This window comes from Curtobacterium sp. MMLR14_002, from assembly GCF_001864975.1.
GTDB lineage: Bacteria > Actinomycetota > Actinomycetes > Actinomycetales > Microbacteriaceae > Curtobacterium > Curtobacterium flaccumfaciens.
In genome coordinates this window covers 38284-92999 of sequence record NZ_MJGT01000052.1, presented here as the reverse complement: position 1 = coordinate 92999, position 54716 = coordinate 38284, and the positions used below count along the sequence as shown (strand labels likewise).

Sequence of the window (54716 nt, the reverse complement as noted above, 5' to 3'; positions counted from 1 at the left end):
CCTGACCCTCGTCGACCCCGCACACCGTGGCCGCATCATGGGCAACATCTCGATCGTCATCTCGGTCGCTCCGGCCATCGGCCCGACGATCTCCGGCCTGATCCTCAACGCGTTCTCATGGCGCTGGCTGTTCGGCTTCGTGCTGCCCATCGCGATCGCGGCGCTCATCCTCGGCATGGTCAAGGTGCAGAACGTCTCGACGCCGCGCAAGGCACCGATCGACGTCGTCTCGGTCATCCTCTCCGCCTTCGCGTTCGGCGGCATCGTCTACGGCCTGTCCAGCATCGGTGAAGCCGGCACGACCGGTCCGCTCGTCCCGGTGACCGCCCTGGTCGTCGGTGCCGTGGCCCTCGCGGTGTTCATCGTCCGGCAGACGCGCCTGCAGCGCACCGACAGCGCCCTGCTCGACCTGCGCACCTTCCGCACCCGTGGCTTCACGGTGCCGATCGTCGCGATGGGCCTGAGCTTCATGGCGATGTTCGGCACGCTCATCCTGCTGCCGATCTACCTGGAGCGCGTGCTCGGCCTCGAGGTCCTGCAGGTCGGCCTGCTGCTGCTCCCCGGTGGGCTGCTGATGGGCCTGCTCTCCCCCGTCGTCGGTCGCATCTACGACCGCCGTGGCCCGCGCGTGCTGCTCATCCCCGGATCGATCATCGTCAGCGCCGTGCTCTGGGCGCTCTCCACCGTGGGCGTCGACACCAGCGTCTGGTTCGTCCTCGGTGCGCACGTGGTGCTGAGCATCGGCCTGGCCCTGACCTTCACGCCGCTGTTCACCGCGGCGCTCGGCGGGCTGCCCCCGAAGCTGTACTCGCACGGCAGCGCGGTGCTCGGCACGGCGCAGCAGCTCGCCGGTGCGGCGGGCACGGCCCTGTTCGTCACGCTGCTGACGATCGGTGCGGCCACCGCCGTCGAGGGCTCCGGTGCCCGTGGGGTCCAGGTGGCCACCGCGTCGGGCGTCGGCACCGCCTTCATGGTCGGCGCGATCATCTCGCTGTTCGGCATCCTGGCGTCGGTGTTCGTCCGCCGGCCCGAGGTGCCCGAGGGCGCGCCGACGCCCCCGCCCGTCCACTGACCGACGAGCCTCGCGCACCGACCGACGAGCCCGGCCGGACGCCGAACCCGTGACGGGACCGGCGCCCGGCCCGCGCCCGTCTCCGGACCGCGTGGCAGGGTGGGCGCCATGCGGTCGACGACGAGCGAGCTCAACTGGTCCGGCACGGTCACGTACACGGCCGGACGGGTGGTCCGCCCGTCGTCGATCGACGAGGCCGCCCAGGTCGTGGCCGACGCCGATCGGGTGCACGGCCTCGGCACCCGGCACTCGTTCAACGACGTCGCCGATACCGCAGGCACCCTGCTCGACCTGACCGGCATCCCCACCGACCTGGTCGTCGACACCGAGCACCGCACCGTCACGCTCGGGGCCGGCACCCGGTACGGCGACGTGGCGGCCGACATCGACCGTGCCGGGTTCGCCCTGCACAACACGGGGTCCCTGCCGCACATCTCGGTCGGGGGTGCGGTCGCGACCGGCACCCACGGTTCCGGCACGACACTGGGCTCGCTCGCCACCGCCGTGCGCGCGTTCGAGGTGCTCGGTCCGGACGGCTCCGCCCGGACGATCGACCGGACGGACCCCGCGTTCGACGGTGCCGTGCTGCACCTCGGACTGCTCGGCATCGTGACCCGGGTGACCCTCGACGTGGAACCCGCCTACCGGATGCGTCAGGACGTCTACGGCGCGATCCCCTGGGACACCTTCACGGCGAACGCCGCCGAGGTGCACGCCACCGCGTACTCGGTGTGCGCCTACACGGTGTTCGGCGACGCGATCACCGAGGTCCTGGTGAAGTCGCGCGTCCCCGAGGGCGCCGAGGACGTGCCGGTCCCGGAGACCTTGGCCGGCGCACGGCGCCTGCCCGGCACCCCCGGCGACGACCGCCGGACCGCGCGCGACGGCTCGGTCGGCCCGTGGTGGGACCGCCTGCCGCACTTCCCGATCGGGTCCGTCCCGAGCCACGGGTCCGAGGTGCAGAGCGAGCACTTCGTCCCGCTCCGGCACGCGGCGGCCGCCCTCGACGCGCTCCGGGGGCTCGCCGACCGGATCCAGCCGCACCTGCACGTCTGCGAACTCCGGACGATGGCCGCGGACGACCTCTGGCTCAGCCCGACCCAGGGCGAGGACGTCCTCTGCATCGCGTTCACCTGGAAGAAGCACCCGACCGAGGTCGCCGCGCTCCTGCCCGACCTGGAGTCCCGGCTCGCGGCCTTCGACGGCCGACCGCACTGGGGCAAGATGAGCTCGCTCGACCACGCGGCGATCGCCGGGCTGTACCCGCGGCTGGCGGACTTCCGCGACCTCGTCGCCCGGGCCGACCCGGAGCGGACGTTCGCATCCGCGTTCGGCGAGCGGGTGCTCGGGACCTGACCCGGGCCTCCAGGCCGTGCCCCGCTAGTCGGTCGTGAACGCGAGCGGCGTGATCGTCCGCGTCTCGCCGTCCCAGTGCCGCACGCCGCCGACGTCGAGCGTCTCCGGCAGCGGCACGGCGCGCAGCGCAGCGACGGCGCGCGGCAGGTCCTCGTCGCGCACCCGGCGGGCCAGCGTGACGTGCGGCGACCAGTGCCCGGGCACCGACGTCTCGACGCCGCCGGGGGCGACCGCGTGCACCTCGCCGTGGAAGGTCGTGAGCGCCGCGTCGAGGACCACCGCGCGCACGAGGACCGACCGACCGGCACCCGCGGGGAAGAGCAGCAGCCCGCCGAGCCGGATCGAGGTCGGCACCGACGTGCGGAACCCGGCCGGCACGGGCAGCGTGTCCCCGGCGGCCAGGGTGACGTGCGGGGCGTTCGACGGCGACGGGTGCCGACCGAGGCTCGGCAGGTCGGCGTCGATCAGGGCCTGCCAGGCGGACCGCACGGCGGCGTCCGACTCCGGGCCGAGGACGAGTTCGATGCTGCGCACGATCCGAGTCAACCAAGTCGTGTCGGGACGCGTGCTCCGACGCAGGCGGCACGGATCGAGTGCTGCGTAACACGACGGAACGGAACTCGCACCGGGGGTGGACCGCACGTCACACTCGTCTCCACGCCGCGGACCACCGCGGCTCCCCCACACGCACTGCCCACGAGGAGCACCAGCATGTCCGCAGCCCCCGCACTGCCCGAGAAGCCGAAGGGCAAGCGCCCGATCGGCTGGATCGTCGCCGCCGCGATCGTCGTCGTGGCCATCGTCGTCGCCGTCGTCGTCGGAGCCCTCCGCTCCGGGAGCAACGACGCCGGTGCCGCTGGTGACGCCGCCCCGAAGACCGTCACGATCGGTGTCTCGGACAAGTCGCTCGGCTACTGGAGCACGTACACGAAGCTCGCGAAGGACAAGCTCAACGTCACCGTGAAGCTGACGAACTTCTCGGACTACTCGCTGCCGAACCCCGCCCTCAAGGACGGCCAGCTGGACATCAACCAGTTCCAGCACATCCAGTACCTGGCGGACTACAACGTCACCTCGAACGACGACCTGCAGCCGATCGGTTCGACCGCCGTCTACCCGCTGCCGCTCTACGCGACGAAGTACGACAAGCCGTCCGAGCTGCCCGCGAACGCGAAGGTCGCGATCCCGAACGACTCGATCAACCAGGCCCGTGCGCTCCTGATCCTGCAGGCGGCCGACCTGATCACGTTGAAGGACGGCGGGTCGGCGTTCTCCACCGCCGACGACATCGAGACGAAGAAGGTCGACGTCCAGCCCCTCGACGCCTCGCAGACCGCGAACGCGCTGCAGCAGGGCTCCGTCGCCGCCGCCGTCGTGAACAACAACTTCGCCACCGCCGCCGGTCTGCCGATCTCGGACGCGATCTACCAGGACGACCCCTCGAGCGCGAGCGCCGCCCCGTACGTGAACGTGTTCGCCGTCCGCGACGAGGACAAGGGCAACAAGACCTACCTCGACCTGGCGGAGCTGTTCCAGGACGACGCCGTGCAGAAGGCCTTCGCGAAGGACCTGCCCGAGGCCGTCGCCCGCGACGAGAGCGCCTCGAAGCTGCAGGACGAGCTCGCCCAGGTCGAGCAGGACGCGAAGGCGGCCAAGCAGTAGTGCCGGTCCTCGTCGAACTCCGCGGCGTCTCGAAGCACTACCGCCGCGCCGACACCGGCGAGACCGTGGTGGCCGTCGAGGACGTCTCCCTGGACGTGCACCAGGGAGAGGTCCTCGGCGTCATCGGGTACTCCGGTGCCGGCAAGTCCACCCTGGTCCGCCTGGTCAACGCGCTGGAACTGCCGAGCTCCGGCACGGTGACCGTCGCGGGCCGCGAACTGACGGCGATCCCCGAGCGGGACCGCCGTCTGGCGCGTCGCAACATCGGGATGATCTTCCAGCAGTTCAACCTGTTCCGGTCCCGCACGATCGCCGGCAACGTCGCGTACCCGCTCAAGGTCGCCGGCGTGCCGAAGGCCGAGCGGAACCGTCGCGTCGCCGAGCTGCTCGACTTCGTGGGCCTGCTCGAACGCGCCCACGCCTACCCGGAGCAGCTGTCCGGCGGCCAGAAGCAGCGCGTCGGCATCGCTCGCGCCCTCGCCGCGTCGCCGGACCTGCTGCTCGCCGACGAGGCGACCAGCGCCCTCGACCCGGAGACCACGTCCGAGGTGCTCGCGCTGCTCCGCCGGGTCAACCGGGAGCTCGGCGTCACCATCATCGTCATCACGCACGAGATGGACGCCGTCCGGCAGATCGCCGACCGGGTCGCCGTGATGGAACAGGGTCGGGTCGTCGAGGTCGGGGACGTCTACGACGTGTTCTCGACCCCGAAGACCGGCGCCGCGCAGCGCTTCGTCCGCACCGCGCTGCACGACCGGCCCTCCGCCGAGACGCTCCGGCGCCTGCGGGACCGCCACCCGGGTCGGCTCGTCACGGTGCAGATCACCGACGAGGCCGGGCTGCAGAACCGCATCGACGCCGCGTTCCGCGCCGCCGGGATCACCGCCGAGCTCGTCTACGGCGGGGTCGGCGAGATCCGGGAGCGTCGGATCGGGTCGCTCACCTACGAGCTGAGCGCGCCCGGCGCCGAGCCCGACGCCATCGATCGCGCGATCGCCGCGCTGCGCGCTGACGGCGTCACGACCGACGAGGAGGCCGCCGCGTGAACAACAACTCGTTCCAGAGCGTGATCGACACGTTCGACGTCTTCCTCGCCGCCATCCGCGACACCATCGTGATGTCGCTGATCTCGCTGGTCATCGCCGGGGTCATCGGCCTCGCGCTCGGCCTGCTGCTCTACGCGACCCGGCCGGGCAACGTCCTCGGCAACCGCACCGCGTACACGGTGCTCAACGTGTTCGTGAACCTGATCCGCCCGATCCCGTTCGTGATCTTCCTCGCCGCGATCGCGCCACTGTCGCGGGTCGTCGTGCAGACCACGATCGGTGTCCCCGCGGTGACCTTCGCGATCTCGTTGGCCGCGGCCTTCGCGGTGTCCCGGATCGTCGAGCAGAACCTGCTGTCGGTCGACCCGGGCGTCGTCGAGGCTGCTCGGGCCTCGGGTGCGCACCCGGTCTCGATCCTGCTGACCGTGCTCATCCCCGAGGGTCTCGGCCCCCTGATCCTCGGCTACACGTTCATCTACATCGGCATCGTCGACATGACGGCGCAGGGTGCGCTGATCGGTGGTGGCGGGCTCGGCGAGTACGCGATCACCTACGGCTCGCAGCGCTACGACTGGTGGGTGGTCTACGTCTCGGTGGCGGCGATCGTCGTCATCGTGCAGCTCGGCCAGTTCATCGGCAACCGCTTGGCGCGGGCGACGCTGCGTCGCTGACGCGGGCGGGTTCCGAGGGCAACCGCCTGGAGGCCCGGTGCCGGTCCACGAGACCGGCACCGGGCCTCCGGTGCGTCGCCGCCCGGACGGACGCGCCCAGCGTCGTGCGCCGAGCGGTCACGACTCCCCGCTCACCTCCGCCGAAGTCACACGCACCGTCGCCCGACGCCCCCGCAACCGACACTTCCCGACCACTCGGCGGCGCGCACACGGCATGTCGTGCGACCTCGGCATGCACCTCCGACGCGCCCGACGGCCCCCTGCCGAGCGGTCACAACTCCCCGCTCACCTCCGCCGAGGTCGCACGAACCGTCGCCCGACGCCCCCGCAACCGACAGTTCGGGACCACTCGGCGACGCACCCGCGGCATGTCGTGCAACTCGCACGCGCCCGCCGACGCTCCGGACGGCCCACCGCCGAGCGGTCACAACTCCCCGCCCACGTCCGCCGAGGTCGCACGAACCGTCGTTTACCGGGCCCGCAACCGACAGTTCCCGACCACGCGGCGATGCGCACGCGGCATGTCGTGCGACCTCGGCACGCACCGCCGACGCGCCCGAAGGCCCACCGCCGAGCGGTCAGACCCCCGCTCACCTCCGCCGAGGTCGCACGAACCGTCGCCCGACGCCCCCGCAACCGACAGTTCGGGACCACTCGGCGCCGCGCACACGGCACGTCGTGCGACCTCGCCACGCGCCCTCCGACGCTCCCGACGGCCCACCGCCGAGCGGTCACGACTCCCCGCTCACCTCCGCCGAGGTCGCACGAACCGTCGCCCGCCGGGCCCGCAACCGACAGTTCCCGACCACGCGGCGATGCGCACGCGGCATGTCGTGCGACCTCGGCGGCCGGCACGAGCGGCCGCCGACGCGGGTCAGGCGGCGGGAGCCTCGACGGTGGTGACGGCGCCGGTCTCGCCGGGGTGCTCGTAGTGCGCACGGACCAGGATCGGGCGGTGGTCGGAGATACCGGCCGGCAGGGTCTCGACGCCCGCGATGTGCAGGCCGACACTCGTCGCGAAGTCGAAGTGGCCGGTGAACTTGCGGTAGCGCAGGTAGGTCGGCTGGTCGGACAGCGACAGCGCGAACCCGCCCTGCTCGATCTTGCGGCGCAGGTTCGTCTGGAACCACGGGTAGTTGAAGTCGCCGACCATGACCGCGGGGACGTCCTTCGCAAGTTCGCGCAGGAACTGGTGCGCGGCCTCGATCTGCTTGCGGCGCAGGGAGTTCGTCGCGGTCAGCGGTGAGGCGTGGAACGAGGCGACGACGACCTCGGCATCGGCCTCGGTGTCACGCAGGTGCATCGCGATGAGCCGTTCGTGTGCGGGTGCGAGGACCCGGTCGTGCAGCGACTTCTGCAGCGAGTGGATGCTGAAGTCCTGCACCTCGAAGCGGTCGTCGCGCTTGTAGATCGCGAGCCCGAGCCGGTTGGTGCGGGTCGACGCGGCGAGCGAGAGGCCGCCGATCGACGGTGCGAGGTCGTTGCTGTCGCACTCCTGCACGCACAGGACGTCGGCGTCGGACGCCTCGGCCAGTGCGGCGAGCTCGCTGTTCGCGGTGTGCTCGCGGAGGTTGTAACTGACGACACGGAGCTGCGTGGGCTGCACGGTCTGCTCTGATGCGATCGTGCTCTGCTGCTCTGGCGCGGCCATGCTGCCTTCCTGTCCGGGTGTTCCGGTCACCCTGCCGCGGTCACCGTACTCGGGTACCGCGGACGGTTGCTGAGACTGTAACGCCTGCCGGGTTTCGTCCGTGTGACCGTGACGGAAACGGACAGCGGCGGGATCAGGCACGGACACGGCGGACCGGACGGACGGTGTCGCCCGCTGTGCGACTCATCAGGATGCCCTCCACGCAGGCGACCACGAGCAGGGCGGCGATGACCCAGAACGCGGCCGCGTACGGCCCGTCGCCGCCCAGCCCGGAGGCCGCGCGGATGACCACGGCGGCGACGGCGACACCGAAGCCCGCGGCGGTCTGCTGCAGCGTCGACGACAGCGTGTTCGCGGGGGTCATGTCGGCCTGCTCGACGTCGGCGAAGGCGATGGTGTTGTACGCCGTGAAGCCCACGGAGCGGGCGGCACCACTGACGACGAGCAGGACGGCGAGCAGCCAGAACGGGGTGTCCTCGGTCATGAACGCCATCGCGACCACGGTCAGCGCGGCGACGGCCGACGACACGATGATCACCGGGCGGTAGCCGAACCAGCGGAGGAACGGGGTCGTCATCGGCTTGATGCCGAGGTTGCCGACGAACACCCACAGCACCGCGGACCCGGCGAGCACGGCGCTCCAGCCCCAGGCGTCCTGGAACAGCAGCGGGAGCACGAACGGCACCGCGGACACCGCCAGGCGGAACAGGCCGCCGCCGGCGTGCGACACCCGGAAGGTCTCGAGTCGGAACGCGTCGAGCCCCATGATCGGGTGCGGAGCCCGGCGGAAGTGCCGGATCGCCAGCCAGCAGCACACCGCGCCGAGGACCCCGGAGACGACGACCGCGGTGACCGGCACGACGTCCAGCGCGAGCAAGGACGCCATGACCACGAGCGAGCCGAGCCCGACGCAGGCGAGCAGCGACCCGAACCAGTCGAACGGCACCCGCTGTGCCGCACGCTCCTGTGGTACGAGCACCAGGGCGGCGACGAGGGCGATGACGCCGAGCGGGATGTTGATGAGGAAGATCCAGTGCCACGACAGCGTCTCGACGAGGACCCCGCCGATGAACGGCGCGATGATCGGTGCGGCGAGGGCCGGCCAGGTCAGGATGGCGATGGCGGTGACGAGTTGTTCGCGCCCCGCGCTCCGGAGCACGACGAGCCGGCCGACGGGCACCATGAGCGCCCCACCCAGGCCCTGCAGGATGCGCCACAGCGTCAGCTCGACCAGCCCGGTGGACAGCGCGCACAGGGCCGACGCGATCGTGAACAGCGCGATGGCCCCGGCGAAGACCGTCCGGGAACCGATCCGGTCGGTGAGCCAGCCGGACACCGGGATGAACACCGCGAGGGTCACGAGGTACGCGGTGATCGTGACGCCCACCGCGGCGGAGTCGACCCCGAGGTCACGCCCCATCGCCGGGGCGGCGGTCGCCAGGATCGTGCCGTCCAGCAGCTCCATGAAGAAGGTCCCGGCCACCAGCACGGCGACCGCCGTGCTGTGCGTCCGTCGTCTGGGTGTCGTCGCCGTCGTCGTCATCGCCCACCGAGACTATGCCCGCGGACGTCCGCGCCGTCACGGACGGGCCGCCCACCGGACGGGACACCGGACGGGACACCGGGCGCGGCACCGACCACCCGCCGGACGCCGAACCCGCCACCCACCGGACGCGACGCGGCGCACACGACGCGGGACGGGCCTCCAGGCGCAGTTCCGGGCGATCCTCATGCTCGGGCCGACTACCCTGGCCGGGTGCCGACCCGACCACCCGAACGCCGAGGAACTCGCGCGTGAGCCGCACCGACAGCGCCGGTGTGGTCGCCGCGGGCACGGCCAGCGGTCGACGACGTGTCCTGGACACCGTGGCTTCCCTGCCGGCGTGGGCGGCGGTCCTGCTCGTCTGGACGGGCGGCCGGGTCCTGTCGACCCTGTGGCTCGCGCTCGCGTACCCGCTCATCGGTCGCGCGCTTCCGGGCAACGCGATCTGGGGCAACGAGCACGGCTTCGGTGCCTTCCTGGTGGCCTGGGACGGGCAGTACTACGAGCAGATCTCGCTGCATGGGTACCCCGACGCGCTGCCGCTGGACGCCGCCGGCAACGTCGCGCAGAACGCCTGGGCCTTCCTGCCGGCGTTCCCCTTCACGATCCGGGCGCTGACCGCCTCGACCGGGGTGCCGTTCGAACTCGGTGCCCCGCTCGTCGCGATCGTCGCCGGGCTGCTCGCCACCTACCTGCTGCACCGCCTGGTGCGGGACCGCGCCGGGCACGCCGCCGCGATGTGGGCGGTCTTCTTCTTCAGCTGCGGTCCGCTGTCGTTCCTGCTGCAGGTCGGGTACGCGGAGAGCATGTTCCTCGCGCTGTCGTTCGGGGCGCTGCTCGCGCTGGAGCGTCGGCGCTACGGGCTCCTGACGGCACTCGGCGTCGCCGCGGCGTTCACCCGCCCCGGTGCCCTGGCGATCCCGCTCGTGCTCGGCGTCGTCGCACTCGTGCGGTGGGTCCGTGCACGGCGCGAGACCGGCCGGGTGTTCGAGGGCTTCCCGCTGCGCGAGCAGGTCCGGGTCGTCGCCGCGGGCCTGACCATGGTCCTCGCCGGGCTCGCCTGGCCGGTGATCGCCTCGCACGCCACCGGGACACCGAACGCCTACCTGGAGACCGAGATGTCCTGGTGGGTGAACTTCATCGGCCGCGTGGACTTCGTGCCGCTGACGCCGTGGTTCCTCATCGCGGGCCGCTGGCTCGGCGTGGGCGGGATCCTGATCGTGGTGTTCCTGCTCGTCGCGTACCCGATCTGGCTGCTCCGCCGGTCGACGCTGCGGCTCGGGCCCACGACGGTGCTGTACTCGGCCGCGTACGCGCTCTACATCTTCGCGGTGTCGCTGCCGATGGCCTCGACCCCGCGGCTGCTCATGCCGCTCGCGCCGCTGTTCGGGTCGCCCGAGCTGGTCGCGAAGCCCTGGATGCGGTGGACCTTCGTGACGGCCGCGCTGGCCGGGCAGCCGGTGCTGGTCGCGGTGCTGTGGCTGCTCGGCCCTCCGTGAGCGGCTGACGCACAGCCCTCGCAGGCGGCGGCACGTCGCCCGCGCACCGCGCACAAGCACAAGCACCGCGCGCGGCGCCCCGACATAACGCGACGCCGCCGTCCGGACAGGACGACGGCGTCACGCGTCAGGCGTCGCGCCTCAGAGCTCGACCGTGCCGTGGTCGCCGGTGTCCGGCTGGCTCTGCTTACCGAGCGCCGCCTTGAACATCTGCACCAGGCTGCCGACCGGCCCGGTGTCCTGGGTCCAGTACTCGACCGAGACCCCCTCGACCGTGAGCAGCCGGATCGACGGGTCCTGGCGGCCCTCGGGGAACCAGGCCTCGGCGAACGGGGACCACAGTTCGTCGACGACCGAGTCGTCCTGGGTCACGGTCGCGGTCCCGGCGATGGACAGGTACCCGCCCTGCGACTCGATCGAGACGTTGACGTGCGGGTTCCGCGCGATGTCCTCGACCTTCTCGCTGCCGTCCTGCACCAGGAACCGCAGGGTCCCGTGGAACGTCTTGTCCTGCACCGCGAGGGGCCTGGCGTGCAGGTTCCCGTCCTCGCTCACCGTGGTGAGCAGGGCCGTGTGGGCGCCGTGGACGATGTCCGAGATGGCGGCGCGCTGGTCCGTCTGTGTGTCGGTCATGGTGCTCCTTTGCGTCATGCGCCCCGCTTCCGCCGACGTGCGACCGTCGGTGCACGGGGCCGTACCGTTCCGACCAGTGTGCCCCTCCGGCGCTGGACGCGTCAGCCCGGCGCGTCGACGTGGCCCGGTCGCGGTCGGCCTGGAGGCCCGGTGCACGCCCGCCACGCCGCCCCCGCCCGGCGCGCGCCGGCCTCCGAGCCGTGCATGCGTGTGCAGGAAGCGACACCACACGCGTCGATCGACAGGTGGAACGTCGTTGCATGCACACGCACCGGATGCGTGTGCATCGAGCGACCGGACACGAGTCGATCGACGCGCGGATCGTCGGAACATGCGCTCGCACGGAACCGGCGGGCGGCACCGTGGGCGGGCCAGCCGGCGTCAGGCGGGTTCGCGGATCGTGGTCTCGACGTCGACGACCTGCGGGATCTTCGGCATCGAGGCGAAGCCGAACGCCACGGGCGGGTCGAGCGGCGCCAGGTCTCCGAGGGGCTCCCCCGCCCAGGTCCCGCGCACACCGGTGACGTCGTGCGCCCCGGTGACGCCGTAGTACTCGCGCCGGCCGTTGCCCGCCGAGCCCGCGGTACCGGACCCGGGCGCGAGCAGCCGTGCCACGGGGTCGATCGCGGCGAGCCAGCGCGGGTCGCGGGCGATCGGCTTCGGGACGATGCGCAGGATCCGGCCGAGCGGCGAGATGCCGCCGACGTCGATCGAGGCCTGCAGCGCCCCGGCGGACAGCTCGAGGCCGCTGGCCGTGCGGCGGGCCCGGACGTCGACGACCGAGACGGTGTCGAAGCGGTAGGTGCCGGAGACGTACGCGGCGACGATCTCGTCGGGCGCGAGCAGCACGCTGGTGCCGTCGGGCAGCTCGAGGAACACGTCCGTGAACGGCCCGAACGGCGAGCGGTCCCACATGCCGACGACGATCCGGACGCCCGAGGTGGTGCCGACGCCCATGATCCGGCCGCGGAACCGGCGTTCGACGACGGAGTCGGAGGCGTGACCAGCAGCGGGACCGGAGGCGTGGTCGGGGCGTGACGACATGCCCTGGACCGTACCCGCGGCCCCCGTGAGCCGATCTCGGCGGCCGCCCCGGGCCTCCCGGCCGTTGCCCGCGCGCCCGTGCCCGACGGAACCGGGACGCAAAACACCGGTGTCCACGCTCCGAACACCCGTGAAGGGTGGTGTGGAGCGCGAACACCGGTGTCTTGCGGACCGGACCGGACCCCGGACGGGCCCGCGACCGTCAGGCGACGGGGACGGGCTGCGCCAGCAGCTCGCGCACGCGGGGTGCGACCTCGGTGCCGTAGAGCTCGATCGAGCGCATCATGTCGGCGTGCGGCAGACGACCCGTGGCGTACCGCATGTCGAAGCGCGAGGCGCCGAGGATCCGCATGTTGCGCGCGACCTTCCGGGCGACGGTCTCCGGGGAGCCGACGTAGAGCGAACCGCCGGCCGACAGGCTCGCGCGGTACCCGGCGACGTCGAGGGGCGGCCAGCCGCGCTCCCGGCCGAGCTGGTCGGTGACGGCCTTGTGGTACGGCCAGTAGCGCTCGGCGGCCTCTTCGTCGGTGGCGGCCACGAAGCCCGGGGAGTGCATGGCGATGGGCTGCTGCGGCAGGTCGAGCTGCGCGAGGGCCTGGCGGTACAGGCGCGAGAACGGGGCGAACTGGGCGGGCTGCCCGCCGATGATGGCGAGGAACAGCGGCAGGCCGTAGGACGCGGCACGGATGACCGACTGCGGGGAGCCACCGACACCGATCCACGTCGGGATGGCGCCGTGCTCGAGCTTCGGGAAGACGTCCTGGTCGACCAGGCCCGCACGCTTCGTGCCGGACCAGGTCACGGCGTCGCCGCCGCGCAGGGCTGCCCAGAGCTGGAGCTTCTCCTCGAACAGGACCTCGTAGTCGCTCAGCTCGTAGCCGAACAGGGGGAACGACTCGGTGAAGGATCCACGACCCAGGATGACCTCGGCGCGGCCGTTCGACAGGGCGTCGACGGTGGCGAAGCGCTCGTACACGCGGACGGGGTCGTCGGAGGACAACACGGTGACCGCGGAGCCCATCCGGATGCGCTCGGTGCTGGCGGCGATCGCGGCGAGGACGACCTCGGGGGCACTCACGACGAAGTCGGCTCGGTGGTGCTCCCCGACGCCGATGAAGTCGACGCCGACCTGGTCAGCGAGGACGGCCTGGTCGACGACGTCGCGGATGCTCTGCGCGTCGGACTGCAGGCTGCCGTCGGCGCGCTCGGTGACGTCACCGAAGGTGTCGAGGCCGAGCTGCAGCGGTCCGATCCGGTCGGGTGCGGGCGGCGGGACGTCCGAGGGACGGTCGGTGCCGAATGCGTTGCTCATGGTGTCCTCCTGGTCGCACTTCCATGCGTTTGCATCAACATAGCACGGCCGCGGCGTGCGCGCACCGGGCCCGGACCGGGGTCGGCGACCGGTTCGGCGGCCGGGTCGGCACGGGCCCGGACCGGGGTCGGCCAGCCCGGACGAGTACGGTCACCCGCATGCCGAACCTCCCCGACCAGACCGGACGCCGCATCGTCGTCACCGGGTCCAACAGCGGCACCGGACAGGAGGCCGCCCTGCGCCTCGCCGGAGCCGGCGCCAGCGTCGTGCTCGCCGTCCGCAGCACCGAGAAGGGCGAGACCGCCGCCGCGGGCATCCGCGCCGTCCACCCCGCAGCCGACGTGGAGGTCCGCGAACTCGACCTCGCCGACCTGGCGAGCGTCCGCCGCTTCGCCAGCGGCATCGTCGACGAGGAACGTCCGATCGCCGTCCTGGTCAACAACGCCGGCGTGATGGCCCCGCCGGAGCGCTTCGAGACCGTCGACGGATTCGAGCTGCAGTTCGGCACGAACTTCCTCGGCCCGTTCGCCCTGACGAACCTGCTGCTGCCGTCGCTGCTGCGTGCGCGCACGCCCCTCGCCGACGGTCCCCTGGCCGAGGCACCCCGGGTCGTCACGATGTCGAGCCTCGCCGCGATCCCCGGCCGGATCCGCTTCGCCGACCTGCAGTGGGAGCGCGGCTACAACGGCTGGCGCGCCTACGCGCAGTCGAAGCTCGCCGACCTGCTGCTCGCGCTGCACCTGCACCGCCTGACGGTCGAGGCCGACGTGCCCCTGGTCAGCACCGCCGCCCACCCCGGCTACACCCGGACGAACCTGCAGGCCGCGGGGCGCTCGCTCGGTCGGTCGAAGCCGGTGCGGTCGAGCAACCGCGCCCTGCCGTTCACCCAGGCCGTCGAGCAGGGCACCGAGCCGCTGCTGTACGCGGCGGTCGGGCCGAACGCCGTGGGCGGCGCGTACTACGGCCCCTCGGGTCCGTTCGGCATGACCGGTCCGACCACCACCGTGTCGATCCCCGGGTCCGCGCGGAGTGCCGACCTCGCCCGCTCGCTCTGGGCCGTCGCCGAGGACCTCACCGGGACGCGCCCGCCGCTCTAGACGAGACGCCTCGCACGGTGCGAGGGGCGTCGCGGCCCGTGCGAGGTTCCGGACGTGGTGCGAGGGGGCGCGGGTCGCACCGAGGACGCAACCTCGCACCACTCGGACGCCCTGCGCGCTGGGATGCGAGCGAGCGGCACGGCCGGGAGGCCCGGGTCCGGTCCGGCACGCCGCCAGCGTCAGGCGCGGTGCAGCTCCACCGCCCCGTCCAGCTTCCCGGGTTCGGTCAGGCGGGCGTGCTGCAGGACGGTGCGGCCCGGCGCGATCGACGCGGCGACGATCGACAGGGTCGTCATGTGCCCCTCGGCCTCGTGCACGTCGCGGAGGATCGCGTCGGGGTGGTCGCTCGGCAGCGCCGCGGACTCCGCCAGCACGCCGAACCAGCCGCCCCAGCCGTCCCCGGCGTCGCCACCGGAGTCCACGGTGCGGAGTTCGTCGAACGGGCCGAGCACCGGCGGGCCGGCCGGGGCGTCGACGGCGCGGAAGGCCTCGAGCCAGCGACCGATGCGCGGCGCCGCGGGGTCGTCGGCCGCACCGTGCGTGACCATGTGGACGCCGGGGCCGAGGTCGGTGGTGCGGACCTGTTCGCCGTCCCAGGTCAGCACCGAGGCGCCCTCGGCCGTGGCGCGCACCAGGTTGAAGGCCCGCGTGGTCGGCAGCGTGCCGTCGTGTCCGGGCAGCAGGTCGTCGGCGACGGCGTCCACCGGCACCACCCCGCGGGTCGTCCACGTGCCGTCGACGCTCGTCACGGGTTCGGCGCGGTTGAGCACCACGGCCAGGCCGGCTCGGTCGGACGCGGCGAGCCACGCACCACCGGCGGAGCGGTCACGGACACCACGGAGGTCCGGGTCGCGGTCCGGCCACCAGGCGGCGGGCGGGTCCCACGGGCGTTCGGGTGACTCGTCCCGCAGGGCGAGCACGGTGACGGGCCACGCGGACCCGGGGTCGACGCGGACGACGACGGTGCACATGCCGTCGATCCTCGCACGTGGCCCCGGTAGCGTGAGCCAGGTGAACGCAGCAGCAGAGCGCGCCCTGACCGTCATCGTGGGTATCACCGGGGGCATCGCCGCCTACAAGGCCGTCGGGGTCGTCCGCGACCTGGTCAAGCGCGGCCACGACGTGCACGTCGTCCCGACCGAGGGCGCCCTGCGCTTCGTCGGGCTCCCGACGCTCGAGGCCCTCAGCCGCAACCCCGTCACCACGAGCGTGTGGGACGACGTCGCCGAGGTGCGCCACGTCGCGCTCGGTCGCCGGGCGGACCTGGTCGTCATCGCCCCGGCCACCGCCGACTCGCTCGCCCGGATGGCGCACGGCCTGGCGAGCGACCTGCTCGGCACGACGCTGCTCGCGACCGAGGCGCCCGTCGTCGTCGCTCCGGCGATGCACCCGCAGATGTGGGAGCACCCCGCGACCCGTGCGAACGTCGCCACGCTGCGTGACCGCGGCGTCCACCTGGTCGGCCCGGTCGTCGGCGCGCTCACCGGCGACGATGCGGGCATCGGTCGGATGGCGGAGCCCGAGGACATCGTCGCCGCAGCGCTCGCCGTGCTCGACCAGCACCCCGCCCCCGCCGGCCGCCGCAGTGCTGAGACCGGCACCGCGGCCAGCACCGGGGCCCGTGGTGAGCAGGGCGACCTGGCCGGCGTCCGTGTCGTCGTCAGCGCGGGCGGCACCCGCGAGCCCTTCGACCCGGTGCGGTTCGTCGGCAACCGTTCGAGCGGCCGCCAGGGCATCGCGATCGCCGCCGACGCCGTCCGTCGCGGCGCGTCCGTGACCCTCGTCGCCGCGAACGTCGAGGGCTCGCTGACCGCCGGGCTGGACGCGACCGTGGTGCCCGTCGGGTCCGCGCTCGAACTCGCCGAGGCCGTGCACACCGCCGCCACCGAAGCCGACGTCGTCGTGATGACCGCCGCCGTCGCCGACTACCGTCCGGCCGAGGTGCTCACCGAGAAGCTCAAGAAGGACGCGCAGGGCGAGCGCATGACGCTCGAGCTGGTGCGGAACCCGGACGTGCTCGCCGACCTCGTGGCGGCACGGCGGACCGGGCAGATCATCGTCGGGTTCGCCGCCGAGACCGAACCCGACCGGGACGCGCGGATCGAGCTCGGGCGCGCCAAGATCAACCGGAAGCCCGCGGACCTGCTCGTCGTGAACCACGTCGGCTGGTCGGCCGGCTTCGAGCGCGAGGAGAACGCGATCGAGGTCCTGGTGCCCGGTGGCGAGGTGGTCCGCGAGACCTCCGGCACGAAGGCCGAGGTGGCGACCGCGGTCCTCGACCTCGTCGCGACCGCACTGACGTGAACGGGCACTGACGTGAACGGGCACTGACGTGGAGAAGCGGCACTGACCTGGTTCCGAGGACCGGCGAGCACGATGGGGCGCATGCGACGACGTGAGCGGATCCGACGTGCCAACCGCACGGCCACCATCCTGGCTGTGATCCTCGGCGGAGCCGGGATCACCCACTTCCTACGCCCGCGCCACTACGACCGGATCGTGCCGGACGCGCTGCCCCCGCGGTTGACCACGCTGGCCTCCGGGGTGGCCGAGCTGGGCATCGCCGCCGGGCTCGCGTTCCCCGCCACCCGCCGTGCCTCGGGGTGGGCCGCCGCGGCGCTGTTCGCGGCGGTGTTCCCGGCCAACGTCAAGATGGCGAACGACCTGCTCGACCACCCCCGCTCGAGCCGAGCGATGCGGCTGATCGGGGTCCTGCGGCTCCCCCTGCAGCTGCCGCTGGTCCTCTGGAGCATGCGCGTCGGTCGGCACGCACCGAAGCCGTGACCCAGCCGTCGTGGACCCGCGCGGCGGTGCCCTTGCTGCACCGCCCGGTCACCCAGCATGCCTGGGAGGACATCCTGTTCGCGCACTGGCGGCACGACCCGGCGTCGCTGCAGCGGCTCGTCCCCCGCGGGACCCGCCCGGACGTGGTCGACGGCAGCGCCTGGGTGGGGCTGTCGGCGTACGTGTTCCGGGAGACTCGGGTGCCGCCGTTCCCGTCTGCCGGGCGGCTCGGCACCATGACCGAGGTCACGATCGAGGTGCTCACGGTGGACGACCAGGGGCGGCGCGGGGTGACCTACCGCACGGTCGACACCGCGAACGTGCCCGCCATCGTGGCCGCGCACGCACTGCTCGGCGTGCCGTACACGTTCGCGCACGCACGTTCCCGTCGCCGCGGTGACGCGGTGGCGCACCGCTCCGTCCGGCACCCGACCCGCGCGCTGCACCCGGTGCGGTGGGCGCGGTCGCTCCGGCAGGAACGCCCGACCGGTGCGGTGCGCCCGAAGCACGCGGCCTCGGTGCGGGTGACCGCCGGCGAGGTCGTCGACACCCCGCTGGCCGCCGAGCTCACCACCCGCGCCGGCATCCACGCGCGGTACCTGGCGCAGACCCTGTTCTGGCAGCGACAGCACCCGGTGCTCACCACCCGTTCGGCCACGCTCGACCGGCTCGAGGGGGACCTGCCCGACGCCGTCGGCATGCCGGGGTTGTTCGACCGGGCCCCGGACTCCCTGCTCGTGGTCGACCGCACGACCGTCCGGTACGGCTGGGGCGGGGTCGTCCGGTGACGGGCGCACGCTCCGACGCTCAGGCCGACGACCCGTTCGACCTCGACCGCTTCGTCCGGGCCCAGCAGGGTGTTCACGACGTCGCGCTCGACGAACTGCGTCGGGGCCGGAAGTCGTCGCACTGGATGTGGTTCGTGTTCCCGCAGCTGGCCGGCCTGGGGCGGAGCGCCACGGCCGTGCGCTACGCGATCACCGGGACGGACGAAGCCAGCGCCTACCTGGCACACCCGGTGCTCGGGCCCCGTCTGCTCACCGCGGCCGACGTCGCACACGACGCCCCCGCCCGCTCCGCCGACGCCCTGCTCGGGGGCATCGACGCGGTGAAGCTCCGGTCGTCGATGACCCTCTTCGCCCGGGTCGCGACCGACCCACAGCCGTTCGTCGCCGTGCTGGACCGCTGGTACGACGGCGCCGAGGACCCGGCCACGCTCCGCTTGCTCGGAGAGCGCCCGGAACACGAGTGACGCGCGCGACGCACGCGACGCACGACGCGCGTGACCGGCATCTGAACGTCCACACTGACACGCGCTGAGCCGACCGCAACGCCGTTGTCATATCAGGTACGGTGATGCGAGCACGTGCGATGTCGACCGTGCCCGTTCGCCCGGCGCCCCGACGCCGCCGCCCCCGAAGGAGAACGCATGCCGGTCCCCCGCAGCGCCCCGACCGAGCACCAGCTGCTCCGTGACACCGTCCGCCACAAGATCCACGACGCGATCATGGACGGGACGCTCCTGCCCGGGGAACGGCTGAACGACGACGAGCTCATCTCGTGGCTCGGCGTCTCCCGGACACCCATCCGCGAGGCCCTGAGCCAGCTGTCCCGCGCCGGCCTGATCGAGATGGCCCCGAACCGGTACACCCGGGTCACCACGCCGGACCCCGCGGAGGTCATCGAAGCGATGCAGACCCTCGGCGTGCTGTTCGGCGGCGTGGTCCGGCTCGCGGTCCCACGCCTCGGTTCGGCGAGCCGGAAGAAGATCCTGGCCCAGCTCGACAAGACGATCACCGAGCTCGAGGCCCACGAGGTCGCCGCCGTCAACCACGACGCCCTCGACGTCTTCGCCCTGTACGTCGCCGAGTGCGGCAACGAGAACCTGCAGCGCGTCTGCCGCGACACGATGGACGGCCTGGCGTTCCGGCTGCGACTGCCGAACCTCGACGAACTGGTCGACTGGGACCGGATGACCGAGGACTTCCGGCGTCTCCGGGCGGCGACCGAGTCCGGCGACAACGTCGCGGCCGAGCTCGCGACCGAGGCGATCCACCAGCTGCCGGGCGAGAAGCACTGAGTCCACCTGTACCGGCGTACAGGAACCGACCGTCTCGCACACGCGAGGCGGGCGGTCGACGCTCCACGGGCCTCCCGGTCGGCGGCCCGGCCACGCGCGTGACGCTCCCAGTCCCGGGGCCGCGCGGACCGATAGCATCGCTGGCGACCACCTGAACCAGGCACCCGGAGCAGCACATGAACCCCCGCCCGACGGACCGTACCGAGGTCGCCGCACGCCTGGCCGCCGCGGTCGGTCGGATCAACCGACGGGCCCGCACCGACTCGGCCTCGCTCGGGTACGGCATCGTGTCGGCGCTCGCGTCGATCCAGCGGCACGGACCCCTGCGCCCCGGCGACCTGTCGCGGATCGAGGTGGTCACGAAGCCCACGATGACCCGCATCCTGACCGAGCTCGAGCAGCGCGGCTTCATCCAGCGCGAGGCCGACCCGCGCGACGGCCGGGCGTTCATGGTGACGGCCACGCCGGAGGGCATCGAAGCGGTCGAGCAGGCCCGCGCGAACCGCACCGGGATCGTCGCCGAGCTCATCGCCGAGCTCGACGAGTCGGACGTCCAGGCGATCGCCGGTGCCCTGGCCGCGCTCGAGCGTGTCGCCCAGGGCGAGCACGCCCAGGAACCTCACACCTTCTAGGCCTCGTAGGACCGTTACCGAACCGTTACCAAAGCGGTGGACGGACCGTTCTGCCAGCGTTCCTGGACGCGCTGCCCAGTCTGACCGGTCATGGTGTCGGCTCCGCCTGACCGCGGCCACCCCACGGCTGCTCCCGGCGGACGGACGGGCCCCACACCACCGTCCGGTCCTCACCGGCTCGAGGACTCCTCGTCGTCGCCGACGGTGTCACCGACACCGCCAGCCTCCGGCGTGCCCGCACGACCTCGGTCGCGCGAGCGGGAGCCCCTCCCCCACCGAGCCGCCGACCTGCGGAACCGATGCGACACACCCCTGAGCTCCCCACCACGACGGCCTCGACCCGACGTGAAGCCCTGAACACCCCCACCCGCCGGATGCGTCGGGCCCTGCGGCACCGCGCGACGCTGATCGCCGGCGGCGCGGCGGTCCTCGCCGTCGCCGGTGGCGCCCTGACCGTCGGCACGCAGCCCGCCATCGGCGAGGCCCTCGGCATACCGACGGGCACCCCGAGCGCCTCGGCGACCGCGGAGCCCGCCCTGCGCGGCACTGCGCTCGACCGCGCCCAGGCCGCCGCCACGATCACCACGGCGAAGACCGTCATGCAGACCGCGAACCACAAGGTCGACACCTCGGCGCTCGAACAGCGCGTCGACGCCCTGAGCGACTACCCGGACCTGTCCGGCGCTGCGCTGACGAACCGCATCTCGACGACGGTCGCGTCGACCACGCACGTCGCGCAGGCCAGCGCCACGCAGGACAAGCGGGACGTCGATGCGAAGGCCGCGGCCGCAGCGAAGGCCGCAGCCGAGCGGAAGGCTGCCGCCGAGGCAGCGGAGGCCGCCCGGAAGCTCGCCGCCGGCAACACCGTCGCCGGCGCCAAGGCCACGGCGAGCTCGCTCGCGTCCTCGGAGTACGGCTGGGGTGCCGACCAGTTCCAGTGCCTGGACAACCTGTGGACCAAGGAGTCCGGCTGGAACTACCAGGCCGTCAACGCGAACGGCGGCGCGACCGGCATCCCGCAGGCGCTCCCCGGCTCGAAGATGGCCACGATCGCCGCGGACTGGCGCACCAACGCCACCACCCAGATCACCTGGGGCCTGCAGTACATCAGCTCGGCGTACGGCACCCCGTGCGCGGCGTGGGGGCACTCGCAGGCGCACAACTTCTACTGATCGGCGCGGGTCGCGACGGCGACCGGCAGACGGACGGGAGGCCCGTGGCGGATCCGCCACGGGCCTCCCGTCGGTTGCGTGGTCGCGGTCAGCCCACCCGCGCGACGCGCACGTCGACGCGGCTGAGCGCCAGGCCGTGTGCCGCGGCGGTCGCCAGGGCGACGTCGTGGACGGCGCGGGCGACCTCGGGGGCCGGGCGGAAGCCGTCGGTGCCGATGACGACGCGAAGGGCGTCGTCGTCGACGACGATCCGGAGCGGTCCGGTGCTCGTGGCGATGCTGCGGACCGCCTGCACGGCGCTCGCGACCGTCGGGCGGGAGCGGTACAGGTCGGTGACCCCGGGGACCTCGAGGACGACGGCCTCGATCGCGGCGAGGGTCTCGTCGGTGGTGCTCATCGGGCCTCCTCCCGGTCGGTGCCGGGCTCGTCGGTGCCTGTTTCGTCGGTGCCGGGCTCGGGGTCCGGCAGCAGGTCGCGGACGACGACGTCGATCGCCTCGACGAGCAGGTCGGTCTGCTCGGCCAGGGCGCCGGCCACGGCGACGCGGACCAGCTCGGCAGTCGCGGGGATCGACGGCCCGGACGCGATCGCGATCTCGACGACGACCCGGATCGGGGACGCGAGTTCGGTGACGTCACCGTCGAGGTGGCAGCGGGCCACGAGCACGCCCGGGACCTCGTCGCCGGTGCGGCGGATGAGGGACCGGATGGCGCCTTCCGTCATCACGGGGCGCTCGGTCTCGGACAGGGGGCGGAGCGGGACGTCGCGACCGGAGCGGGACTCGATCGAGATGTTCGCCAGGACGCCGCTGATCCAGGACTCGTCGGCCGGGGCCTCGTCGCGGGCGGCCGCCTCGAGCGAGCGGAGCGACGCGTGGCGGACGCGGATGATCGCGGCCAGGGCGTTCTGGCAGGCGGGCGAGTCGTCGATGCTCGGGTCCGCCGGCTGCATGCCGGCGTCGAGGTAGTCGGCGAGTTCGTCGATCGAGTGGCCGTCGAGGTCACCGCGTTCGAGGGCGTCGAGTGCTTCGGGGCTGTCGGGCAGGTCCGGCCGGATGCCGTCGTGGTCGGTCATCGCCATCCCTCCATGAGTCGGATCATGTTCTTCCTCGCTCGGGACAGCAGTCCCCGGACCGTCGAGGGTGGCAGGTCGAGTTCGGCGGCGATCTCGTCGTACCGGTACTCGAGCACCTCCTTCATGATCCAGCACCGTCGTTGGGCTTCGGGCAGTTCGGCCAGCGCACGTTCGACCGCGTCCTCGCGCGAGCGCGCCTCGGCGACCCGGTCGGGTGCGTCGTCGGCCGGCGCGGCGACCTCGAGCTCGGTGACGTCGTCGTGGACGCGCCGCGCGCGGATCCGGTCGAGGCACTTCCTGCTCAGGATGCGCATCAACCACGACTTCACGCGTGCGAGGTCCTCGAGGGAGTCGAGGCGGTCCCACGCGGTGATGAAGGTCTCCTGCACGACGTCGTCGAGTTCGTCGGTGGAACCGAGGGTCCGACGGGCGTAGGCGCGGAGCAGCGGGGTGTGGCGACGGATCAGGACCTCGAAGGCCCGGACGTCACCGTCGGACGACCGGCCGGCGAGGACCGCGTCGTCGAGCTCGGCGAGGGACTGGTGGTGCACGCGTTCCTTCTACCGGTGGTGGATGGTGAACGGCTGGGTGCGTCCGCAGGCCGGCACGACCTTGAACGGTCCGGCGGGCCGGGCGGCGAGCGAGCGGACACGCGCCAGGGCGAGCACGTGTGCGGGGGCGTTCCTGGGGACTGCAGCGGTGCGGGTCACGTCGGCTCCTCGTGGTGTGGTCACCGATGGGACGTGCGTCGCACCCGATTCGTCACACACGACGTCGGGGGCGCAGCCGGACGGTTCCGGTGCGCACCCCCGGACGTCGTGCGTGTCGGCTCGTCCTACTGCTGGATGAAGGCGAGCAGGTCGGGGTTGATGACGTCCGCGTGGGTCGTCAGCATCCCGTGCGGGTAGCCCTCGTAGATCTTGAGCGTGGCGTTGCTGAGCAGCTCGGCCTGCTTGATCGCGGCGGCTTTGTACGGCACGACCTGGTCGTCGTCGCCCTGCGTGACGAGGACCGGGACGGAGATCGCCTTGAGGTCCTCGGTCTGGTCCGTCTCGGAGAACGCCTTGATGCCCTCGTAGTGGGCCAGGGCGCTGCCCGTCATGCCCTGGCGCCACCAGTTGGCGACCACCGGTGCGGACACCTCGGCGCCCGGCCGGTTGAAGCCGTAGAACGGCCCCTCGGCGACCGCCTGGAAGAACTCGGCGCGGTTCGCGGCGAGTGCGCTCCGGAACCCGTCGAACACCGAGATGGGAGTACCTTCCGGGTTCGAGTCGCTCTGCACCATGATCGGCGGCACCGCGGACACCAGGACGGCCTTGGCGACCCGTCCCTGCGGCTCGCCGTACCGGGCGACGTACCGTGCGACCTGGCCACCACCGGTGGAGTGCCCGATGTGGACCGCGTTCTGCAGGTCGAGGTGCTGCACGACCGCATCCGTGTCGCTCGCGTAGTGGTCCATGTCGTGACCGGTGCCGATCTGCGACGAACGCCCGTGCCCGCGGCGGTCGTGCGCGATCACCCGGTAGCCCTTGCCCAGGAAGAACAGCATCTGCGCGTCCCAGTCGTCCGACGACAGGGGCCATCCGTGGTGGAAGACGATCGGCTGCGCGTCGCGCGGTCCCCAGTCCTTGTAGAAGATCTCTGCCCCATCGCTCGTGGTGACGAACGCCATCTCGTGCCTCCCTGATTGTCTGTTCCACTCGTGACGCGGGCTGGCCGCTGCCTCCACGTCGGCGGGAGGCCGGAACTTGCTCACCGTAGTTCCGAGGGACGCTCAACCGCTAGCGCCGGTGTGTCGCTCTTGCTCGGGCGCGGCTTGGTGCACGGGCATGCGTGCGCCAGAGTTGGCTCCATGTCGCTCGTCACCGCCGTCTGCCGCGTCGACCGCCTGCTGCCCGACTCCGGCATCATCGGCGTCACCGCCATCGACAAGCGCCCGGTCACCGGCAGCGTCCGGGTCCGGCCGCTCGGCCTGCGCGCCGACGTGCAGGCGAACCGCAAGTACCACGGCGGTGTGGACCAGGCCGTGTACGCCTACGCCGACGAGGACGCCGCGTACTTCGCCGACCTGCTCGACCGCGAGGTCCCGCCCGGCCTGTTCGGCGAGAACCTCCGCACCAGCGACATCGACGTCACCGGGGCCGTGACCGGGGAACGTTGGCGGATCGGCGACACCCTCGTGCTCGAGGTGACGGTCCCCCGCACACCCTGCGGCACCTTCGCCCGGCGCATGGGGATCGACGGGTGGGTGAAGCGGTTCGCCGACGAGGGGCGGCCGGGGGCGTACTTCCGCGTCGTCAAGTCCGGTTCGGTCGCCGCGGGTGACCCCGTCGAGGTGATCCACCGGCCGGAACACGGGGTGACCATCGGCGAGATCTTCGGCGATCTAGCACCCGATCGTGCGCGGGCCGTGCTCGAGTCGGGCGAGCGCCTGGCGCCGAAGGTCGTCCAGGACCTGTCGAAGGTCGCCGCGCGGGCCTGAGCCGGTCGAGCCAGTCGGGCCCGTCGAGCCCGATCAGCTCGGCAGCAGGCCGCGCGAGGGGTCGATCGGACGCTTCGCCACGGGCAGCCCGGCGACCACCAGGTCGTAGGCGTTCGCCACGAGGTCCTCGACCAGGGTCTCGTCGATGCCGTTGCCCGGCGCCAGCGTGATCCAGTGCCGCTTGTTCATGTGCCACCCGGGCGTGATCTCGTCGTGGTCACGCACGAGCGCTGCCCCGTGCGGCGGCGCGCACTTGAGGTTCACGATCGGGGTCCCACGCACCTCGGTGACCATCACGAACATCTTGCCGACGACCTTGTAGACCACCGAGCCCTCGCCGAACGGCTGGGTCTCGACGGCCGCCGGCAACGCCAGCGCCGTGCGGCTCGCGATGTCGTGCAGCTGCTCGCCGTCCATGTGACCAGGATGCCTCAGGCCGCCGACAGCGCACCCCGTTCGGGGGCAGGTCATGAGTGTCGATCACGTCGTAGGATCACCACGCCGCGCACCCGACGCGGCGGTCGCTCGCGCGATCACCACCAGTTCCAGGGGGAACCCGTGCGCATCATCCGTACCCTCGGCATCGCCGCCGCCACCGCCGTCCTCGCGACCACCGTCGTCGTCGGCGGGACCTCGACCGCGCAGGCCGCTCCGAAGTCCTACGCCAACTGCACCGCGGTGCACAAGGTGTACTCCGGCGGCATCGCCAAGAAGTCCGTCACGAAGAACAAGGTCGTCTCCGGCGGCAAGACCACCTACCGTGCGCTCAAGGGCACGGTGAAGAAGGACGACGCCCTGTACAAGGCGAACACCAAGCTCGACCGCGACAAGGACGGCGTCGCCTGCGAGAAGAGCTGACGCTCCCGCTCGCTCGGTGACACCGGCAAGACACCGGTGTTCGCGTCCTGAACACCCGCACACCGCGGTGCGATGCGCGAACACCGGTGTTTTGCGTGCCCGGCGCCCGCGGCCGTGCCCGGCGCGGCGCGAGGCGCTCAGAGCGTCGGGACGCCCTCGTGCCCGGAACGGGGACGGGGAGTCCCGGCGACGCCCGTGACGACCGACCCCGCCGGCACGTCCTTCGTGACCACCGTGTTGGCACCGACGACGGAGTCCGGACCGATCGTGATCGCCCCGATCAGCGACGACCCGGCGCCGAGCACCACGCGGTCCCCCACCACCGGGTGGCGTCGGGCTCCCGGCCCGTGGTCTCCGCCGCGTCCGCCGAGTGTGACGCCGTGGAACACGAGCACGTCGTCACCGATGACCGAGGTCTCGCCGATCACGACGCCCATGCCGTGGTCGATGAAGAACCGACGGCCGATGCGCGCGCCGGGGTGGATCTCGATGCCGGTGGCCGACCGTGCGACCTGCCCGAGCAGGCGGGCCGCGAACCGGGACCCGGGCAGCCCCTGCGCGTTCCAGAGACGGTGGGTCACCCGGTACGTCCAGATGGCGTGCAACCCGGAGTAGACGATCGCGTTCTCCAGGTCGCCCCGGGCAGCGGGGTCACCGCGACGTGCTGCGGACAGGTCCTCCCGGATGGTCCGCAGCACGCCTCGTCGAAGAGGACGACTCACGCAGTGAGCCCCTCGAAGAGCACCGTCGACAGGTAGCGCTCTCCGGTGTCGCACACGATGGCGACGATCCGCTTGCCGGCGTTCTCGGGGCGTGCGGCGATCTCGAGGGCCGCGTGGATGATCGCGCCGGACGAGATGCCCGACAGGATGCCCTCCTGCGTCGCCAGGGCACGGGCGACCCGGAGCGCGTCGTCGAGCTCGACGTCGAACACCTCGTCGATGACGCTCTGGTCGAGGACCTCGGGCACGAAGTTCGCGCCGATGCCCTGGATCTTGTGCGGACCGGCCTTGCCCTCGGTGAGCAGGGGCGAGTCCTTCGGCTCGACGGCGACGATCTGCACGCCGGGCACGCGCTCCTTGAGCACCTGCCCGACACCGGTGATCGTGCCGCCGGTGCCGACACCCGCGACGAACACGTCGACGTGTTCCTCGGTGTCGCGGAGGATCTCCTCCGCCGTGGTCTTCCGGTGGATCTCGGCGTTCGCAGCCGTCTCGAACTGGTGGGCGAGGATCGCGCCGGGGGTCTCCGCGACGATCGACTCGGCCTTGGCGACCGCGCCCTTCATGCCCTCGGGCCCGGGGGTCAGGACGATCTCGGCCCCGTACGCACGGATGACCGCACGGCGCTCGACGCTCATGGTCTCGGGCATCGTGATGACGACCCGGTACCCGCGAGCAGCGCCGACCAGGGCGAGGGCGATGCCGGTGTTGCCGGACGAGCCCTCGACGATGGTGCCACCGGCCTGCAGCGCACCGGAGGCCTCGGCGGCGTCGATGATCGCGACGCCAAGACGGTCCTTGACGCTGGCGCCCGGGTTGTAGAACTCGAGCTTCGCGAGCACCTCGGCGCCGCCCGCCTTCGGCAGCCGGTTCAGCTTGACGAGGGGGGTGTTGCCGAACGCCTGGGAGATGTTCTCGTAGATGGTGCCGCTCATCCGGTCCGTCCTTCGCAGCTCAGGTCGCGCATCGCTCTTCCTGGAGGCGCGGTGTGCGCCCGATCCTAGCGACCGGACCCCAGGCGGTCCTGTCCGTGACGGCGCGTGCGCGCCCGGCAATTGGTCCACACGCTGTGGACCAATTGCCGCTTCCTCGGGCCATGCCTCCGAGCACCACCGCGAAAGCGACAGATGCCCGCGGAAGGTTCACCGTGTTCTGTCGCTTTCGCGGGAGTGACCACGACCAGCGCCGAGGAGAGTCGCTTTCGCGGCTCGCCCCACCGCGTCAGCGCACGAACGCCGTCCGGGCGAACCGCTCGTCGGTCGCCTCGAGCACCCGCAGCACGTTGCCACCGGCCAGCGCCCGCAGGTCCGACTCGCCCCAGCCGCGTCGGACGAGCTCCGCCGCGAGCACCGGGTACCGCGACACGTCCCGCAGGTCCGGCGGCAGCACCGGGGTGCCGTCGTAGTCGCCGCCGAGGCCCAGGTGCGCGACACCGGCGACGTCGCGGGCGTGCTCGACGTGGTCGGCGACGTCCGACACCGTGACCAGGGGCGGTTCGCCGGACATGCCCGACTCCTCCCAGTCCGCCCACGCCCGCGACACGAACTTCGGCACGAACGTGATCATCACCACGCCACCGTTGTCGGCCAACCGGGCGAGCACGTCGTCGGGCACGTTCCGCGGGTGGTCGTCGATCGCGACGGTCGACGAGTGGCTGAACACGACGGGCCGGGTCGCCACGTCGAGGGTGTCCCGCATGGTTTCCGGGGCGGTGTGGGACAGGTCGACGAGCATGCCGATCCGCTCCATCTCGGCGACGATCTGCCGCCCGCGGTCGGTCAGGCCGCCGTGCGCCCGCTCCCCGGTCGCGGAGTCGGCCCAGGGGGTGTCGTCGTTGTGGGTGAGCGTCATGTAGCGGACGCCGAGCCGCGCCAGGGTGCGGAGGACCGCGAGGTCGTCGCCGATCGAGTGCCCGCCCTCGGCGCCCAGCAGCGACGCGATCCGGCCGGAGTCGACGGCGGCTCGGACCTCGGCGGCGGTGCGGGCGAGCGCGAGGTCGTCGGGGTAGCGCTCGATGATCCGGTGTGCGAGGTCGACCTGCTGCAGCGTCGTCGTCACGGGGTCCGGGTCGTCCGCGGGCACGAACACCGACCAGAACTGCCCGACGACGCCGCCGGCGCGGAGCTTCGGGATGTCGGTGTGCAGCGAGTCGGTCTCGGTGTCGATGCCCTCGACGCCGGAGTCGTGGCTGTCACGGCGCTCCCAGGGCAGGTCGTTGTGGCCGTCGATGACCGGGAACGGGAGCGCGTCGAACGTCATCCCCCGACGCTACCGCCCGCGCCATCGTGGCTAGGCTCGAACCGTGCAGCCCGTCACCCTCCGCACCGAGCGACTGGTGCTCTCGGTCCCCGAGCTCGGCGACGCCGACGACGATCGGTCCGCCCCGACGGTCTGGCCGACGTCGTGACCGTCTCGTTCCGGGTCGTGACGGAGCTGCCGGTTCCGCCGGAGCGCGCCTTCGCGCTGTCGCTCGACATCGGCGCGCACGAGCGATCGATGGCCGCGACCGACGAACGCGCCGTCGCCGGGACGACGGCCGGCATGATCGGCCTGGGCGAGTCCGTCACCTGGCGTGCGCGGCACTTCGGGATCGTCTGGCGGATGACGAGCAGGATCACCGCCTTGGAGGCGCCCCACCGCTTCGTCGACGAACAGGTGCGTGGGCCGTTCGCCCGGTTCCACCACGAGCACCGCTTCGAGCCGTCGGCCGGCGGCACGCGCATGGTCGACACCATCACGTTCCGGGCACCGCTCGGCCCGCTGGGCCGCCTGGCCGAGGTGCTCGCGCTGGCCCGGTACATGCCGCGGCTCATCGCCGACCGCAACGCCTCGCTCGCCGCCGAACTGCGTGCCGAGCTGCGCGCCGGGTCGGACGGCGATCAGGGCGCAGCGAGCTCCCCCAGAGTGTCGTAGGCGGCGGCGACGGCGTCGACCCGCACCCGGCCACCGGGACCCGAGGCGTCGTAGACGTCGTTCGTGATCGCTGCGACGACGGCGAACAACGCGGCCATCGAGTCGAACGCCGACGGTGAGTCGACCGGGCAGAGGATCGCGGTGGCGGCGGGAGCGGCGATGACCGCGGCCGTCGGGTCGCCGAGCACGATGACGTCCGCCCCGGAGTCGACGCAGTGCCGGACGATCCGTTCGACCCCGGCGGTGTGCCGACGAACGGTCACCAGGACGACGAGGTCGTGCCGGTCGAGGTCGGCGACCTCTTCGCCGAGTCGCTGCCCGGGCGACGGACCGACCCGGACGTCGGACCGCACCTGCGCCAGCTGGGACCGCAGTTGCAGCGCGATCGGGTACGCGCCGCGTTCACCGAGGACGAGCACCCGGCGGGCCCGGACGATCCGACGGGCCAGTCGCGGGCGGTCCGCTCGGCCGAGGGATGCGAAGGCCGCGTCGAGGTTCCGCGCCTCGACCGCGCGCTGGTCGACGTGGGCGGCGTCCTCGGCGACCCAGGGCAGGCCCGAGCCCCGTGCGGACATCAGGTTCTGCCGGACCTCGGCGGCGTCCTGGAACCCCAGCGACCGCACGAGTCGCGAGACCGTGGCCTTCGAGGTGCCCGACTCGGCCGCGAGTTCGGCGGAGGTGCCGACGAGCAGGAGTTCCGGGTCGTGGCGGACCATGGCGGCGACGCGTCGTTCGGCGGGCGAGAGCTGTTCCCAGACGGAGTCGATCCGGGCGCGGACGTCGGGGCCGGCGGTGCTCATGCGCGGGCCACCCGGTCGACGGCGACGGCCAGGGCGTCGAGGCCGAGGGCGATGTCCGGCGTCGACACGAACTCGTCCGGGTGGTGGCTGATGCCGTCGGGGTTGCGGAGGAACAGCATCGCGACGTCGGTCACGAGCCCGAGCGACATCGCGTCGTGGCCGGCTCGCGAGAACAGCTCCATCGGCACGGTCTCGCCCGTCGACACGATCCCGGCGCGGACGGCGTCCATCAGGCGGGGCGAGCAGAACACCGCGGGCGCACGGTGCACCTCGGTCGGGGTGACACTCACCCCGCGCCGTTCACCGATGAGCGTGAAGGCCTTGGTGAGTTCGTCCCAGACCTCGTCGCGCTCGTCGTCGAACTCGCCGCGCAGGTCGACGGAGAACCGTGCGAGCCCGGGGACGACGTTGACGGCTCCGGGCTCGACGGTCATCGTGCCGACGGTGCCGACCTGGTGCGAGGCCCGGCAGATGCGTTCCACCGCGAGCGCGGCCTCGGCGGCGGCGAGCAGGGCGTCGTGCCGGCGCTCGTAGGGGGTGCCGCCGGCGTGCCGGGCCTCTCCCACGGCCTCGACCGAGAACCGGCGGGCACTCGCGATGCTCGTGACGACCCCGAGGGCCTGCCCGGCCTGTTCGAGGTACGGCCCCTGCTCGATGTGCGCTTCGAGGTAGCCGACCACCGACGCCGGGTCGACCGCGGCGTCGCCGACGCGCTCCGGGTCGAGGCCGAAGTCGGTGAAGGCCTGTCGGAGCGTGACGCCGTCACCGTCGGTCAGGTTCCACCAGGCGTCGTCCCAGACCCCGGCCACCGCGGACGACCCGAGCAGGGCCTTGCCGAAGCGCGTGCCCTCTTCGTCGGAGAACGCGATCACCTCGAGCGCGACGGGTAGCGGACCGTCCGCGGTGAGCCGAGCGGCGGTGCGGATCGCCATGAGCACCCCGACGACGCCGTCGTACCGTCCGGCGTCCACCACGGTGTCCAGGTGCGAGCCGAGCAGCAGCACGGGGGCATCGGACGTCGCGCCCGCGGCCCGGCCGTGCAGGTTGCCGGCGGCGTCCTGCCAGGTGGACAGTCCGGCGTCCTGCATCCAGCCCGCGACGAGGGCGTTCGCCCGGGCGTGCTCCGGTGACAGGTAGACGCGGGTGATGCGGCCCGGTTCGGCGCTGAAGGCGGCGAGCTCGTCGCACCAGCGGGCGACGAGTTCGGCGTCCGCGGTGCCCGCGGCGGTGGCGTTCAGGACGGGCACGGCGCTCACGCGAGCACCTCCGCCCCGGCGGGAGCGACCGCTGCGGTGTCGTCGCGGAAGACGTCGAGGGCGGCATCGACACCGCCGCCGTGCGGGACCGCGTGCCCGGCCCGGCGCAGGGTGTGCTCGAGCGCGGCCAGGGTCGTGACCACCGTGTCCTTCCGGGCGTTGTAGCCCATGGCGCCGATGCGCCAGACCCGTCCGTGCAGCGGCCCGAACGAGGTGCCGATCTCGATCCCGTGGTCGTCGAGCATCGCGCCGCGCACCTGGTCGCCGACGACGTCGGACGGGATCTCGACGGCGACGACGTTGTGCATCTTGTGGGCGACGTCGCCGAAGACCGGGAGCCCGAGGGCCTGCACCCCGGCGAGCATCGCGCGCCCGGCGGTCTCGTGGCGGGCGACGACGGCGTCGCGGCCTTCCTCGAGCAGGATGCGGGCGCACTCGTGCGCGGCGTAGAGCATCGAAGCGGCCTCGGTGTGGTGGTTCAGGCGGCGGGGGCCCCAGTAGTCGAGGATCATCGCGAGGTCGAGGTAGTTCGAGCGGATCGGTTCGTCGGCGACGTCGTCACCGGGTTCGCGGATGCCGGCCTCGACGCTTCGCCGCTCGTCGAGCACGGCCACGGCCTTGGGCGACAGCGTGACGGGCGCACTGCCGGACGGGCCGCCGAGGCACTTCTGCAGCCCGGCGCTCACGGCGTCGATCCCCCAGGCGTCGACCTCGAGCGGGTTGCCGCCGACCGTCGCCGTGGCGTCGGTGTAGAGAAGGACGCCGTACCGCTCGCAGATCGCACCGAGCTCGTCGAGCGGCTGGTTCATCGTGGTCGAGGTGTCGCCCTGCACGACCGCCAGCACCTTCGGCCGGACACGGGCGATGGCCGACTCGATCGCGGACGGCGTGAAGACCTGACCCCAGTCGGTCTCGATGGTGTGGACCTCGGCCCCGGCACGGCCGGCGATCTCGGCGAGCAGGTGCCCGAACCGGCCGAACACCGGCACGAGCACGCGGTCACCCGGGGCGAGCAGCGACACCAGCACCGCTTCGATCCCCGCGCGCGAGGTGCCGTCCACGAGCAGCGTCGCGTCGTTGCGGGTGCCGAACACGCGGCGGTAGAGCGCCTGCGTCTCGTTCATCGTCGAGGTCATCCACGGGTCGTACTGGCCGACGAGCGGCGTCGACAGCGCACGGAGCACGCGCGGGTCGGCGTCGATCGGACCGGGCCCCATGAGGAGACGGGCGGGTGGGTTCACTGGGAGCATGCTGGTTCCTTCCGTTCCTGATCCGACGATACCGGAACGATCGTTACAGGGGTGTTTCCGCCGCGAGCACGGGCCGTCCGGCCAGCTGCCCCTCGGCGCCGACCACACCGCCGTCCGCCGTGGCGATGCGACGGCCGCGGAGCCAGGTCTCGGTGACGCTGCCGCGCACGCGGAGCCCGTCGAACGCGGACACCGGGTTGCGGTGCTCGAGCCCGGCGACGTCGACGACGGACTCGGCGGACGGGTCGAACACGGCGAAGTGCGCCAGGGCACCGGGAGCGATCACCCCGCGGTCGCGCAGCCCGACCAGGGCGGCCGGACCGGTCGTGAACAGCGGGAGCAGCGCCTCGAGCGGGACCCCGCGACGCTCGGCCTCGGTCCACACCGCCCGGAACCCGACCTGCAGGCCGGCGACCCCGCCCCAGGCCAGACCCCAGTCGTCGGTCTTCAGGTCGGCGGTGGAGGGCGAGTGGTCCGACACGACGAGGTCGATCGTGCCGTCGAGCACGCCGGCCCAGAGCGCGTCACGGTTGGCGTCGTCGCGGATCGGCGGGCAGCACTTGTAGGCGGTCGCGCCGTCCGGGATCGTGCCCGCCTCGAACGACAGGTAGTGCGGACAGGTCTCGACCGTGATCCGGACGCCGTCGTCCTTCGCGGCACGGAGCATCGGCAGCGCGCCCGCGTCGGACAGGTGCAGCACGTGCACCCGCGCACCGGTCGCCCGCGCGCCGTCGATGACCTGCGCGATCGCGGACCGTTCGGCGGCGACGGGCCGGGTTGCCAGGAAGTCGGCGTACCGGCCGCCGAGCGCACGGTGCGGCACGAGGTGTTCCGGGTCCTCGGCGTGCACGATCAGCAGGGCGTCGATCCGGGCGACCTCGGCGATCGCGGCGCGGAGCTGCTCGGGATCGAGGTGCGGGAACTCGTCGACACCGCTCGGCGCCGTGAAGCACTTGAACCCGAAGACGCCGGCGTCGTGCAGGGCGTCGAGCGAGCCGAGACTCGCGGGGACCGCGCCGCCCCAGAACCCGACGTCGACCGCCACCCGGCACTCGGCACTCGCACGCTTGACGGCGAGCGCCTCGACCGTGGTCGTCGCGGGGATGGAGTTGAGCGGCATGTCCACGATCGTGGTGACGCCGCCCATCGCAGCGGCCCGGGTCGCGGACGCGAAGCCCTCCCACTCGGTGCGGCCGGGCTCGTTGACGTGCACGTGGGTGTCGACGAGTCCGGGGAGCAGCACCTGCCCGGCCGGCACGGTGTGGTCCTGCACGGCGTCGACGACCGCGTCGACGGGCAGGACGCCCGCGACCCGGCCGTCGTGGACGACGACCGCGGCCGAGCGGAACGTCCCGTCGACCCAAGCTCGCTGCGCGCGGACGACCAGGTCTGCCGCGTCGCCCGCCGGGAGGCCCGTCACGCGCCAGCCCCGGCCGTCACGACCGCCGCCGGGTGGCGTTCGAAGCCCGCCAGCAGCCCCGACATCGCCTTCACCGGCGGCAGGGCGTACTCGCCGCGCTTGCCCGTGGACAACCCGAGCCGGACGAGCGACTCCGCCAGGACCGTGGCCGCCGCGACGCCGTCGACGACCGGTGCCCCGATGGCCAGCGAGACCTCGGCGCAGAAGTCGGCCATGCCCGCGCAGCCGAGCACGACGGCATCGGCTCCCCCGTCGATGACCGCTCGGCACTCCTCGATCACGAGCGCCCGCGCTCCGGACTCGGGGTCGTCGAGCTCGAGCACCGGGACCTCGCACGCCCGGATCTCCGTGACGAGCGGGGCGAAGCCGTAGCGCTGGGCGAGCTCGTGGGCGCGGCCGGTCGTCCGCGTCAGGGTGGTGACGACGCCGAACCGGCGGCCGAGCATCGCGGCGGCGTGGAACCCGGCCTCGGCGATCCCGATCACCGGCACCGTCGCGAGCTCCCGCGCGGCGTCGAGCCCCGGGTCCCCGAAGCAGGCGACGACGAACGCGTCCACCCCGTCCTGCTCGCCGCGGCCGATCTGCTCGAGCAGCCCGGGCACGGCCAGGGCTTCTTCGTAGTGGCTCTCGATCGAGGCCGGCCCTATCGAGGGTTCGACCGCTTCGACCAGCGTGCCGGGAGCGGCGACGGCCTGGGCCGCCATGCCGATCGCCCGCGTCATCGACGCGGTGGTGTTGGGGTTGACGACGCGGATGCGCATCGGGGTCCTTCCGGTGGAGCGAGTGGAGCGGTGGAACCGGTGGTGCTGGGTGGTGACCATCGTGGCGGGGCGGGGCGGGCCTCCCGGCCGTGGTGTTGATCTGTGGACGACCGAGCGCCGCGACCCGCCCTGTGGAGGGCGAGCCGCGACGCCGGGGGTCAGGCGCGACCGACGGCCGCGCCGTCGTCGACCGAGGGGTCGTCCGCGTCGAGCACGGGCATGCTCGGCCGGACACGCTCGAGCGCCCAGAAGACGACGAGGCCCAGGCCGCACCCGATGAACCAGCTGTAGCTCGACAGCCACGGCAGCACATCGAGTGCCGGGGGCAGGACCGCGCTCGCCACCGAGATCGCGCCGGTGACCGCGAGGGTCCAGATGGCGTTCGGGTTGAACCCGCCGCGGTACCAGTACCGGGCAGTGCGGCTCGTGGAGTACATGTCGTCGATCGCGATGCGCTGCTTGCCGACGATGTAGTAGCCCGCGATGAGGATCCCGAACAGCGGGCCGATCAGCGCACCGAGCACCCCGAGCGTGTACAGGATCGCCTGGTCGTTGCCGTACCAGTTCCACGGGGTGAGGAGCACGGAGCCGACCGCGGCGATCATGCCGCCGGCCCGCCACGAGATCTTCCGGGGTGCCACGTTCGAGAAGTCGAACGCGGGGCTGATGAAGTTCGCGACGATGTTGATGCCGACGGTCGCGGTGACGAAGGTCAGGCCGCCGAGCAGGATCGCGAAGGGTGCTCCGATGGCCTGCACGGTCTCGATCGGGTCGGTGATGAGCTTGCCGAACACCGGCACCGTGGCGCTGGCGCAGAGGACCGTCAGGACCGAGAAGAACAGGAAGTTGATCGGCAGACCCCAGAAGTTGCCGCGCTTGACCGCACGGAACGACCGGCCGTAGCGCGAGAAGTCACCGAAGTTCAGCATCGGGCCGGAAAAGTAGCTGACCACCAGGGCGACCGCGGACAGCATCACCGGGATCGACGCCCCGAACGACAGCGGCTCGCCGGCCGACAGGGTGAACGAGATGTTGCCGATGCCCGCCTGGCTGACCAGGTAGACCGCGAGCGCGATCATCACCACGTAGACCGCCGGACCGGCCCAGTCGATGAACCGCTTGATCGCCTCCATGCCCATCCAGAACAGCGCGCCCTGTGCCACCCAGAGGATCGCGTACGAGATCCACCCCAGGGCCGACAGCCCGAGGAACGAGTGGTCGAGCAGCCCCGCCGACGCCGGGATGAACTTGAGGAAGATGATGTTCAGCGACTGGGCGGCGAGGAAGGTCTGCACGCCGTACCAGGCCATCGCGATGAGGCCGCGGATGATGGCGGGGACGTTCGCGCCGAGCACCCCGAACACCGCGCGGTTGATCACCGGGTACGGCACGCCGGTGCGCTGCGACGGCTTCGCGACCAGGTTGGCGAAGACCTGCACGATGAGGATGCCGACCACCAGGGCGATGAGCACCTGCCAGCTCGCGATCCCGAGGGCGAAGAGCGACCCGGCGGTGACGTAGCCGCCGACCGAGTGCACGTCGGACATCCAGAAGGCGAAGAAGTTGTAGCTCGTCCAGCGCTGCTCGCGCAGCGGGGCGAGGTCCTCGTTCGTGAGCGCCGGGTCGTACCCGGGCTTGACGACACCGGCACCAGCTGGGGCGGGAGCGGCGGTCGTGGTGGGGGCGTGGGGCGCGGCGACTGGTGTCGCGATGTCGGTAGCCATGGCGTCCTCCGAGGGAGTGGGAAGCGGGGCGGTGCGTGCTTGAGCACGAAGCTACGGAGCGACTTCGCCCCCGCCGTTTCCCTCGTGTAACGGTCGTGTGTCCCGCACCCCGTCCTGGAACGACCGTTCCGGAACGGTGGCCGAGACCGGCGCCGACCGCTCCCGGTGCCGCGCGCGGAGCCGCGGTGCGGCTTGCCGCATCGATGGGCACCGACCCCGCACGGACCCCGCCCCGACCCGAGCCGCGGGGACCGCCGGTGGTACGAATCGACCATGAGCAGGGGAATCAGGATCGACCACGTGGGCGTCACGGTGCCGGACATCGACGCAGCCACGCAGTTCTTCGAGGCGGCGTTCGACGCCGTCGTCCTGTACGACATGCGGCGTCGTGACGAGACGCCGAACAGCAGTTCCGAGGCGCACGGCTACCTCGGCATCCCGAGCACCATGGCGCAGGGGGCCATGCGGATGCTCGCGCTGCCGGAGGGGCCGGGGCTCGAGCTGTTCGAGTACCTGGGGCCCGAGCAGCGGAACGCCGCACACCCGTCCGACCTGGGGTGGCAGCACCTGGCGATGTACGCCGACGACCTGGACGAGACGCTCGCCCGGGTCGAGTCAGCCGGCGGTACCCGGAACTCCGACCCGCGCGACCTGCGTGGGGACGAGGCGGGGGCCGGTAACCGGTTCGTCTACACGCGCACGCCGTGGGGGTCGACACTCGAGCTCGTCAGCTACCCGACGCCGCAGCCGTACCTGGTGTACGCGCCGCGGCCGAAGTGGGCGCCGTGGCCGATGCCCGACGACGTCTACCCGGTGCCGGCACCCGCCGTGCACTGACGACCGACCGCCGCACCGACCGACCAACACACCGACCGACAGACCGTCCTCTCAGTGGCGGGGCACCTGCCCCGTCCGCCGTACGGCCCGTTCGAGCAGTTCGACGTCGATCCCGACGTGCTGCCGGGCGATCACGCCCGCCTCGGGCGCCCGCCCCGAACACACCGCGTCCACCAGCAGTTCGTGCTCGTGGAGCGCGCGGGTCTCCATCTCCGCCATGCCCTCGGCCGTGCCCCACAGGTGCGCCGGAGCGGCGATGGAGATCTGCGCCTCCAACCCGGCGAGCGCCGTCCGCAGGGCGTCGTTCCGCGCGGCGTCGATGATCGTCCGGTGCAGCACGGCGTCGGCCTGCTGCTTCTCGAGGCCCGAGGTGGCCTCGCGGAACACCTCGAGCCGTGCACGGATCAGGGCGGCGTCCTCCGGGGTGACCCGTTCCGCAGCGGCCGTCGCGAGTGCCCCGTGCAGCAGCGCGATGGCATCGGCGGTGTCCTGGATCGCCTCCCACCGGGCGAGCAGCACCCGCCCGACCGCGTCCGATGAGCTGTCCGGCCACTCGGTGCGGACGAACGTGCCACCGCCCCGGCCTCGACGGGTCTCGAGCAGCCCCCGTTCGACGAGCCGGGCGATCGCACCGCGCACGGTGACCCGGGCGACGCCGAGCAGGCCGGCGAGTTCGCGTTCCGGCGGCAGGTTCGCGCCGGGCAGGTACTCGCCCACGGCGACGGCGGTCACGAGGCGGTCCTCGACCTCGTCGACGCGCGTCTCGGTCGCACGATCGGACACACGGACCCCCTTCGCGGTGTTACGACCACGTTAAGGCAGCAGAAAAGGTATTGCGTGGGACCTTTTTCGGCTCCATGCTGACCCCCATGTCCAGCATCACCGAATCCACGATGCCGTTCCGCGACGGCGAGACCTGGTACCGGGTCACCACGCCCGACACCCCGGTCGCGGGCGCGCTGCCCCTCGTCGTCCTGCACGGCGGGCCCGGTATGGCCCACGACTACCTCCGGAACCTCGCGGCCCTGGCCGACGAGACCGGCCGGACCGTCGTCCACCACGACCAGTTCGGCTGCGGCCGGAGCAGCCACCGCCCGGACGCGCCGGTCGACACCTGGCAGCCGCAGCTGTTCGTCGACGAGTACGCCGCCCTGGTCGAGCACCTCGGGCTCGGCGACCACCACGTGCTCGGGCAGTCGTGGGGCGGCATGCTCGGCGCCGAGATCGCGGTGCAGCAGCCCGCGGGGCTCCGGTCGCTGGCGATCTGCAACTCCCCCGCGTCGATGCAGCTCTGGGTCGACGGCGCCGCCGAGCTCCGCGCGCAGCTGCCCGCCGACGTGCAGGACGCCCTGACCCGGCACGAGACGGCCGGCACCGTCGACGACCCCGAGTACCTGGCGGCGACGCAGGTCTTCTACGAGCGGCACGTCTGCCGCGTGGTCCCGATGCCGCAGGACTTCGTCGACTCCGAGGAGCAGATGGAGCGCGAGCCGACGGTCTACCACACGATGAACGGCCCGAACGAGTTCCACGTCATCGGCACGATGCGCGACTGGACCATCGTCGACCGGCTCGACCGCGTCGCCGTGCCGACGCTCGTCGTCGCCGGCGAGCACGACGAGGCCACCCCCGCCACGTGGGCGCCGTTCGTCGAGCGGATCGCAGACGTCCAGCAGCACGTCTTCCCCGGCGCGAGCCACTGCTCGCACCTGGAGCAGCCGGCGGAGTTCCGCCGGGTCGTCGCGGCCTTCCTGGCCGCGCACGACCACGCCTGACCCGGCCACCTTCGGCCTGGAGGCGCGGGACGGGCCCGCCCCGCGCCTCCAGGCAAGCAGTCCCCACCCCCACCGCCGCACCCGTCCCTCCACCCGAAACGGAACCCGACATGTCGCAGCAGCACAGCGAGCTCTCCGCACAGCAGCAGCTCGAGGCCTACGGCTACAAGCAGGAGCTCAAGCGCTCCGTCTCCACCACCGACCTGCTCATCTACGGCCTGGTCTTTATGGTCCCGATCGCCCCGTGGGCGATCTTCGGGACCGTCTACAACGCCTCCAGCGGCATGGTGCCGCTGGTGTACCTCGTCGGCCTCGTCGCGATGATCTTCACCGCCCTGGCCTACGCGCAGATGGCGAAGTCGATCCCCCTCGCCGGCAGCGTGTTCTCGTACGTCGGCCGCGGCATCCACCCCACCGCCGGGTTCTTCGCCGGCTGGGCGATCCTGCTCGACTACCTGCTCGTCCCGACGCTGCTCTACGTGTTCGCCGCGGAGAGCATGGTCGGCATCTTCCCGGGCACGCCCCGCTGGCTGTGGGCGCTCGTGTTCGTCGCGATCAACACCGTCATCAACCTGGCCGGGGTGTCCTCGCTCAAGCTCGCGAACCGCATCTTCCTGCTCATCGAGCTCGTCTTCGTCGCGATCTTCGTCGTCATCGCCATCGTCGCGCTGACCGGTGGCACGATCCCCGACGCGTCCTTCGGCACCGAGCAGATCTGGGACCCCGCCAAGGTGTCGGCGCCGCTCATCGCCTCGGCCCTGTCGATCGCGGTGCTGAGCTTCCTGGGCTTCGACGGCATCTCGACGCTGTCCGAGGAGTCCACCGGCCGTCGTGGCGGAGCCGGCACGGCGATGATCCTGGCGCTCGTCATCGTGGCGTTCCTGTTCATCCTGCAGACCTGGCTCGCATCCGCCCTGGCCGCGGGGCGGGACTCGTTCTCGGACAGCGAGGCCGGCAACGCCTTCTTCACCATCGTCGAGCAGGCCTCGTCGAGCGGCTGGGCCACCGCGTTCTTCGCCGTCAACGTGCTCGCCGTCGGCATCGCGAACGCCATGGCCGCACAGGCCGCGACGAGCCGCCTGCTCTTCTCGATGAGCCGCGACCGTCAGCTGCCCGCGTTCCTGCACAAGCTCAACGGGCGCCAGGTGCCGCAGAACGCGATCATCGTCGTCTCGGTGCTCTCCGCGATCCTGGTGCTGTTCTTCGTCGGGCAGATCGACACGATCTCGTCGCTCGTGAACTTCGGCGCGCTCTTCGGCTTCATGCTCCTGCACGTGTCCGTCTTCGTGCACCACGTCGTCAAGGGGAAGTCGCGCAACTGGCTGCTGCACCTGGTCGTGCCGCTGGTCGGGTTCCTGATCATCGGGTACGTCCTGCTCAACGCCGCGGTCGAGGCGAAGGTCGGCGGCATCATCTGGCTGATCGTCGGCGCGGCCGTGTTCCTGTACTACCGACGCACCGGCCGTTCCACCGAGGTCGGCTCCGAAGCAGAACCGACGACGGAGGACGCACGATGACCCCGGACCACTTCCTGCCGAACACCCTCGGCCGCCCCGGGTTCTCCGCAGACCGGGAGCCCGTGCTGCGGGTCCGCCCCGGCACCGGCGAGACCATCGGCTTCGAGACCACCGACGCCGTCTACGCCGAACTCGACCAGCACCACGACATGGCGCAGCTGCAGGCACCGATCAACCCGGTGACCGGCCCCGTGTTCGTCGAGGGGGCAGAACCCGGCGACACCCTCGTGGTGACCATCCACGCCATCGAGCTGACCACGCACGGGTGGTCGGTGTCCCTGCCCGGCTCCGGAGCCCTGCAGCACGTGATGGGCGACCGGGTCTTCGCCCGCCGATGCCCGATCGCGGACGGCACGGTGCAGGTGTCCGACCGGCACCGGTTCCCCGTCCGGCCGATGATCGGGTGCATCGGGACGGCCCCGGCCGAGGGCGAGAACTCGACGATCATGCCGGCCTACCCGGAGGGCGGCAACATGGACGTCACCGAGGCCCGTCCCGGCTCGACCGTCTCACTGCCCGTCCGGGTCCCCGGTGCGCTGCTGTCGATCGGCGACATCCACGCGCTCATGGCCGAGGGCGAGTCGTCGTTCGTCGCCATCGAGGCCCAGGGCACCGCGATCGTCTCCGTCGACCTGGTCAAGGGCGGCCCGGTGCTCCGCGCGCCCCGCATCGAGACCGCCGACGACTGGCTGTTCGTCGGCCTCGGCGACCCCGTGCAGGAGAGCGTCCGGCGCGGGTACGAAGACGCCTTCGCATTCCTGGTCGACGAGCACGGCTGGACCGCCGAGGACGCCTACGCGGTGCTCAGCGCGGTCGGTGACTCGAAGCTCGGTGGGCCTACCGGCTCCACCGCCCCGGACCCGTTGCACCCCTTCGCCGCCGTCGGTGCGGTCACCCTGCACCGGGTGCCGAAGGCGGTGCTGTGAGGGTTCGCTGAGGGTGACGAGCCCTTCGTGAGCAGAAATGGTCGGGTGCCGAACGGCGACCCGACCATTTCTGCTCACGAAGCCCACCAAACTGACGAAGCTCGCGTCGCCCACCGGGAACCTGCACAGGCGTGTGCACGATGATGGGCGCATGCACGACACCATCCGCTACGTCGCGATCGGCGACAGCTTCTCGGAGGGCATCGGCGACGCCGGACCCGCTCCGTTCCCCGGCTGGACCGGACGACTCGCGAGCGCGATGGCGGGAGCCTCGGACGCCCACGTCTCGTACGCGAACCTCGCGGTGCGCGGCCGACTGCTCGCCGGGGTCCTCGACGGCCAGCTCGAGGCCGCCCTCGCGCTCGACCCGGCGCCGACCCTGATCACCTTCTGCGCCGGCGGCAACGACCTGCTGCGCCCGCGCTTCGAGGTGGACGCGCTGATCGGGCAGGTCGAGGCCGCCGCCGACCGCGTCGAGGCCACCGGGGCGCGCCTGGCACTCCTCAGCCCGGCCGACCCGAGCGCCCGCCTGCCCCTCGGATCCCTGATCAACCGCCGCGGTGATGCCTGGGCCGAAGCGCTCGGCACGCTCGCCCGACGCCGTGGCCTGCCGTTCGTCGACGTCTCCCGCGACCCGCACCTGCGCCGTGCGGAGTTCTGGTCGGACGACCGGCTGCACATGAACGCCACCGGGCACCAGCGCGTCGCGGACCTGGCGCTGCACGCGGTCCTGGACGGCCCCGCGCCGGTCGAGCCCGCGGACCCCGGTGCCGCCCGGACCCGTCTGGGCGAGGAACTCCGCTACTACCGCGAGTACGTCCTGCCGTGGGTGCAGCGCCGGATCACCCGCACGTCGTCCGGCGACGGGCGCTCGGCGACCTACCCGACGTGGACGCCGGTGCGCGGTCAGGACGCGTAGCCAGCGTCAGCCCGCTGAGCCAGCGTCGGCCGGGTCAGCCCGCGACGTACACGCGGGTGGTGACCCCGCTCAGCGCGTGCGCGAACTCGTCGCCCGTCGCCACGAAGCCGCCCGCCTCGTACAGCCGCACCGCCCGGTCGTTGTCGCCGAGCACGTGCAGCACGACGCGGGGGTGTCCGGCGACGCGGGCGTCGTGCACCGCCTCGGACAGCAGCGATCGTCCGACCCCGCGGGCCTGCACCCCGGGACGCACCGCGAGCAACGACAGGTAGGCGGCGTCCGCCGGGTCCGTCGACCGCCCGGTGCCCGGTGCCGTCACGAGCACGAAGCCGTCGACCGCACCGTCCGGGCCGGGAGCCACCAGCCAGGCGACGTGCTCCGCCGCGAACTTCTGCCGCGCGCGCTCTCGCACCGCCGGGTCCTCGGCGGCACCGTCACGGGCAGCCACGGCCGCGGCCCAGAGGTCGATGCAGGTGTCGGTCTCGTCCGGGGTCGCAGGACGTACGACCACGGACGACTCGATCACCCGATCAGCCTACGACCGCCCGGCTCCCGATCCTGAACGACGCCCCACGGTGCTCGTCGGGCAGCCGGTCGCCGCGGCCGTGCAGCTTCTGGCGCAGCGATCCCGGCTCGTACTCCTCCGGGTAGGCCCCACGGGCACGGAGCTCCGGGATCACGAACTCGATGACGTCCTCCCACGTGCCCGGGGTCACCGCGTACGCCAGGTTGAAGCCGTCGACGTCGGTGAGCTCCTGGATCTCCTGCAGCCGGTCGGCGATCGTCGCTCCCCCGCCGACCGCCACCGGGCCGAGCCCGCCGATCGCCGTCTGCCGCGCCAGGTCACGGATCGTCCACTTCGACCCGTCCTCCCCCGTCGCTGCCGCGATGTTCGCCGCCGCCGACTGGATCGCGTTCGACTCGACGTCGCCGAGGGGCTGGTCCGGGTCCCACTGCGACAGATCGACGCCCATCCAGCCGGAGTTGAGCACCAGCGCACCGAGCTCCGACGCGTACGACAGGTAGTCCTCGTACTTCGCCTGGGCCAGCTCGTCGGTGGCGTCCGTGATCACGGTGAGCAGCGTGTAGACGCGGGCGGCGTACCGGTCGCGACCAGCTGCCTCCAGGGCGTCCCGGACCTTCGCGACGGTCGACGCGAGCTGCTCGACGGTCGGTGCGCCCACGAAGACCGCTTCCGCGTTCTCCGCGGCGAAGCGGATGCCGCGCGGTGACGCGCCCGCTTGGTAGATGACGGGCGTGCGCTGCACGGACGGTTCGGACAGGTGGATGCCGGGCACGTCGAAGTGCGTGCCGTGGTGCTCGATCGGGTGCACCTTCGCCGGGTCCGTGAAGACGCCGGCTTCGCGGTCGGCGACGACGGCGTCGTCCTCCCACGAGCCCTCCCACAGCTTGTAGAGGACCTCGAGGTACTCGTCCGCCACGTCGTACCGGTCGTCGTGCGACAGCTGGTCGGTCTGGCCCATGTTCCGCGCGGCACTCGGCAGGTACCCGGTGACGACGTTCCAGCCGACCCGGCCCTTGGTGAGGTGGTCGAGCGTCGACATGCGTCGGGCGAACGGGTACGGGTGCTCGTACGCGGTGCCGGCCGTGATGCCGAAGCCCAGGTGCTCGGTCACCGATGCCATCGCCGACACGAGCAGGATCGGGTCGTTCACGGGCACCTGCGACCCGGTGCGGAGCGCGGCCTCGTTCGAGCCGCCGTACACATCGTAGGTGCCCAGGACGTCCGCGATGAAGATGCCGTCGAACGCCCCGCGCTCGAGCGTCTTCGCCAGGTCCGTCCAGTAGGTCAGGTCGCGGTAGTCCCGCGACCGGTCGCGGGGGTGCCGCCACAGTCCGGAGGACTGGTGCGCGACGCAGTTCATGTCGAACGCGTTGAAGCGGATCTGCCGGTGCTCGCTGCTGGTGGTCACGGGTCGAGACGCTACGTCGGACACCTGCGACCGTCACGGATCGTGACGAAGCGTGACGGTCGGCTCCGGCACCGGCCTGGAGGCCCGCCCCGCGTCCGCCACGTCGCCCGCGCCGGGCGCGTGGCCGGTTCCAGGGCTCAGGCGCGGTCGTGGAGCGTGACGTGGTAGCCGTCGGGGTCGGCGAACGTGAACGTCCGACCGAAGGGCCCGTCGATCGGCGCCGAGACGATCCGGTGGCCGTCGGCGACCAGCGCGTCGTGGATCGCCTGCACGTCCGTCGCGTGCAGCCAGAACGCGACGCCGATGCCGGGCTGCGCCACCGCGTCGAGGTCCGTGCCGGGCACCAGGTCGCGCAAGGCGAAGGCGATCGGCGTGGTCTCGAACACGACGGCGTGCGGCGGGCCGGCCTGCGAGCGGACGAGGCCGAGGTAGCGCTCGTAGAACGCCTGCGAGGCGTCGAGGTCGCGGGTCTGCAGGGAGATGAAGTCGGGGCCGGTGACTGGCATGGAGTGCTCCTTGGGTACGTGTCAGTCTTCTGACACGGGACAAGTTATGTCAGACTACTGACATGCGTCAAGACGACACCGGTATCCACCTCGAGACGTCGATCGGCTACCTGCTCAAGGAGACGGCGAGCGCCCTCCGGGCGTCGATGGAGGCCGTGCTGCGTCCGCTCGGCATGACGGTGACGCACTACTCCTGCCTCGAGCTGCTCGCGCAGCGACCCGGCCTGTCGAACTCCGAGCTCGCACGAGGCACCTTCGTCACCCGGCAGTCGATGAACGTGTTGCTGCAGACCCTGGAGCGCGACGGCTTCGTCACCCGTGCCACCGAACCGTCGGTCGGCAAGGCGCTCCCCACGCAGCTGACCGACAGCGGGCGACGGAGCCTGGCGCAGGCGAGTGCGGCGATCCGCGGGGTCGAGCAGCGGATGCTCGCCGATCTGACCGCAGACCAGCAGACCGAGGCCCGACAGATCCTGCGGAGCATGGTGACGTCGCTCCGCAGTGAGGCCTGAACCCTCGCGGGGTTCGTAGGCTGAGCGGATGGACGTCGCACTGCGGGACAGCACCACCGAGGACCTCGAGTGGCTCGTCGAGCTCCGGGCCGTGGTGCTGCGCGACGACCTGATGCGCCTCGGGGTGTTCGACGAGACGCGCGTCCGACAGCGCCTCCGCGACGCGTTCCAGCCGCAGCTGACCCGCATCGTCGTGGTCGACGGCCGCGACGTCGGGTCGGTCACCGTGCGGGTCGAGGACGACGTCCGCTGGGTCGAGCACTTCTACCTCGCGCCCGACGTCCAGGGGCGTGGAGTCGGTTCGACCGTGCTGCGCGCCGTCCTCGACGAGCCCCACGAGGGTCCGACGCGGCTCAACGTGCTGGTGGGCAGCCCGGCTCGCCGACTCTACGAACGACACGGCTTCGTGCTCGACACCGAGGACGGCGTCGACGTGTTCATGACGCTGCGGGCCGCCGATCGAGCACCCCACGGAGTGCACTGAGCTGCTCGTCGACCACGTCGGCCATCCGGCGCTCGGCCGGTCCGGTGAGCCAGGCCTCGAGGGCCAGGTGGAACAGCATCATGGTCGTCTCGGCGATGACCGCCGCCTCGGACGGATCGAGCCCGCGGTGGACGAAGGCCTCGCGCACGGCGTCCGTCAGGTCGGCGCGCTTCCGGGCGTCGCGCTCCCGGAGCGACGACTCGGACAGCACCAGCCGCCGCACCGAGCCGACCTCGCCGTGCCGCCCCTCGAACCGCTCGTCGGCGACGGTGCGGAGGCCGTGCACGACGATGTCGAGCGGGTCAATCCCGGCCGGTGCACCCTGGATGGCGGCCCGGGCGAGGTCGGGGATCTCGTCACCGGCGAAGATCACCTCGCGCTTGTCGGCGAAGTACCGGAAGAAGGTGCGGGTCGTCAGGCCGGCCCGTGCGGTGATCTGCGGCACGGTCGTCGCCTGGTAGCCCTGCTCGGCGAAGAGCTCGAACGCCGCACGCTCGAGTCGCCCTCGGGCATCCGGAGACCAACGCATGTGTCCACAGTAGTGGTGATGACACGTCGTGTCATGGTTGACTGGGCGATGACACGTCGTGTCATGACTCACTTCGAGCAAGAGATCGGGACACCATGTCGCCATCGGGCAACGCAGCACTCTGGACCACGTCGACCGGGCGGTTCACCGTCGGGCCCGCACCGGTCCCCCAGCCCGGCCCCGGCGAACTCGTCGTCCGCGCCGAGGCGGTCGCCGTCAACCCGGTCGACGCCGTCGGCGGGCTCTTCCGGCACCTGGTGTTCCCGAAGCTGCGGTTCCCCGCGGTCCTCGGGTCGGACGTCGCCGGCACGGTCGTCGCGATCGGCCCGGACGTCGAGCGCTTCCGCGTGGGCGACCGGGTCGTCGGGCACGCCGCGGGGCAGGAACAGCACCGGAACAGTGCTGCCGAAGGCGCCTTCCAGCACCTGGTCCTGCTGCTCGACCGTGTGACGACCCCGGTTCCGGATGCCCTGCCCGCCGAGCAGGCAGCGGTCCTGCCACTCGCCGTCTCGACCGCCGCAGCAGGTCTCTTCGAGCCGGACCAGCTCGCGCTGTCGCTCCCGACGCCCGATGCGGTCGATCGCGACGGGGTCGTCCTGGTGTGGGGTGCGTCCACGAGCGTCGGCGCCAACGCCGTCCAGCTCGCCCGGGCCGCCGGGTACGCCGTGATCAGCACCGCATCGCCGAAGAACCACGGGTTCGTGCAGGACCTCGGGGCCGAGGCCGTGTTCGACTACCGCGACGACGGTGCCGCACGCCGCATCCTCGAGGCACTCGCCGACCGGGAGCTCGCCGGCACCCTCGCCTTCGGCCAGGGCTCGCTGACCCGCACGCTCCCGATCGTCCGGGCAGCCACCGGCTCCGGTCGGCTCGCATCCGCGTACCCGACACCGGTGACGACGATCCGTGCGCGGCTCGAGCGCCGACACGGGGTCCACGTCACCGCGATCTGGGGCGGCCGCCCGACGGAGTCCGAGGTCGGCCCAGCTATCTACCGCGACTTCCTGCCCGAGGCGCTCCGCACCGGGAGGTACCGCGCCACCCCGACCGCGTCCGTCGTCGGATCGGGACTCGCCGCGATCCCGGACGCCCTCGCCGAGCTCCGCGCCGGTGTCTCCGCCCGGAAGCTCGTCGTCACGCTCCCCTGAGCCGGTAGCGTCAGCGACGTGACCGATGCCGACGTGCCCGACGACGAGACCTTCAGCTTCACGATGTCGGGCGGTGGCACGCCACGAGGACACCTGCAGGACCCGAGCGCCGTCACGCTGCACCTGGACCCACGGCTCCTCGGCGACACCGCCAGGGGCAAGGAGATGTTCGCCCGGGCCATCGACCAGCAGCACACCGCTCTCTCCGACTACGCCACCGCCATCGAGGCCGCCGACGGTGACGTGACCGCTCCGGCGGTGCAGGACGCTGCGACCGCACTGCACGAGGCGCTCCAGTTCCTGCCGATCGCCCACACTGTGTACACGGGCGTCGGCTTCCCCACCGCCCGCGTCGGGGACGACCCCCGCCCGACCTCGCTGCGACCGGAACGCGGCGAGCGCGGCCTCGGCGTCCACCCCGACATGCTCACGGCGATCCACGGGGACACCTCGCAGCGCTGGGAGCTCGCGTGCGAAGAGGACCTCCCCCTCTCCGTCGAGATCACACTGGCGACCGATCCGGACGAGAACGTGCGGTCCGCCTTCCTCATGGGGACGCGGTCACGAACCGTCGTCCTGCTCATGGAACAGCGAGAGACCGACCCGGAGATGCTCGAACAGCTCGCCCAGCAGAGCTACGCGAGCCCCGAACGGAAGTTCCCCGTGCCGCTCGCCGACCTCGTTCCCCGAGAGCTGGACGGCCTCTACGAGCTCCTCGGTCTCGACGACGACACCGTCGCGCTCGCGACGTCCCGCTGGGCACGGGCGCAGGAACGCGGCGAGCGCATCACCGTCGGCGACGCGCTCCGCGAGATCGGCGCTATCGCCTGATCGTTACCCCGCAGTGAGCGACTTCGCGTACCAGCGGTCGGAGTACGGATCGTCGTTGAACGGCGCCACCCGGACGAAGCCGAGCCGTTCGTAGAGCGCACAGGCCTCGGCGAGCTCAGCGCGGGTGTCCAGCCGCAGCGACGTGATCCCGCGTCCCCGGCAGACGTCCTCGACGTGGCGCAGGAGCGCCGAACCGACGCCTCGGCCGCGGTGCTCCGGCAGCGTGAACACCTTCGTCAGCTCGCCGACGGCACCCACGAAGCGCACGCCGGCGCAGGCGACAGCGGCTTCCCCGTCACTCGCGACGACGAACACCCCGGAGTCCCCCTGCAGGTCGTCGTACGGCTCCTCGTCGAGCGCCCGATCGACCTCGGCCGGCGTCGCCACCCGCCCGTACCACCGCGACGCGACCTCCGTCAGGTAGGCCCGCACGATCGCGTCGGCCCGGCCTGCGCCGGGTCGCTCCGTCTCGATTATCATCGCGCCCCTTGCGTGGCCGCACACGGGTCAGCGGGAAGCGGTCGCCTCGCGCGCGGCGGCTTCCGCCGCGACCCAGGCGAGCATGCCGCACTTGACGCGCATGACGAACTTGGAGACGCCGTGGAAGGCGACGAGGTCCTCGAGGACGTCCTCGTCGGGCTCACCGACACCGCGCGAGCGCATCATGGTGCGGAACTCCTCGGTCAGTGCGAGGAACTCGGGCACGGTGCGGCCGACGGCCATGTCGGTGAGGACCGATGCCGACGCCATCGAGATCGAGCAGCCGTCGCCCTGCCAAGCGAGCCCGGCGATGCGGTCGGTGCCGGGTTCGAGCCGCAGGCTGACCGTGATCTCGTCGCCGCACGTGGGGTTCCGCTCGAAGTGCGAGGCATCCGCGTCGGGCATCGCACCGTCGCCGTGACGCGCCTTCGCGTGGTCGAGGATGACCTGCTGGTACAGGCTGTCGAGGGCGTTCACGCAGTCGCTCCGAAGTAGTCGCGGATCTCGGCGACGGCTGCGAGGAACCGGTCGACGTCGTGCTCGGTCGTGTAGACGTAGGTGCTCGCGCGGCTGGTGGCGACCAGACCGAGGCGGCGGTGCAGGGGCTGGGCGCAGTGGTGGCCGGAACGCACGGCGATGCCCTGCGCGTCGAGGTACTGCGAGACGTCGTGGGCGTGCACGCCGTCGACGTCGAACGCGACCAGGCCGGAGCGCGGGACACCGGCGGGCGGACCGACCAGGCGGATGCCGGGCACGGCGGCGAGACCGTCGAGCATCCGGCGGGCGAGGTGCTCCTCGTGGGCACGGACGCGTTCCATGCCGATGCCCTGCAGGTAGCGGACCGCCTCGGCGAGGGCGACCGCCTGGGACACGGGCTGCGTGCCGGCCTCGAACCGCTCGGGCGCCGGCATGAACTCGGAGCCCTCCATCGTCACGGTGGTGATCATCGATCCGCCGGTGCGGAACGGCGGAAGGGCGTCGAGCAGCTCGGCACGGCCCCAGAGCACGCCGATGCCGTTCGGGCCGAGCATCTTGTGCCCGGAGAACGCGGCGAAGTCGACTCCGAGCTGCTGCACGTCGAGGGGACGGTGCGGTGCGGACTGGCAGGCGTCGAGCACCACGAGGGCGCCGCGGGCGTGGGCGAGGCCGACGACCTGCTCGACGGGGGCGATCATCCCGGTGACGTTCGAGACGTGCGAGAACGCGACGACCTTCGTGCGGTCGGTGATCAGCGCCGCAGCGTCGTCGGCGGTCCAGGTGCCGTCGTCGGCGACCGGGATCCAGCGCAGGGTCGCTCCGGTCAGTGCGGCGAGCTCCTGCCACGGCAGGAGGTTGGCGTGGTGTTCGGCCTCGGTGACGAGGATCTCGTCGCCGGTGCCCAGACGGAAGCGCTCGGCGTCGGCACCGCCGCGGCCACGGCTGGCGTTGGCCATGCCGTAGGCGACGAGGTTGAGGGCGTCGGTGGCGTTCGCGGTCCACACGACCTCGGTCGGGGCAGCGGCACCGATGAAGCCGGCGACGGTGGCGCGGGCGTCCTCGTAGGCGTCGGTGCTGAGCGCCGCGAGCGTGTGCGCACCGCGGTGGACGGCGGCGTTGTCGTGTTCGAGGAACCGGCGCTCGGCGTCGAGGACCTGGCGCGGGCGTTCAGCCGTCGCCCCGGAGTCCAGGTACGCCAACGGCTGCCCGTTCACGTCCTGCGCGAGGATCGGGAAGTCCCGCTTGATCGCCTCGACCTCGGTCTCGGTGAGCGGCTGGTTCGGCGCCACGACTGTCACGTCTCGTCCTCCTGGTGCTGCTGTCCGGAGCAACCCGTCCATGGTGTCCGTTGTTCCCGACCACGTCCAGTCGGCACGGCGACGGCCCAGGACCACGCCGGGTCCTGGGCCGTTGCCGTCGTTCGCTACTCGTTGCCGATCTTCTTGTCCGCTGCGTCGCGGGCACCGTCGATCTTGTCGTCGTACTTGCCGCCCGTGGCCTTCTTGACCGCGTCGGCCACACCGCCGAGCACCTTGTCGCTGATGCCCTCGGCCTTCTCGCTCTGCAGGGCGTCCTGGACCTTGCCGTCCTTCAGGAACTCCTGGGCCTTCTTCGTGATGTCGTCGAACCCCGCCATCGGCTGCTCCTCGTCTCGGTGCGGAGCCCGTCGCTCCGTCCTGGCGCCGACTGTAGGCCGCCGGGCAGCCGTCCGTGCCGGAACGCTCGGGGTCTTCACACCATCTGGGCGCTGCGGCGGCGCGCGAGCACGTACCCGACGGCGACCGCGCCGGACACCGCGAGCAACGAGGGCACGAGGATGTCGGTGCCCTGCTGGGTGAACTCGACGACGAGCACCAGGGCGGTGAACGGCGCCCGCATGGTGGTGGCGAGGAAGGCCGCTGCACCGACGAAGGCGAAGGCCGCCAGGCTCGGGCCGTCGGCCGGCCACAGCAGCAGCCACGCACCGCCCAGCCCGCCACCGATCGCGGAACCGATCGCGATCGAGGGGGTCAGCGTGCCACCGACCGCACCCGCTCCGATGGTGGCCGAGGTGGTCACGGTCCGCAGGACACCGAGCAGCAGCAGCAGGACGATCGGCGAGAGGCCGGCGAACGAGGCGTCGTCGAGCGTGGTGTTCATCGCGACGAGGCCGAGCGCCCGCCCGTTGCCGAGGATCTCCGGGAACGGGATCGCGATGAGTCCCACCATCGCGAAGACCACCGGCAGCACGACGAGCAGGTGCCAGCCCTTCGGCGCGATGCCCTGCAGCCGGTTGGTCAGCTTGACGAACCCGACCCCGGCGAGCCCCAGCACGGGCCCGACGACGATCGCCCAGACGAGCAGCGACGGCGACAGGTGCATCGCGGGCACGTGGTACAGCACCTCGTCCGGGATCACGAGCCGGGCGGTGATGGCGGCGACGGCACTCGTGGCGAAGGCGGGCAGGGCGGTCGCGAAGCTGATCTCCCCGAGCAGGACCTCGACCGCGAACAGCGCGCCACCGAGGGGTACGTCGTACACGGCGGCGAGGCCGGCCGCAGCACCGCAGGCGACGAGGATCTTCGTCTCGCGTGCGGTCAGCCCCGCACGCCGGGTGACGAGTTGAGCAAGCCAGGCTCCGACTTCACGCGGCGCGACCTCTTTGCCGATGGACGCGCCGAGCCCCACGGCCAGGATCTGGATGCCGGCGTTCGCGAGCGTCGCCAGGGCCGGCATCCGCTTGCCGTCGACTGCCGCGGTGACCGAGACGATCGAGCGCCCCCACCGACGGAGCGCCCACCAGGCGAACCCGGTCAGGACGCCGGCCGCGGTGAGCGCGAGGAACCGGTTCAGGCCCGACGATGCGTCGGCGGCCTCGAGGTGCCCGCCGAACCCGTACCCGAAGGCGACGAACTGGATGAGCTGGAGCGCGAGCCAGACCGCGATGCCGGCGATGCCGCCGGAGACGCCCACCAGGGCGGTGACGACGGCGAGCTTGAGGGCCCAGACCGGGGTCGCGTGTCCGGAGTGCGGCATGACCGGAAGCCTAACGGGCTGGACGCACCCGATGACGGACCGCGACGGGCCCGCCCGACGCGGGACGGGCCTCCAGGCCGGGAGCCCCGACCACCCGCCGTCAGACGGCCGTCACCCGGAACGGCACCACGCAGTCGGCCGGCATGAGCGGCGGCTGCAGGCCGACGGTGCCGAGCACCCGGCCGCTGAACACCCGCGGGCCGGACCACCAGTCCGGTCGCACCAGGTCGTGGCCGTCGCCGATGACCACCGGGTCGACGCGGTACGCCGTGTCGGGGTCGAGGTCGCGGAAGGTGACCCGGCCGGTGCCGGAGACCTCGGAGCGGCCGATGCTGGCGAGGAAGAAGACGGCCCGTTGCCGGTCCGGCGCGACCGTGCCGTACACGAGCCGCGCGTCGTCGACCTCGTCCGAGCGCACCAGGTCGCCGCCGTGCAGGAGCGGGCGGAGCTCGCGGTAGAGCGCGATCCACTCCGTCAGTGCGGCGGACTCGTCGGCGGTCGCGCCGGCCAGGTCCCACTCGATGCCGAGGTGCCCGACCAGGGCGGTGCCGGCACGGAAGGCGAGGTCGTGGACGCGACCGGTCGTGTGGTTCCGGCCGCTCGCGATGTGCGAGCCGAGCAGCTCCGGCGGCAGGAGCTGCTGCGTCCACCGGTGCATCTGCTGGCGCTCGAGCGGGTCGATGTCGTCGGACACCCACACCCGCGCGGTGTGCTCGATGACGCCGAGGTCGACCCGACCGCCACCCGACGAGCACGACTCGATCTCCAGCGACGGGAAGCGCTCGCCGAGCGTCGCCATCAACCGGTACGCGGCGAGGGTCTGCTCGTGGACCGCTGCGCCACCGCCCGGGAACCCCGCCTCGACGAGGTCGCGGTTGTGGTCCCACTTCACGGCGTCGACCGCGTACTCGCCGATGATCGCCGTCATCCGTTCGAGCACGTGGTCGAAGGCCTCGGGGATCGCCAGGTTGAGCACCTGCTGGTCGCGGGAACGCGCGGGCAGCCGACCGTCGGCCTGCAGGATCCACTCCGGGTGGGCGCGCGCCAGGTCGCTGTCCTCGTTCACCATCTCGGGTTCGAACCACAGGCCGAACTCCATGCCGAGCGCACGGACGCGGTCGACCAGCGGGCCGAGTCCGTCCGGCCAGACGTCCTCGTCGACGTACCAGTCACCGAGGCCGGCGTGGTCGTCGCGGCGGCCACGGAACCAGCCGTCGTCGAGCACGTAGCGTTCGACGCCGAGGGCCGCGGCACGCTCGGCGAGGTCGACGAGGCGGGCCAGGTCGTGATCGAAGTACACGGCCTCCCACACGTTGATCGTCATCGGGCGGGGCGTCGTCGGGTGCTGCGGGCGGCTACGGAGCCAGCGGTGGAACCGTCGGGCCTGGTCGTCGAGGCCGTCCCCGTGGGCGAAGTACACCCACGGCCCCTCGTACGTGCCACCGGTGCCGAGCCGGACCTCGCCGGGCAGCAGGAGTTCGCCGCCGCCGATGACCTGGCGGCCCGTGGCGAGCCGTTCGGCGTGGTGCCGGTGGTTGCCGCTCCAGGCGGTGTGGACGCCCCAGACCCGGCCGTGCGCGAAGCCGAAGCCCGGCTCCCCCACCGTCAGCACGGTCGCGGCGTCGGTGCCGGTGCGGCCCTTCCGGCCCTCGCGCTGGTGGGTCCCCACGACGAGTTCGCGGCGCTGCGGGGTGCGCTCCTTGCCCCAGCGGCCGGCGAAGTCCAGGATCTCGCGGGCCCCGGACGGGATCGGCATCGCGAGCGTCAGGTCGTCGACGGTGTACACGCCGTCGGCGGTGTTCGTCACGCTCGCGCGGGCCCGCACGAGCCCGGAACCGAGCATCTCGATGGTCACCCGGACGGTGAGCCCGGCGACGGTGTCCTCGGCGTCGGCGGTGACCGCGGAGTCGGTGACCGCGAGCGACGTCACGGTGAACGCCGGCGACCAGTCGGCGCCGTCACGGTGCCCGGCGAGCCCCGGACGACCGCTCCAGCCCCGGTGTGGCTCGGGCAGCACCGACAGGCGGACCGGGTCGTCCATCTCGTTCGGGGACACCGGGGTGACGTCGGCGTCGGCGAGGGCCGTCAGCGCGTCGGTGTCGAGCGGGCCGAGTGCCGCTCCCCAGTGCACGACGGCGGGGAGCGCGTCGTCGCGGCAGTCCAGGACGAGCGAGACGCCACCGGCGGTCAGGTGGACGAGTTCGTGCGGCATGCGGGCTCCAGTCGGCGTCGTTGCACGTCAGAGCTTTCCGGTCCGGGGCCGTCCGCTGCAAATCCTGCTGCGGCGCGGCCCCGGTTGCGCCGCAGTCCAG

At 72.2% G+C, this 54716-nt stretch carries 59 protein-coding genes (1 of these 59 running past the window's edge); 26 read left to right on the top strand and 33 right to left on the bottom strand.

All coding sequences use genetic code 11. The features are described from left to right. Positions 1 to 1072, top strand: the 3' portion of a protein-coding gene (locus tag BIU91_RS08765) for an MDR family MFS transporter (protein ID WP_084740922.1). The gene continues 410 nt to the left of window position 1, outside the view; 1072 of the gene's 1482 nt are visible here — the last part of the coding sequence; its start codon lies beyond the left edge, outside the window; the stop codon is at positions 1070 to 1072. Between the two features lie 108 nt (positions 1073 to 1180). Then, the gene (locus tag BIU91_RS08760; RefSeq protein ID WP_071405098.1) at positions 1181 to 2428 is read left to right on the top strand and encodes a D-arabinono-1,4-lactone oxidase; all 1248 of its coding nucleotides are present in this window, start codon (positions 1181 to 1183) and stop codon (positions 2426 to 2428) included. A 24-nt stretch (positions 2429 to 2452) separates the two neighbouring features. Here BIU91_RS08760 and BIU91_RS08755 read toward each other — a convergent pair whose 3' ends face one another. Further along, a complete protein-coding gene (locus tag BIU91_RS08755; protein WP_084740920.1) occupies positions 2453 to 2962 on the bottom strand; it encodes a 2'-5' RNA ligase family protein in 510 nt (169 codons plus the stop codon). A gap of 177 nt (positions 2963 to 3139) precedes the next feature. On the opposite strand from BIU91_RS08755, the gene BIU91_RS08750 reads away from it, so the two are divergent. Genes BIU91_RS08750 through BIU91_RS08740 form a run of 3 tightly spaced genes read left to right on the top strand, consistent with a single transcriptional unit; the run spans position 3140 to position 5807 of the window. Continuing rightward, on the top strand, positions 3140 to 4090 hold the full coding sequence (locus BIU91_RS08750; protein WP_071405097.1) for a MetQ/NlpA family ABC transporter substrate-binding protein: 951 nt from the start codon (positions 3140 to 3142) through the stop codon (positions 4088 to 4090). Further along, positions 4090 to 5136, top strand: coding sequence for a methionine ABC transporter ATP-binding protein (locus BIU91_RS08745; protein WP_071405096.1), 1047 nt, complete (start codon positions 4090 to 4092; stop codon positions 5134 to 5136). Before BIU91_RS08750 ends, BIU91_RS08745 begins: the two co-directional genes overlap by 1 nt. After that, positions 5133 to 5807, top strand: a complete 675-nt coding sequence (locus BIU91_RS08740; protein WP_017888525.1) for an ABC transporter permease subunit — start codon at positions 5133 to 5135, stop codon at positions 5805 to 5807. The genes BIU91_RS08745 and BIU91_RS08740 overlap by 4 nt, the downstream gene beginning before the upstream one ends. 874 nt (positions 5808 to 6681) lie before the next feature. On the opposite strand, the gene BIU91_RS08735 is transcribed toward BIU91_RS08740, so the two are convergent. Further along, positions 6682 to 7458 carry an endonuclease/exonuclease/phosphatase family protein gene (locus tag BIU91_RS08735; protein WP_071405095.1) on the bottom strand — a complete coding sequence of 259 codons (777 nt, stop codon included), beginning with the start codon at positions 7456 to 7458 and terminating at the stop codon, positions 6682 to 6684. Positions 7459 to 7591: 133 nt separating this feature from the next. Next, on the bottom strand, positions 7592 to 9001 hold the full coding sequence (locus BIU91_RS08730) for an MFS transporter (protein ID WP_071405094.1): 1410 nt from the start codon (positions 8999 to 9001) through the stop codon (positions 7592 to 7594). A gap of 251 nt (positions 9002 to 9252) precedes the next feature. Here BIU91_RS08730 and BIU91_RS08725 point away from each other — a divergent pair, with 251 nt between their 5' ends. After that, the gene (locus BIU91_RS08725) at positions 9253 to 10500 is read left to right on the top strand and encodes a hypothetical protein (protein ID WP_084740916.1); all 1248 of its coding nucleotides are present in this window, start codon (positions 9253 to 9255) and stop codon (positions 10498 to 10500) included. A gap of 141 nt (positions 10501 to 10641) precedes the next feature. On the opposite strand, the gene BIU91_RS18890 is transcribed toward BIU91_RS08725, so the two are convergent. From BIU91_RS18890 to BIU91_RS08710, 3 genes are all read right to left on the bottom strand, one after another. Beyond that, a complete protein-coding gene (locus tag BIU91_RS18890) occupies positions 10642 to 11133 on the bottom strand; it encodes a pyridoxamine 5'-phosphate oxidase family protein (RefSeq protein ID WP_071405093.1) in 492 nt (163 codons plus the stop codon). A gap of 381 nt (positions 11134 to 11514) precedes the next feature. Next, positions 11515 to 12177, bottom strand: coding sequence for a hypothetical protein (locus BIU91_RS08715; RefSeq protein ID WP_071405092.1), 663 nt, complete (start codon positions 12175 to 12177; stop codon positions 11515 to 11517). Positions 12178 to 12379: 202 nt separating this feature from the next. Next, entirely contained in the window at positions 12380 to 13489 is a 1110-nt protein-coding gene (locus tag BIU91_RS08710) for an LLM class flavin-dependent oxidoreductase (protein WP_111233255.1), read from the bottom strand. 158 nt (positions 13490 to 13647) lie between these two features. Between BIU91_RS08710 and BIU91_RS08705 the strand changes: the two genes are divergently transcribed. Continuing rightward, a complete protein-coding gene (locus tag BIU91_RS08705) occupies positions 13648 to 14586 on the top strand; it encodes an SDR family oxidoreductase (protein WP_071405091.1) in 939 nt (312 codons plus the stop codon). 179 nt (positions 14587 to 14765) lie between these two features. Here the strand turns inward: BIU91_RS08705 and BIU91_RS08700 are convergent, their stop codons facing one another. Beyond that, positions 14766 to 15557, bottom strand: a complete 792-nt coding sequence (locus BIU91_RS08700) for an NRDE family protein (protein WP_071405090.1) — start codon at positions 15555 to 15557, stop codon at positions 14766 to 14768. A 64-nt stretch (positions 15558 to 15621) separates the two neighbouring features. Here BIU91_RS08700 and BIU91_RS08695 point away from each other — a divergent pair, with 64 nt between their 5' ends. The 7 genes from BIU91_RS08695 to BIU91_RS08665 all read left to right on the top strand — a co-directional run bounded on the left by BIU91_RS08695 (position 15622) and on the right by BIU91_RS08665 (position 21254). Further along, positions 15622 to 16890: a bifunctional phosphopantothenoylcysteine decarboxylase/phosphopantothenate synthase gene (locus tag BIU91_RS08695; protein WP_071405125.1), complete on the top strand. Its 1269-nt coding sequence runs from the start codon at positions 15622 to 15624 to the stop codon at positions 16888 to 16890. A gap of 81 nt (positions 16891 to 16971) precedes the next feature. Further along, positions 16972 to 17370, top strand: coding sequence for a hypothetical protein (locus BIU91_RS08690; protein ID WP_071405089.1), 399 nt, complete (start codon positions 16972 to 16974; stop codon positions 17368 to 17370). Beyond that, positions 17367 to 18158: a DUF2071 domain-containing protein gene (locus BIU91_RS08685; protein ID WP_071405088.1), complete on the top strand. Its 792-nt coding sequence runs from the start codon at positions 17367 to 17369 to the stop codon at positions 18156 to 18158. The genes BIU91_RS08690 and BIU91_RS08685 overlap by 4 nt, the downstream gene beginning before the upstream one ends. Then, a complete protein-coding gene (locus BIU91_RS08680) occupies positions 18155 to 18622 on the top strand; it encodes a DUF1810 domain-containing protein (protein ID WP_071405087.1) in 468 nt (155 codons plus the stop codon). The genes BIU91_RS08685 and BIU91_RS08680 overlap by 4 nt, the downstream gene beginning before the upstream one ends. Before the next feature lie 177 nt (positions 18623 to 18799). Beyond that, positions 18800 to 19450, top strand: a complete 651-nt coding sequence (locus tag BIU91_RS08675) for a GntR family transcriptional regulator (protein ID WP_071405086.1) — start codon at positions 18800 to 18802, stop codon at positions 19448 to 19450. 176 nt (positions 19451 to 19626) lie between these two features. Continuing rightward, positions 19627 to 20082 carry a MarR family transcriptional regulator gene (locus BIU91_RS08670; protein WP_027466277.1) on the top strand — a complete coding sequence of 152 codons (456 nt, stop codon included), beginning with the start codon at positions 19627 to 19629 and terminating at the stop codon, positions 20080 to 20082. A 299-nt stretch (positions 20083 to 20381) separates the two neighbouring features. After that, positions 20382 to 21254 carry a phospholipase gene (locus BIU91_RS08665; RefSeq protein ID WP_139196558.1) on the top strand — a complete coding sequence of 291 codons (873 nt, stop codon included), beginning with the start codon at positions 20382 to 20384 and terminating at the stop codon, positions 21252 to 21254. Between the two features lie 88 nt (positions 21255 to 21342). On the opposite strand, the gene BIU91_RS08660 is transcribed toward BIU91_RS08665, so the two are convergent. The 5 genes from BIU91_RS08660 to BIU91_RS08645 all read right to left on the bottom strand — a co-directional run bounded on the left by BIU91_RS08660 (position 21343) and on the right by BIU91_RS08645 (position 24000). Beyond that, positions 21343 to 21651 (bottom strand): hypothetical protein, encoded by a 309-nt coding sequence (locus BIU91_RS08660; protein ID WP_071405085.1) that lies wholly within the window; start codon positions 21649 to 21651, stop codon positions 21343 to 21345. Then, complete coding sequence (locus tag BIU91_RS08655; RefSeq protein ID WP_139196559.1) at positions 21648 to 22328, bottom strand: hypothetical protein; 681 nt, start codon at positions 22326 to 22328, stop codon at positions 21648 to 21650. Before BIU91_RS08655 ends, BIU91_RS08660 begins: the two co-directional genes overlap by 4 nt. Continuing rightward, positions 22325 to 22879 (bottom strand): RNA polymerase sigma factor, encoded by a 555-nt coding sequence (locus BIU91_RS08650; RefSeq protein WP_027466268.1) that lies wholly within the window; start codon positions 22877 to 22879, stop codon positions 22325 to 22327. The genes BIU91_RS08655 and BIU91_RS08650 overlap by 4 nt, the downstream gene beginning before the upstream one ends. 9 nt (positions 22880 to 22888) lie before the next feature. After that, entirely contained in the window at positions 22889 to 23038 is a 150-nt protein-coding gene (locus BIU91_RS18885) for a hypothetical protein (protein ID WP_171907802.1), read from the bottom strand. 125 nt (positions 23039 to 23163) lie between these two features. Then, positions 23164 to 24000 carry an alpha/beta hydrolase gene (locus tag BIU91_RS08645; RefSeq protein WP_071405083.1) on the bottom strand — a complete coding sequence of 279 codons (837 nt, stop codon included), beginning with the start codon at positions 23998 to 24000 and terminating at the stop codon, positions 23164 to 23166. Positions 24001 to 24180: 180 nt separating this feature from the next. Here BIU91_RS08645 and BIU91_RS08640 point away from each other — a divergent pair, with 180 nt between their 5' ends. After that, positions 24181 to 24810 (top strand): MOSC domain-containing protein, encoded by a 630-nt coding sequence (locus BIU91_RS08640; RefSeq protein WP_071405082.1) that lies wholly within the window; start codon positions 24181 to 24183, stop codon positions 24808 to 24810. Positions 24811 to 24843: 33 nt separating this feature from the next. Here BIU91_RS08640 and BIU91_RS08635 read toward each other — a convergent pair whose 3' ends face one another. Further along, the gene (locus BIU91_RS08635; RefSeq protein WP_071405081.1) at positions 24844 to 25227 is read right to left on the bottom strand and encodes an MmcQ/YjbR family DNA-binding protein; all 384 of its coding nucleotides are present in this window, start codon (positions 25225 to 25227) and stop codon (positions 24844 to 24846) included. A 141-nt stretch (positions 25228 to 25368) separates the two neighbouring features. On the opposite strand from BIU91_RS08635, the gene BIU91_RS08630 reads away from it, so the two are divergent. After that, entirely contained in the window at positions 25369 to 25668 is a 300-nt protein-coding gene (locus tag BIU91_RS08630) for an excalibur calcium-binding domain-containing protein (protein ID WP_206647623.1), read from the top strand. A 137-nt stretch (positions 25669 to 25805) separates the two neighbouring features. On the opposite strand, the gene epsC is transcribed toward BIU91_RS08630, so the two are convergent. The 3 genes from epsC to BIU91_RS08615 all read right to left on the bottom strand — a co-directional run bounded on the left by epsC (position 25806) and on the right by BIU91_RS08615 (position 28649). Continuing rightward, on the bottom strand, positions 25806 to 26366 hold the full coding sequence (epsC, locus tag BIU91_RS08625) for a serine O-acetyltransferase EpsC (RefSeq protein ID WP_071405080.1): 561 nt from the start codon (positions 26364 to 26366) through the stop codon (positions 25806 to 25808). A gap of 20 nt (positions 26367 to 26386) precedes the next feature. Further along, on the bottom strand, positions 26387 to 27325 hold the full coding sequence (cysK, locus tag BIU91_RS08620) for a cysteine synthase A (protein ID WP_027466262.1): 939 nt from the start codon (positions 27323 to 27325) through the stop codon (positions 26387 to 26389). Between the two features lie 286 nt (positions 27326 to 27611). After that, positions 27612 to 28649 carry a dipeptidase gene (locus BIU91_RS08615; protein WP_071405079.1) on the bottom strand — a complete coding sequence of 346 codons (1038 nt, stop codon included), beginning with the start codon at positions 28647 to 28649 and terminating at the stop codon, positions 27612 to 27614. 144 nt (positions 28650 to 28793) lie between these two features. On the opposite strand from BIU91_RS08615, the gene BIU91_RS08610 reads away from it, so the two are divergent. Next, complete coding sequence (locus BIU91_RS08610; protein WP_071405078.1) at positions 28794 to 29303, top strand: SRPBCC family protein; 510 nt, start codon at positions 28794 to 28796, stop codon at positions 29301 to 29303. Here the strand turns inward: BIU91_RS08610 and BIU91_RS08605 are convergent. The 6 genes from BIU91_RS08605 to BIU91_RS08580 all read right to left on the bottom strand — a co-directional run bounded on the left by BIU91_RS08605 (position 29270) and on the right by BIU91_RS08580 (position 36514). Further along, a complete protein-coding gene (locus BIU91_RS08605) occupies positions 29270 to 30103 on the bottom strand; it encodes an SIS domain-containing protein (protein ID WP_071405077.1) in 834 nt (277 codons plus the stop codon). The genes BIU91_RS08610 and BIU91_RS08605 overlap by 34 nt on opposite strands. Further along, positions 30100 to 31359, bottom strand: coding sequence for an allantoate amidohydrolase (locus BIU91_RS08600; protein ID WP_071405076.1), 1260 nt, complete (start codon positions 31357 to 31359; stop codon positions 30100 to 30102). Before BIU91_RS08600 ends, BIU91_RS08605 begins: the two co-directional genes overlap by 4 nt. Further along, complete coding sequence (locus BIU91_RS08595) at positions 31356 to 32609, bottom strand: alanine--glyoxylate aminotransferase family protein (RefSeq protein ID WP_071405075.1); 1254 nt, start codon at positions 32607 to 32609, stop codon at positions 31356 to 31358. The genes BIU91_RS08600 and BIU91_RS08595 overlap by 4 nt, the downstream gene beginning before the upstream one ends. A 43-nt stretch (positions 32610 to 32652) precedes the next feature. After that, a complete protein-coding gene (allB, locus tag BIU91_RS08590; protein WP_071405074.1) occupies positions 32653 to 34029 on the bottom strand; it encodes an allantoinase AllB in 1377 nt (458 codons plus the stop codon). Continuing rightward, positions 34026 to 34790, bottom strand: a complete 765-nt coding sequence (locus BIU91_RS08585; protein ID WP_071405073.1) for an aspartate/glutamate racemase family protein — start codon at positions 34788 to 34790, stop codon at positions 34026 to 34028. The genes allB and BIU91_RS08585 overlap by 4 nt, the downstream gene beginning before the upstream one ends. A gap of 158 nt (positions 34791 to 34948) precedes the next feature. Further along, positions 34949 to 36514 (bottom strand): NCS1 family nucleobase:cation symporter-1, encoded by a 1566-nt coding sequence (locus BIU91_RS08580; protein WP_071405072.1) that lies wholly within the window; start codon positions 36512 to 36514, stop codon positions 34949 to 34951. Positions 36515 to 36787: 273 nt separating this feature from the next. On the opposite strand from BIU91_RS08580, the gene BIU91_RS08575 reads away from it, so the two are divergent. Further along, the gene (locus tag BIU91_RS08575; RefSeq protein WP_071405071.1) at positions 36788 to 37351 is read left to right on the top strand and encodes a VOC family protein; all 564 of its coding nucleotides are present in this window, start codon (positions 36788 to 36790) and stop codon (positions 37349 to 37351) included. A gap of 51 nt (positions 37352 to 37402) precedes the next feature. Here the strand turns inward: BIU91_RS08575 and BIU91_RS08570 are convergent, their stop codons facing one another. After that, a complete protein-coding gene (locus BIU91_RS08570) occupies positions 37403 to 38134 on the bottom strand; it encodes a GntR family transcriptional regulator (RefSeq protein ID WP_071405070.1) in 732 nt (243 codons plus the stop codon). An 86-nt stretch (positions 38135 to 38220) separates the two neighbouring features. On the opposite strand from BIU91_RS08570, the gene BIU91_RS08565 reads away from it, so the two are divergent. The 4 genes from BIU91_RS08565 to BIU91_RS08550 all read left to right on the top strand — a co-directional run bounded on the left by BIU91_RS08565 (position 38221) and on the right by BIU91_RS08550 (position 42488). Next, complete coding sequence (locus BIU91_RS08565) at positions 38221 to 39126, top strand: proline iminopeptidase-family hydrolase (protein WP_253183711.1); 906 nt, start codon at positions 38221 to 38223, stop codon at positions 39124 to 39126. 110 nt (positions 39127 to 39236) lie between these two features. Further along, positions 39237 to 40643, top strand: a complete 1407-nt coding sequence (locus tag BIU91_RS08560) for an APC family permease (RefSeq protein ID WP_071405068.1) — start codon at positions 39237 to 39239, stop codon at positions 40641 to 40643. Further along, positions 40640 to 41569, top strand: a complete 930-nt coding sequence (locus tag BIU91_RS08555) for an acetamidase/formamidase family protein (RefSeq protein ID WP_071405067.1) — start codon at positions 40640 to 40642, stop codon at positions 41567 to 41569. The genes BIU91_RS08560 and BIU91_RS08555 overlap by 4 nt, the downstream gene beginning before the upstream one ends. A gap of 151 nt (positions 41570 to 41720) precedes the next feature. After that, the gene (locus BIU91_RS08550; protein ID WP_084740901.1) at positions 41721 to 42488 is read left to right on the top strand and encodes an SGNH/GDSL hydrolase family protein; all 768 of its coding nucleotides are present in this window, start codon (positions 41721 to 41723) and stop codon (positions 42486 to 42488) included. A 34-nt stretch (positions 42489 to 42522) separates the two neighbouring features. Here the strand turns inward: BIU91_RS08550 and BIU91_RS08545 are convergent, their stop codons facing one another. The 3 genes from BIU91_RS08545 to BIU91_RS08535 all read right to left on the bottom strand — a co-directional run bounded on the left by BIU91_RS08545 (position 42523) and on the right by BIU91_RS08535 (position 44928). Next, a complete protein-coding gene (locus tag BIU91_RS08545; RefSeq protein WP_071405066.1) occupies positions 42523 to 43014 on the bottom strand; it encodes an N-acetyltransferase in 492 nt (163 codons plus the stop codon). Between the two features lie 4 nt (positions 43015 to 43018). After that, positions 43019 to 44422: an LLM class flavin-dependent oxidoreductase gene (locus BIU91_RS08540; RefSeq protein ID WP_071405065.1), complete on the bottom strand. Its 1404-nt coding sequence runs from the start codon at positions 44420 to 44422 to the stop codon at positions 43019 to 43021. 137 nt (positions 44423 to 44559) lie between these two features. Further along, complete coding sequence (locus BIU91_RS08535; RefSeq protein WP_071405064.1) at positions 44560 to 44928, bottom strand: VOC family protein; 369 nt, start codon at positions 44926 to 44928, stop codon at positions 44560 to 44562. 62 nt (positions 44929 to 44990) lie between these two features. On the opposite strand from BIU91_RS08535, the gene BIU91_RS08530 reads away from it, so the two are divergent. Both BIU91_RS08530 and BIU91_RS08525 read left to right on the top strand, forming a co-directional pair. Then, complete coding sequence (locus tag BIU91_RS08530) at positions 44991 to 45440, top strand: MarR family transcriptional regulator (RefSeq protein ID WP_071405063.1); 450 nt, start codon at positions 44991 to 44993, stop codon at positions 45438 to 45440. 28 nt (positions 45441 to 45468) lie between these two features. Next, the gene (locus BIU91_RS08525) at positions 45469 to 45924 is read left to right on the top strand and encodes a GNAT family N-acetyltransferase (RefSeq protein ID WP_071405062.1); all 456 of its coding nucleotides are present in this window, start codon (positions 45469 to 45471) and stop codon (positions 45922 to 45924) included. Here the strand turns inward: BIU91_RS08525 and BIU91_RS08520 are convergent. Beyond that, a complete protein-coding gene (locus tag BIU91_RS08520; protein ID WP_071405061.1) occupies positions 45878 to 46453 on the bottom strand; it encodes a TetR family transcriptional regulator in 576 nt (191 codons plus the stop codon). The genes BIU91_RS08525 and BIU91_RS08520 overlap by 47 nt on opposite strands. A gap of 95 nt (positions 46454 to 46548) precedes the next feature. Between BIU91_RS08520 and BIU91_RS08515 the strand changes: the two genes are divergently transcribed. Next, on the top strand, positions 46549 to 47601 hold the full coding sequence (locus BIU91_RS08515) for a zinc-binding alcohol dehydrogenase family protein (RefSeq protein ID WP_071405060.1): 1053 nt from the start codon (positions 46549 to 46551) through the stop codon (positions 47599 to 47601). A gap of 18 nt (positions 47602 to 47619) precedes the next feature. Continuing rightward, on the top strand, positions 47620 to 48432 hold the full coding sequence (locus tag BIU91_RS08510) for a hypothetical protein (protein ID WP_071405059.1): 813 nt from the start codon (positions 47620 to 47622) through the stop codon (positions 48430 to 48432). Between the two features lie 3 nt (positions 48433 to 48435). Here the strand turns inward: BIU91_RS08510 and BIU91_RS08505 are convergent, their stop codons facing one another. From BIU91_RS08505 to BIU91_RS08480, 6 genes are all read right to left on the bottom strand, one after another. Then, entirely contained in the window at positions 48436 to 48912 is a 477-nt protein-coding gene (locus BIU91_RS08505) for a GNAT family N-acetyltransferase (protein WP_071405058.1), read from the bottom strand. A gap of 27 nt (positions 48913 to 48939) precedes the next feature. After that, positions 48940 to 49389 (bottom strand): Fe-S cluster assembly sulfur transfer protein SufU, encoded by a 450-nt coding sequence (gene sufU, locus BIU91_RS08500; RefSeq protein WP_071405057.1) that lies wholly within the window; start codon positions 49387 to 49389, stop codon positions 48940 to 48942. Continuing rightward, positions 49386 to 50678 (bottom strand): SufS family cysteine desulfurase, encoded by a 1293-nt coding sequence (locus BIU91_RS08495; protein WP_071405056.1) that lies wholly within the window; start codon positions 50676 to 50678, stop codon positions 49386 to 49388. Before BIU91_RS08495 ends, sufU begins: the two co-directional genes overlap by 4 nt. Before the next feature lie 134 nt (positions 50679 to 50812). Next, the gene (locus tag BIU91_RS08490) at positions 50813 to 51025 is read right to left on the bottom strand and encodes an Rv0909 family putative TA system antitoxin (protein ID WP_071405055.1); all 213 of its coding nucleotides are present in this window, start codon (positions 51023 to 51025) and stop codon (positions 50813 to 50815) included. Positions 51026 to 51120: 95 nt separating this feature from the next. Beyond that, positions 51121 to 52404, bottom strand: a complete 1284-nt coding sequence (locus BIU91_RS08485; RefSeq protein ID WP_071405054.1) for a chloride channel protein — start codon at positions 52402 to 52404, stop codon at positions 51121 to 51123. Positions 52405 to 52504: 100 nt separating this feature from the next. Beyond that, complete coding sequence (locus BIU91_RS08480) at positions 52505 to 54616, bottom strand: alpha-galactosidase (protein WP_071405053.1); 2112 nt, start codon at positions 54614 to 54616, stop codon at positions 52505 to 52507. Between the last annotated feature and the right edge of the window lie 100 nt (positions 54617 to 54716).

Excerpts from the sequence above, each read along its gene's own strand:
- BIU91_RS08735 (WP_071405095.1), bottom strand. The coding sequence starts at position 7,458 with ATGGCCGCGCCAGAGCAGCAGAGCACGATCGCATCAGAGCAGACCGTG.
- BIU91_RS08730 (WP_071405094.1), bottom strand. The coding sequence starts at position 9,001 with ATGACGACGACGGCGACGACACCCAGACGACGGACGCACAGCACGGCG.
- BIU91_RS08705 (WP_071405091.1), top strand. The coding sequence starts at position 13,648 with ATGCCGAACCTCCCCGACCAGACCGGACGCCGCATCGTCGTCACCGGG.
- BIU91_RS08640 (WP_071405082.1), top strand. The coding sequence starts at position 24,181 with ATGTCGCTCGTCACCGCCGTCTGCCGCGTCGACCGCCTGCTGCCCGAC.
- BIU91_RS08615 (WP_071405079.1), bottom strand. The coding sequence starts at position 28,649 with ATGACGTTCGACGCGCTCCCGTTCCCGGTCATCGACGGCCACAACGAC.
- BIU91_RS08710 (WP_111233255.1), bottom strand. The coding sequence starts at position 13,489 with ATGAGCAACGCATTCGGCACCGACCGTCCCTCGGACGTCCCGCCGCCC.
- BIU91_RS08690 (WP_071405089.1), top strand. The coding sequence starts at position 16,972 with ATGCGACGACGTGAGCGGATCCGACGTGCCAACCGCACGGCCACCATC.
- BIU91_RS08560 (WP_071405068.1), top strand. The coding sequence starts at position 39,237 with ATGTCGCAGCAGCACAGCGAGCTCTCCGCACAGCAGCAGCTCGAGGCC.
- BIU91_RS08655 (WP_139196559.1), bottom strand. The coding sequence starts at position 22,328 with ATGACCGACCACGACGGCATCCGGCCGGACCTGCCCGACAGCCCCGAA.
- BIU91_RS08555 (WP_071405067.1), top strand. The coding sequence starts at position 40,640 with ATGACCCCGGACCACTTCCTGCCGAACACCCTCGGCCGCCCCGGGTTC.
- BIU91_RS08605 (WP_071405077.1), bottom strand. The coding sequence starts at position 30,103 with ATGAGCACCGCCGGCCCCGACGTCCGCGCCCGGATCGACTCCGTCTGG.
- BIU91_RS08670 (WP_027466277.1), top strand. The coding sequence starts at position 19,627 with ATGAACCCCCGCCCGACGGACCGTACCGAGGTCGCCGCACGCCTGGCC.
- BIU91_RS08580 (WP_071405072.1), bottom strand. The coding sequence starts at position 36,514 with ATGGCTACCGACATCGCGACACCAGTCGCCGCGCCCCACGCCCCCACC.
- BIU91_RS08515 (WP_071405060.1), top strand. The coding sequence starts at position 46,549 with ATGTCGCCATCGGGCAACGCAGCACTCTGGACCACGTCGACCGGGCGG.
- BIU91_RS08490 (WP_071405055.1), bottom strand. The coding sequence starts at position 51,025 with ATGGCGGGGTTCGACGACATCACGAAGAAGGCCCAGGAGTTCCTGAAG.
- BIU91_RS08585 (WP_071405073.1), bottom strand. The coding sequence starts at position 34,790 with ATGCGCATCCGCGTCGTCAACCCCAACACCACCGCGTCGATGACGCGG.
- BIU91_RS08525 (WP_071405062.1), top strand. The coding sequence starts at position 45,469 with ATGGACGTCGCACTGCGGGACAGCACCACCGAGGACCTCGAGTGGCTC.
- BIU91_RS08700 (WP_071405090.1), bottom strand. The coding sequence starts at position 15,557 with ATGTGCACCGTCGTCGTCCGCGTCGACCCCGGGTCCGCGTGGCCCGTC.
- BIU91_RS08535 (WP_071405064.1), bottom strand. The coding sequence starts at position 44,928 with ATGCCAGTCACCGGCCCCGACTTCATCTCCCTGCAGACCCGCGACCTC.
- BIU91_RS08550 (WP_084740901.1), top strand. The coding sequence starts at position 41,721 with ATGCACGACACCATCCGCTACGTCGCGATCGGCGACAGCTTCTCGGAG.
- BIU91_RS08750 (WP_071405097.1), top strand. The coding sequence starts at position 3,140 with ATGTCCGCAGCCCCCGCACTGCCCGAGAAGCCGAAGGGCAAGCGCCCG.
- BIU91_RS08485 (WP_071405054.1), bottom strand. The coding sequence starts at position 52,404 with ATGCCGCACTCCGGACACGCGACCCCGGTCTGGGCCCTCAAGCTCGCC.
- cysK (WP_027466262.1), bottom strand. The coding sequence starts at position 27,325 with ATGAGCGGCACCATCTACGAGAACATCTCCCAGGCGTTCGGCAACACC.
- BIU91_RS08565 (WP_253183711.1), top strand. The coding sequence starts at position 38,221 with ATGTCCAGCATCACCGAATCCACGATGCCGTTCCGCGACGGCGAGACC.
- BIU91_RS08665 (WP_139196558.1), top strand. The coding sequence starts at position 20,382 with ATGCGACACACCCCTGAGCTCCCCACCACGACGGCCTCGACCCGACGT.
- BIU91_RS08505 (WP_071405058.1), bottom strand. The coding sequence starts at position 48,912 with ATGATAATCGAGACGGAGCGACCCGGCGCAGGCCGGGCCGACGCGATC.
- BIU91_RS08480 (WP_071405053.1), bottom strand. The coding sequence starts at position 54,616 with ATGCCGCACGAACTCGTCCACCTGACCGCCGGTGGCGTCTCGCTCGTC.
- BIU91_RS08520 (WP_071405061.1), bottom strand. The coding sequence starts at position 46,453 with ATGCGTTGGTCTCCGGATGCCCGAGGGCGACTCGAGCGTGCGGCGTTC.
- BIU91_RS18890 (WP_071405093.1), bottom strand. The coding sequence starts at position 11,133 with ATGACCGACACACAGACGGACCAGCGCGCCGCCATCTCGGACATCGTC.
- BIU91_RS08645 (WP_071405083.1), bottom strand. The coding sequence starts at position 24,000 with ATGGCGTTCGTCACCACGAGCGATGGGGCAGAGATCTTCTACAAGGAC.
- BIU91_RS08760 (WP_071405098.1), top strand. The coding sequence starts at position 1,181 with ATGCGGTCGACGACGAGCGAGCTCAACTGGTCCGGCACGGTCACGTAC.
- BIU91_RS08660 (WP_071405085.1), bottom strand. The coding sequence starts at position 21,651 with ATGAGCACCACCGACGAGACCCTCGCCGCGATCGAGGCCGTCGTCCTC.
- BIU91_RS08530 (WP_071405063.1), top strand. The coding sequence starts at position 44,991 with ATGCGTCAAGACGACACCGGTATCCACCTCGAGACGTCGATCGGCTAC.
- BIU91_RS08635 (WP_071405081.1), bottom strand. The coding sequence starts at position 25,227 with ATGGACGGCGAGCAGCTGCACGACATCGCGAGCCGCACGGCGCTGGCG.
- BIU91_RS08575 (WP_071405071.1), top strand. The coding sequence starts at position 36,788 with ATGAGCAGGGGAATCAGGATCGACCACGTGGGCGTCACGGTGCCGGAC.
- BIU91_RS08675 (WP_071405086.1), top strand. The coding sequence starts at position 18,800 with ATGCCGGTCCCCCGCAGCGCCCCGACCGAGCACCAGCTGCTCCGTGAC.
- BIU91_RS08595 (WP_071405075.1), bottom strand. The coding sequence starts at position 32,609 with ATGCTCCCAGTGAACCCACCCGCCCGTCTCCTCATGGGGCCCGGTCCG.
- BIU91_RS08715 (WP_071405092.1), bottom strand. The coding sequence starts at position 12,177 with ATGTCGTCACGCCCCGACCACGCCTCCGGTCCCGCTGCTGGTCACGCC.